This is a genomic window from Pontimicrobium aquaticum (assembly GCF_005047595.1).
Lineage (GTDB): Bacteria > Bacteroidota > Bacteroidia > Flavobacteriales > Flavobacteriaceae > Pontimicrobium > Pontimicrobium aquaticum.
In genome coordinates, this window is the sequence record NZ_SUPL01000006.1 from 230,686 (window position 1) to 288,356 (window position 57,671).

The 57,671-nt window shown below is 32.9% G+C and carries 56 protein-coding genes and 1 riboswitch (2 of these 57 only partly in view); of the genes, 25 read left to right on the forward strand and 31 right to left on the reverse strand.

The window, feature by feature from the left end:
- A protein-coding gene (locus tag E5167_RS12215; protein WP_136844429.1) for a serine hydrolase domain-containing protein crosses the window boundary here: on the forward strand, window positions 1-447 show its 3' end. The gene continues 1,134 nt to the left of window position 1, outside the view; 447 of the gene's 1,581 nt are visible here — the last part of the coding sequence; the start codon falls outside the window, past its left edge; the stop codon is at window positions 445-447.
- Between the two features lie 153 nt (window positions 448-600).
- Entirely contained in the window at window positions 601-1,890 is a 1,290-nt protein-coding gene (locus E5167_RS12220) for a DUF4236 domain-containing protein (RefSeq protein ID WP_136844430.1), read from the forward strand.
- A gap of 88 nt (window positions 1,891-1,978) precedes the next feature.
- On the opposite strand, the gene trhA is transcribed toward E5167_RS12220, so the two are convergent.
- Together trhA and E5167_RS12230 are read right to left on the reverse strand one after the other, a co-directional pair.
- Window positions 1,979-2,602 carry a PAQR family membrane homeostasis protein TrhA gene (gene trhA / locus E5167_RS12225; protein ID WP_136844431.1) on the reverse strand — a complete coding sequence of 208 codons (624 nt, stop codon included), beginning with the start codon at window positions 2,600-2,602 and terminating at the stop codon, window positions 1,979-1,981.
- The gene (locus E5167_RS12230) at window positions 2,586-3,296 is read right to left on the reverse strand and encodes a DUF4294 domain-containing protein (RefSeq protein ID WP_136844432.1); all 711 of its coding nucleotides are present in this window, start codon (window positions 3,294-3,296) and stop codon (window positions 2,586-2,588) included. Before E5167_RS12230 ends, trhA begins: the two co-directional genes overlap by 17 nt.
- Before the next feature lie 122 nt (window positions 3,297-3,418).
- Here E5167_RS12230 and E5167_RS12235 point away from each other — a divergent pair, with 122 nt between their 5' ends.
- Window positions 3,419-4,507 (forward strand): M42 family metallopeptidase, encoded by a 1,089-nt coding sequence (locus tag E5167_RS12235; RefSeq protein WP_136844433.1) that lies wholly within the window; start codon window positions 3,419-3,421, stop codon window positions 4,505-4,507.
- A gap of 327 nt (window positions 4,508-4,834) precedes the next feature.
- On the opposite strand, the gene E5167_RS12240 is transcribed toward E5167_RS12235, so the two are convergent.
- On the reverse strand, window positions 4,835-7,219 hold the full coding sequence (locus tag E5167_RS12240) for a penicillin acylase family protein (RefSeq protein ID WP_136844434.1): 2,385 nt from the start codon (window positions 7,217-7,219) through the stop codon (window positions 4,835-4,837).
- A 103-nt stretch (window positions 7,220-7,322) separates the two neighbouring features.
- Between E5167_RS12240 and E5167_RS12245 the strand changes: the two genes are divergently transcribed.
- The 5 genes from E5167_RS12245 to E5167_RS12265 all read left to right on the forward strand — a co-directional run bounded on the left by E5167_RS12245 (window position 7,323) and on the right by E5167_RS12265 (window position 12,244).
- A complete protein-coding gene (locus E5167_RS12245) occupies window positions 7,323-7,871 on the forward strand; it encodes an NUDIX hydrolase (protein ID WP_169301423.1) in 549 nt (182 codons plus the stop codon).
- Window positions 7,872-7,889: 18 nt separating this feature from the next.
- Window positions 7,890-8,573, forward strand: coding sequence for a PrsW family intramembrane metalloprotease (locus E5167_RS12250; protein WP_136844436.1), 684 nt, complete (start codon window positions 7,890-7,892; stop codon window positions 8,571-8,573).
- A gap of 84 nt (window positions 8,574-8,657) precedes the next feature.
- Window positions 8,658-9,143: an acetyl-CoA carboxylase biotin carboxyl carrier protein subunit gene (locus E5167_RS12255; RefSeq protein WP_136844437.1), complete on the forward strand. Its 486-nt coding sequence runs from the start codon at window positions 8,658-8,660 to the stop codon at window positions 9,141-9,143.
- Window positions 9,144-9,145: 2 nt separating this feature from the next.
- Entirely contained in the window at window positions 9,146-10,585 is a 1,440-nt protein-coding gene (locus E5167_RS12260) for an acetyl-CoA carboxylase biotin carboxylase subunit (RefSeq protein WP_136844438.1), read from the forward strand.
- A 117-nt stretch (window positions 10,586-10,702) separates the two neighbouring features.
- A complete protein-coding gene (locus tag E5167_RS12265; RefSeq protein WP_136844439.1) occupies window positions 10,703-12,244 on the forward strand; it encodes an acyl-CoA carboxylase subunit beta in 1,542 nt (513 codons plus the stop codon).
- A 33-nt stretch (window positions 12,245-12,277) separates the two neighbouring features.
- Here the strand turns inward: E5167_RS12265 and E5167_RS12270 are convergent, their stop codons facing one another.
- The 9 genes from E5167_RS12270 to E5167_RS12310 all read right to left on the reverse strand — a co-directional run bounded on the left by E5167_RS12270 (window position 12,278) and on the right by E5167_RS12310 (window position 19,593).
- A complete protein-coding gene (locus E5167_RS12270; RefSeq protein WP_136844440.1) occupies window positions 12,278-13,363 on the reverse strand; it encodes an amidohydrolase family protein in 1,086 nt (361 codons plus the stop codon).
- 78 nt (window positions 13,364-13,441) lie between these two features.
- Window positions 13,442-14,077 (reverse strand): MarC family protein, encoded by a 636-nt coding sequence (locus E5167_RS12275; RefSeq protein ID WP_136844441.1) that lies wholly within the window; start codon window positions 14,075-14,077, stop codon window positions 13,442-13,444.
- Window positions 14,078-14,163: 86 nt separating this feature from the next.
- Window positions 14,164-14,634, reverse strand: coding sequence for a hypothetical protein (locus E5167_RS12280; protein WP_136844442.1), 471 nt, complete (start codon window positions 14,632-14,634; stop codon window positions 14,164-14,166).
- Between the two features lies 1 nt (window position 14,635).
- Window positions 14,636-15,049 carry a hypothetical protein gene (locus E5167_RS12285; protein ID WP_136844443.1) on the reverse strand — a complete coding sequence of 138 codons (414 nt, stop codon included), beginning with the start codon at window positions 15,047-15,049 and terminating at the stop codon, window positions 14,636-14,638.
- A gap of 8 nt (window positions 15,050-15,057) precedes the next feature.
- Window positions 15,058-15,507: a DinB family protein gene (locus tag E5167_RS12290; protein ID WP_136844444.1), complete on the reverse strand. Its 450-nt coding sequence runs from the start codon at window positions 15,505-15,507 to the stop codon at window positions 15,058-15,060.
- A 152-nt stretch (window positions 15,508-15,659) separates the two neighbouring features.
- Entirely contained in the window at window positions 15,660-17,042 is a 1,383-nt protein-coding gene (locus E5167_RS12295) for a chymotrypsin family serine protease (RefSeq protein ID WP_136844445.1), read from the reverse strand.
- 100 nt (window positions 17,043-17,142) lie between these two features.
- Window positions 17,143-17,928 (reverse strand): hypothetical protein, encoded by a 786-nt coding sequence (locus E5167_RS12300; RefSeq protein ID WP_211242151.1) that lies wholly within the window; start codon window positions 17,926-17,928, stop codon window positions 17,143-17,145.
- 60 nt (window positions 17,929-17,988) lie between these two features.
- On the reverse strand, window positions 17,989-18,777 hold the full coding sequence (locus E5167_RS12305; RefSeq protein WP_136844446.1) for a hypothetical protein: 789 nt from the start codon (window positions 18,775-18,777) through the stop codon (window positions 17,989-17,991).
- Window positions 18,778-18,822: 45 nt separating this feature from the next.
- A complete protein-coding gene (locus E5167_RS12310) occupies window positions 18,823-19,593 on the reverse strand; it encodes a hypothetical protein (RefSeq protein WP_136844447.1) in 771 nt (256 codons plus the stop codon).
- Window positions 19,594-19,811: 218 nt separating this feature from the next.
- Between E5167_RS12310 and E5167_RS12315 the strand changes: the two genes are divergently transcribed.
- From E5167_RS12315 to E5167_RS12325, 3 genes are all read left to right on the forward strand, one after another.
- Complete coding sequence (locus E5167_RS12315) at window positions 19,812-20,369, forward strand: hypothetical protein (protein WP_136844448.1); 558 nt, start codon at window positions 19,812-19,814, stop codon at window positions 20,367-20,369.
- 7 nt (window positions 20,370-20,376) lie between these two features.
- Window positions 20,377-22,155, forward strand: a complete 1,779-nt coding sequence (locus E5167_RS12320) for a histidine kinase dimerization/phosphoacceptor domain -containing protein (RefSeq protein WP_136844449.1) — start codon at window positions 20,377-20,379, stop codon at window positions 22,153-22,155.
- 228 nt (window positions 22,156-22,383) lie between these two features.
- Entirely contained in the window at window positions 22,384-23,154 is a 771-nt protein-coding gene (locus E5167_RS12325) for a response regulator (RefSeq protein ID WP_136844450.1), read from the forward strand.
- Here the strand turns inward: E5167_RS12325 and E5167_RS12330 are convergent.
- The gene (locus E5167_RS12330; protein ID WP_136844451.1) at window positions 23,151-23,765 is read right to left on the reverse strand and encodes a DEAD/DEAH box helicase; all 615 of its coding nucleotides are present in this window, start codon (window positions 23,763-23,765) and stop codon (window positions 23,151-23,153) included. The genes E5167_RS12325 and E5167_RS12330 overlap by 4 nt on opposite strands.
- 99 nt (window positions 23,766-23,864) lie before the next feature.
- Between E5167_RS12330 and E5167_RS12335 the strand changes: the two genes are divergently transcribed.
- Complete coding sequence (locus E5167_RS12335; protein WP_136844452.1) at window positions 23,865-25,058, forward strand: multidrug effflux MFS transporter; 1,194 nt, start codon at window positions 23,865-23,867, stop codon at window positions 25,056-25,058.
- A 51-nt stretch (window positions 25,059-25,109) separates the two neighbouring features.
- On the opposite strand, the gene E5167_RS12340 is transcribed toward E5167_RS12335, so the two are convergent.
- Window positions 25,110-27,326: a transferrin receptor-like dimerization domain-containing protein gene (locus E5167_RS12340; protein WP_136844453.1), complete on the reverse strand. Its 2,217-nt coding sequence runs from the start codon at window positions 27,324-27,326 to the stop codon at window positions 25,110-25,112.
- Between the two features lie 406 nt (window positions 27,327-27,732).
- Between E5167_RS12340 and E5167_RS12345 the strand changes: the two genes are divergently transcribed.
- Window positions 27,733-28,026, forward strand: coding sequence for a GIY-YIG nuclease family protein (locus E5167_RS12345; RefSeq protein WP_136844454.1), 294 nt, complete (start codon window positions 27,733-27,735; stop codon window positions 28,024-28,026).
- A gap of 367 nt (window positions 28,027-28,393) precedes the next feature.
- Here E5167_RS12345 and E5167_RS12350 read toward each other — a convergent pair whose 3' ends face one another.
- The 3 genes from E5167_RS12350 to E5167_RS12360 form a co-directional block, all read right to left on the reverse strand.
- Window positions 28,394-29,161, reverse strand: a complete 768-nt coding sequence (locus tag E5167_RS12350; RefSeq protein WP_136844455.1) for an NYN domain-containing protein — start codon at window positions 29,159-29,161, stop codon at window positions 28,394-28,396.
- Between the two features lie 58 nt (window positions 29,162-29,219).
- Window positions 29,220-29,534: a hypothetical protein gene (locus E5167_RS12355; protein WP_136844456.1), complete on the reverse strand. Its 315-nt coding sequence runs from the start codon at window positions 29,532-29,534 to the stop codon at window positions 29,220-29,222.
- Window positions 29,535-29,806: 272 nt separating this feature from the next.
- Window positions 29,807-31,579, reverse strand: coding sequence for an ABC transporter ATP-binding protein (locus E5167_RS12360; protein ID WP_136844457.1), 1,773 nt, complete (start codon window positions 31,577-31,579; stop codon window positions 29,807-29,809).
- Between the two features lie 204 nt (window positions 31,580-31,783).
- On the opposite strand from E5167_RS12360, the gene E5167_RS12365 reads away from it, so the two are divergent.
- Window positions 31,784-33,172, forward strand: a complete 1,389-nt coding sequence (locus E5167_RS12365) for a thioredoxin family protein (RefSeq protein ID WP_136844458.1) — start codon at window positions 31,784-31,786, stop codon at window positions 33,170-33,172.
- Between the two features lie 107 nt (window positions 33,173-33,279).
- On the opposite strand, the gene E5167_RS12370 is transcribed toward E5167_RS12365, so the two are convergent.
- The 7 genes from E5167_RS12370 to E5167_RS12400 all read right to left on the reverse strand — a co-directional run bounded on the left by E5167_RS12370 (window position 33,280) and on the right by E5167_RS12400 (window position 40,536).
- Entirely contained in the window at window positions 33,280-33,564 is a 285-nt protein-coding gene (locus tag E5167_RS12370) for a DUF2188 domain-containing protein (RefSeq protein WP_136844459.1), read from the reverse strand.
- Between the two features lie 218 nt (window positions 33,565-33,782).
- On the reverse strand, window positions 33,783-35,711 hold the full coding sequence (gene acs / locus E5167_RS12375; protein ID WP_136844460.1) for an acetate--CoA ligase: 1,929 nt from the start codon (window positions 35,709-35,711) through the stop codon (window positions 33,783-33,785).
- A 55-nt stretch (window positions 35,712-35,766) separates the two neighbouring features.
- Window positions 35,767-36,696 carry a TolB family protein gene (locus E5167_RS12380; protein WP_136844461.1) on the reverse strand — a complete coding sequence of 310 codons (930 nt, stop codon included), beginning with the start codon at window positions 36,694-36,696 and terminating at the stop codon, window positions 35,767-35,769.
- Between the two features lie 10 nt (window positions 36,697-36,706).
- Entirely contained in the window at window positions 36,707-38,434 is a 1,728-nt protein-coding gene (locus E5167_RS12385; protein WP_394347694.1) for a sodium:solute symporter family protein, read from the reverse strand.
- The gene (locus E5167_RS12390) at window positions 38,427-38,681 is read right to left on the reverse strand and encodes a DUF4212 domain-containing protein (RefSeq protein ID WP_136844462.1); all 255 of its coding nucleotides are present in this window, start codon (window positions 38,679-38,681) and stop codon (window positions 38,427-38,429) included. Before E5167_RS12390 ends, E5167_RS12385 begins: the two co-directional genes overlap by 8 nt.
- Entirely contained in the window at window positions 38,678-40,060 is a 1,383-nt protein-coding gene (locus tag E5167_RS12395; protein ID WP_136844463.1) for an alanine/glycine:cation symporter family protein, read from the reverse strand. Before E5167_RS12395 ends, E5167_RS12390 begins: the two co-directional genes overlap by 4 nt.
- Before the next feature lie 92 nt (window positions 40,061-40,152).
- Window positions 40,153-40,536 carry a cupin domain-containing protein gene (locus tag E5167_RS12400; RefSeq protein WP_136844464.1) on the reverse strand — a complete coding sequence of 128 codons (384 nt, stop codon included), beginning with the start codon at window positions 40,534-40,536 and terminating at the stop codon, window positions 40,153-40,155.
- A gap of 242 nt (window positions 40,537-40,778) precedes the next feature.
- Here E5167_RS12400 and E5167_RS12405 point away from each other — a divergent pair, with 242 nt between their 5' ends.
- Window positions 40,779-41,831: a T9SS type A sorting domain-containing protein gene (locus E5167_RS12405; protein WP_136844465.1), complete on the forward strand. Its 1,053-nt coding sequence runs from the start codon at window positions 40,779-40,781 to the stop codon at window positions 41,829-41,831.
- 8 nt (window positions 41,832-41,839) lie between these two features.
- On the opposite strand, the gene E5167_RS12410 is transcribed toward E5167_RS12405, so the two are convergent.
- A complete protein-coding gene (locus E5167_RS12410; RefSeq protein WP_136844466.1) occupies window positions 41,840-43,069 on the reverse strand; it encodes a glycosyltransferase in 1,230 nt (409 codons plus the stop codon).
- Window positions 43,070-43,075: 6 nt separating this feature from the next.
- A complete protein-coding gene (locus E5167_RS12415; protein ID WP_136844467.1) occupies window positions 43,076-43,549 on the reverse strand; it encodes a heme-binding domain-containing protein in 474 nt (157 codons plus the stop codon).
- Between the two features lie 43 nt (window positions 43,550-43,592).
- Here E5167_RS12415 and E5167_RS12420 point away from each other — a divergent pair, with 43 nt between their 5' ends.
- The 3 genes from E5167_RS12420 (at window position 43,593) to E5167_RS15435 (ending at window position 45,759) form a co-directional block, all read left to right on the forward strand.
- Window positions 43,593-44,156 carry an adenylosuccinate lyase gene (locus E5167_RS12420; RefSeq protein WP_136844468.1) on the forward strand — a complete coding sequence of 188 codons (564 nt, stop codon included), beginning with the start codon at window positions 43,593-43,595 and terminating at the stop codon, window positions 44,154-44,156.
- An 88-nt stretch (window positions 44,157-44,244) separates the two neighbouring features.
- Window positions 44,245-45,588: an adenylosuccinate lyase gene (purB, locus tag E5167_RS12425; RefSeq protein WP_136844469.1), complete on the forward strand. Its 1,344-nt coding sequence runs from the start codon at window positions 44,245-44,247 to the stop codon at window positions 45,586-45,588.
- A complete protein-coding gene (locus E5167_RS15435; RefSeq protein ID WP_169301424.1) occupies window positions 45,589-45,759 on the forward strand; it encodes a hypothetical protein in 171 nt (56 codons plus the stop codon).
- 61 nt (window positions 45,760-45,820) lie between these two features.
- On the opposite strand, the gene E5167_RS12430 is transcribed toward E5167_RS15435, so the two are convergent.
- Genes E5167_RS12430 through E5167_RS12445 form a run of 4 tightly spaced genes read right to left on the reverse strand, consistent with a single transcriptional unit; the run spans window position 45,821 to window position 48,048 of the window.
- Window positions 45,821-46,420, reverse strand: coding sequence for a DUF4252 domain-containing protein (locus E5167_RS12430; protein WP_136844470.1), 600 nt, complete (start codon window positions 46,418-46,420; stop codon window positions 45,821-45,823).
- Between the two features lie 27 nt (window positions 46,421-46,447).
- Entirely contained in the window at window positions 46,448-47,023 is a 576-nt protein-coding gene (locus E5167_RS12435; RefSeq protein ID WP_136844471.1) for a DUF4252 domain-containing protein, read from the reverse strand.
- 25 nt (window positions 47,024-47,048) lie between these two features.
- On the reverse strand, window positions 47,049-47,552 hold the full coding sequence (locus tag E5167_RS12440) for a hypothetical protein (RefSeq protein ID WP_136844472.1): 504 nt from the start codon (window positions 47,550-47,552) through the stop codon (window positions 47,049-47,051).
- Complete coding sequence (locus tag E5167_RS12445) at window positions 47,539-48,048, reverse strand: RNA polymerase sigma factor (protein ID WP_136844473.1); 510 nt, start codon at window positions 48,046-48,048, stop codon at window positions 47,539-47,541. The genes E5167_RS12440 and E5167_RS12445 overlap by 14 nt, the downstream gene beginning before the upstream one ends.
- A gap of 254 nt (window positions 48,049-48,302) precedes the next feature.
- On the opposite strand from E5167_RS12445, the gene E5167_RS12450 reads away from it, so the two are divergent.
- Complete coding sequence (locus E5167_RS12450) at window positions 48,303-49,748, forward strand: S41 family peptidase (RefSeq protein ID WP_136844474.1); 1,446 nt, start codon at window positions 48,303-48,305, stop codon at window positions 49,746-49,748.
- Window positions 49,749-49,787: 39 nt separating this feature from the next.
- Here E5167_RS12450 and E5167_RS12455 read toward each other — a convergent pair whose 3' ends face one another.
- Window positions 49,788-51,716, reverse strand: a complete 1,929-nt coding sequence (locus tag E5167_RS12455) for a TonB-dependent receptor plug domain-containing protein (RefSeq protein ID WP_136844475.1) — start codon at window positions 51,714-51,716, stop codon at window positions 49,788-49,790.
- A gap of 65 nt (window positions 51,717-51,781) precedes the next feature.
- Window positions 51,782-51,986, reverse strand: a riboswitch (cobalamin riboswitch).
- 200 nt (window positions 51,987-52,186) lie between these two features.
- On the opposite strand from E5167_RS12455, the gene E5167_RS12460 reads away from it, so the two are divergent.
- The 6 genes from E5167_RS12460 to E5167_RS12485 all read left to right on the forward strand — a co-directional run.
- A complete protein-coding gene (locus E5167_RS12460; RefSeq protein WP_136844476.1) occupies window positions 52,187-53,338 on the forward strand; it encodes an ABC transporter substrate-binding protein in 1,152 nt (383 codons plus the stop codon).
- Window positions 53,339-54,355: a FecCD family ABC transporter permease gene (locus tag E5167_RS12465; protein WP_136844477.1), complete on the forward strand. Its 1,017-nt coding sequence runs from the start codon at window positions 53,339-53,341 to the stop codon at window positions 54,353-54,355.
- A 111-nt stretch (window positions 54,356-54,466) separates the two neighbouring features.
- Complete coding sequence (locus E5167_RS12470; protein WP_136844478.1) at window positions 54,467-55,261, forward strand: ABC transporter ATP-binding protein; 795 nt, start codon at window positions 54,467-54,469, stop codon at window positions 55,259-55,261.
- On the forward strand, window positions 55,258-56,112 hold the full coding sequence (locus tag E5167_RS12475) for a ChaN family lipoprotein (RefSeq protein WP_136844479.1): 855 nt from the start codon (window positions 55,258-55,260) through the stop codon (window positions 56,110-56,112). The genes E5167_RS12470 and E5167_RS12475 overlap by 4 nt, the downstream gene beginning before the upstream one ends.
- Window positions 56,113-56,118: 6 nt before the next feature.
- Window positions 56,119-57,438, forward strand: a complete 1,320-nt coding sequence (gene rmuC, locus E5167_RS12480; protein WP_136844480.1) for a DNA recombination protein RmuC — start codon at window positions 56,119-56,121, stop codon at window positions 57,436-57,438.
- A 50-nt stretch (window positions 57,439-57,488) separates the two neighbouring features.
- Window positions 57,489-57,671, forward strand: partial view of a transcriptional regulator gene (locus E5167_RS12485; RefSeq protein WP_136844481.1) — the 5' end (the start) only. 426 nt of this gene lie beyond the right edge of the window; only the first 183 of its 609 coding nucleotides appear in the window; its start codon is at window positions 57,489-57,491; its stop codon lies off the right edge, out of view.

The window sequence follows — 57,671 nt, forward strand, 5'->3', positions numbered from 1 at the left end:
TATTATTTCTATCCAGAATATGGTATTGGCATCATGGCATTTGGCAATTTAACATACACAGGTCCTTTACCAGCAGATAAAATAGAACAATTACTATTTGATAAAGCCAAATTACAACCTCGCAAACTTCCAGTATCGAATATCCTTGCAAAACGCACGGAACAAGTATTAGAATTTATTAAAACTTGGGATGAGCAGCTAGAGAAAGAGATTATTGCCGAAAATGTGTATTTAGACACCTCAAAAGAAAGACGAATGAAAGAAGCCAAAGACATTTTTGAAAAAGCTGGTGCCATTAAAGAAGTTGGTGAAATTACGCCATTAAACCAATTACGAGGGTATCTGAGAATGAATGCTGAAAACGGAACCATTCAAGTATATTTTTCTTTAACACCTGAAAAAAGTGCAAAAGTACAAACGTTAGGTATGTTTTTTAGAGCTAATTGATGTTTAATTTTGTAAGAAAAAACAACTATATTCGTTTGCTAGTTACTGAACCAGCTTCAATAGTGGCTGATATAAAACACTTATACAGAATTCATTTCTGTATTGAAACTTTGCATATCATCGTATTAGCGCAGATTACGAAACAACTAAAATATGAGATACAGAAATAGGATAAAAGTTGCTCCAGGCTTAAACATTAATCTTTCAAAATCTGGAATTAGTACAACTATTGGACCGAGAGGAGCAAATGTAAATATTGGAAAAAGTGGAGCTTATTTAAACACTGGAATTCCCGGAACAGGCTTGTATAATAGAACAAAAATCTCTAGTTCAGAAAGAAATTCAATTAAGAATAATACTGTATCAAATAATAAAACACAAGTTGGAGTTAGTTTAGACTTAAATGAAAGATATGAGCCTGATATAGAAATATATGATAACAATGGAAAAAATATCACATCACAGACTTTAATTAATAAACTTAAAAGAACTACTGAATACAAAGAAAATCTTAAGAAAATTTATGAAAGATATTATAATTTAATCATTGAAGAAACATTAGAATTTACAGACCTATACAAGCATATTCTTAAACCAATTACCAAACAAGAAGTTCAAGAAAAAATTAACAAACTAAAACCTAAAAAATATTCAAAGAAAAAATTTGAAGTCTTAAAACCTACTAAGTCATCCATAGAAAGAGAGCTTTTAAAAGAAGCGAAAATCAAATTTAATTCAATCTTGTTTTGGAAAAACAAGAAAAATAGAAGTCAATATGTTCAAGAGAATATAGAGCAAAAGTTAAATAGCTCAATTGAAAATTGGGAGAAACAAAAAGCTGACTTTGAAAAATCAGAAAAAACTAAAGAAAAAGATATAAACAAAAATTATCTAAAAACTTTTGAACAAGAAAAAGAAAACTTAATTGATAATTTAAATGCTACAGAAAGTTTTGTTCTTAAAAATTTTGAAACAATTCTAAACGAAATTGATTTAAAACCAGAGTTTTTTATCGATTTTGAATACGACCAAAAAAACAAAACTTTTTTGATTGATTTAGATTTACCAGAAATAGAACATTTACCAAAAGAAACCGCTTCAATTTTAAAATCAGGAAAATTATCAGTTAAAAATAAAAGCGATAAACAATTAAGAGAAGAATATTCAAAATGTGTAACTGGTCTTGGTTTTTTAGTTGCTGGAATATCATTTATGACTTCAGCAGGAATAGAAAACATAGAAATATCAGCTTACACTCAAAGGGTTGACAAAAAAGATGGACAAACAAAAGATGACTACATCTATTCTATTCAATTTGACAGAGAAAAATTTTCAGATTTAAATTACAGCAAAATTGATCCAGTTGTCGCTTTTGAAAATTTCAATCACAGAATGGAATTATCAAAGTCGTTCATTTTTAAAACAATAGAAGTAAAAAAATAGCGTAAGTAAATTAACAATAGCTATAAGTAATTGCTTGTTCTCGCCTACTTCTGAAAATCCTCGCGGTTTTCTATTCAGTTTATAATTCCTAAACCACAAACCAAAACACCATACAATAGTGGCTAATAGCACCAGCTAGTACAAACACATGCCAAATTACGTGGTTATAAGGTATTTTGTTAATAGCATAAAACACAATACCTACCGTGTAAAACAAACCACCAGCAAATAAGAGTAGTAATCCGTTGGTATGCATTCTGTCAGCAAGTGTGGTAAAATCAAATACAATTAACCAACCCATTACTAGATATAGTAATGTTGAAAACACTTCAAAACGTCCTGTAAAAAAGAATTTTAGAAATACGCCAAAGGTTGCTATTCCCCAAACGGTATAAAACAGAGGCCAACCTTTACTATCTGATAACGTTAACAATAACACAGGTGTGTAGGTTCCTGCAATTAATAGGTAAATGCTTATATGGTCTATAATTCTAAAATAATGCTTACGCTTTTCTGTTTTGGTTGCATGGTATAAGGCAGAGGCACTAAACAAGATAATTATAGAAATACCATACACCAATACACTAAATAAGCTCCAAGGTGTACTTTCTTGTTTTAGAATTAGCAATACCAAACCAGCTATTCCCAATATTGCGCCAACAGCATGCGACCATGTATTAAGCTGTTCTTCTAGCCTAGTTTGTGCTTTCAAGTGTGTTTGGTGTTTTGGTAGTTTTAGGCTTATCGTTTAACCATTTGTCGCTAAGCTCGAAAAAATCAAGTTCTAGAGCATCTTTTTGGCGTTTTAAGCGTCCAGATTGAAAGTTACGCTGTAAGATATCTTCAATTAAATAATCTTCCTTAACATGCATTGGGTCGAACTCTTTTTTTAAAGATAAGTCGAATAAACTTGCTGTATTATTAAACCAAAAGGCTCGCCAACCACTTCGCAACTCTTTAATGAGTTCAAAGGTGGTTTGCCCAGTTTGTCTATGTATAAGCTTAATAAGTATTTGTCCTTCGGTACGTGTTAGTTTTTTTAACTCATCCGAAAACTCGCCTTCAATATAACGTTGAATCACTTTAGCATACTGCTTTCTGTCGCGTTTCTTTTTAAGTCTGTTTAATCTTGCGTTAAGCGTATCTAATCTTACAGCTGCTAAATGTGCATAAGGATATACTTTTACCGTTTTTCGTTTTAAAATTAAGTAACGTCGTTTATCTTCTCTACTATTAAACTCCAAAGTGTGCAACAACATCACCTCATCTAAATCTATAGAGGTTCTCGGTATAGAATCGCCTTTAATAATTAAATATTTTGTTTGGGTGGTGTCCGTTTCAGTTTCTTGAACCTGACCAAAACAAAGTAGTGGCAACCAAAGTAATATGCTGAAAATCTTTTTCATAATTGGGTTAAATTCAAAATAAAACATTCGAACAAAACTTAACACTGTAAAGTTAATATTTTACATACTTTTAAACCTTAAATTCTTATTAATATTATTATTTTAGAGCAAAATATTTTAGAATGGCAAAAAAGAAGATACTCAACAAAAAGTCGATGGACTTTCTAGAGAAATATTTAAATAATGCAGCACCTACTGGTTACGAATGGGATGGTCAAAACATATGGATGGACTATCTAAAACCCTATGTAGATGAGTTTATTACAGACACTTACGGAACAGCTGTTGGAGTTATTAATCCTAAAGCAGAATACAAAGTAGTTATTGAAGGTCATGCCGATGAAATTTCATGGTATGTGAATTACATTGCAGACAACGGATTAATTTACGTGATTAGAAATGGCGGAAGCGACCATCAAATTGCACCAAGTAAAATTGTGAATATACACACAAAAAAAGGCATTGTAAAAGGCGTTTTTGGTTGGCCTGCAATTCATACACGTAGTAAAGCTAAAGAAGAACCTCCAAAACCAGATAATATTACCATTGATATTGGTGCAAAAGACAAAGATGAAGTTGAAAAAATGGGTGTGCACGTTGGATGCGTTATTACCTATCCAGATGAATTCCATATACTCAACAAAGACAAGTTTGTATGTCGTGCTTTAGACAACAGAATGGGTGGTTTTATGATTGCAGAAGTTGCACGATTATTGCATGAAAACAAAAAGAAACTACCTTTTGGCTTATACATCACCAATTCGGTTCAGGAAGAAATTGGCTTACGTGGTGCCGAAATGATTACGCATACCATTAAACCTAATGTAGCTATCGTAACTGACGTTACTCACGATACTACTACGCCAATGATAGAAAGAAAAAAAGAAGGACACTTAGAAATTGGAAAAGGCCCTGTTGTTGCCTATGCTCCAGCTGTACAGCAAAAGCTGCGTGATTTAATTATTGATACTGCTGAGGAAAAGAATATTCCTTTTCAACGTTCGGCATTGTCTAGAGCTACAGGAACTGATACTGATGCCTTTGCGTATAGTAATGGTGGTGTTGCTTCGGCGCTAATTTCGTTACCATTACGTTACATGCATACAACTGTAGAAATGGTACATAAAGATGATGTTGAAAACGTCATTAGAATGATTTACGAAACGGTTCTTAAAATTAAAGCTGGAGATACCTTTAGTTATTTTGAATAAATATATTGCGTCATTGCGAGTTACGAAGCAATCTGTAAAATTAAATTTACCAAATTAACAGATTACTTCACTACGTTCGTAATGACGTATTTCTTTTATAAGATTTACTTAGCTTTAAGTGAATTAAAAAAAATTGCAATAGATTCTTCATTTCATTCAGAATGACACGTTTTTTATACGCTTTTGTTTAACCATATTTGTCATTCCGACAGAGCAAAACGACGAGGAATCTCTTTTTTTAGATTATAAAATTTCTCACTTGCTACCCAAGATACTTTCAATCAAAACCGCATTTTGATTTCAGTAGTGTTCAAAATGACATTCTTTTTAATTCTTAGGAGTTACTTTTAATAACCTAGACGCTTCAATAATCTCCTCTTTATTCATCTTCATTTTTCTAAACTCACCTTTGCTATACATGTCTGCTTGGTCATCATAATGTTTGCTAAACGGATTTCCTGATTGCCCTGTAGGCAAAATGCTAATACTGTTCTCTACATCTGAAAAATCTATAATACGTCTGGTAGAAGGTCCTACTTTTACATCGTATAAGCCACTATCATTATAATCGAATGCTTTATTATCAATCACTTCTTCAGTCCCTCCAACTTTAAAAGGACCAACATTAAAATAGGGTCTTAAAGTTTCAACAGCAGCTAAGGCATGACCATGTTCTAGAGTATGCACATTTTCCCATTTCCATTTAGAAATATCGACACCTAATTGTTTTTCTAAATTATTAACAGCATCTTTAAACGATTGTGTAAGAATATCTGCTTTTGATTCCTTAGTATCAGTCGTAATGTCTTCCCACCATACCGAATCATCATTACTTATTTGCTTAACAATAGTGCGTTTTAATAAATGTGTTTTTAGTAATTGCTCAAACAACACGTCTCCTAGCTCATCTCTAAAGGTGTTTTCAAAATATTTATAGATAAAACGTTGATAGATGGTAGAACCAATACTTGCTTTGGTATAATCACCTTCCCATGATTTTAAAACTTCAAACGCTTCTTTTTGATTATCAGAAAATGAGCTTATATTCATTACATCTATGCTTTCTTTAACAATAGTAGGTGCAATAGGTGACGTAACATCTAAAATCATTTGAGAAATACTTTCTATATTCCAGTCGTTTTTAGGCTCCAATAATTCTACAATGCGTTTTGCTCTATCTTCTGGTAAATAATACCCTGGATACAACATTCCAGCAATAGAATCTGGTTGATTGTTTGCCGAATACACATAATTCCATTCCGGATTTTCAGCCATTGGATTATTTGAAAAATCTAAATACTCCACAATATCATCTTCACCACTAGCACCATCCAACACAAATTTTGGATTCACATGATCTTTATGTGTATATAATTGTCCTGCTGCCCACCAAGCCACATTGCCTTTGGCATCACCATACATAACATTTAAACCTGGAGCATGAATTAAGGATACCGCTTCCCTAACATCATCCATAGATTTTGCGTGAGACATACCATAAACGGCATCAAGTATTTTTATGTCATGTTGTGTATATATCCAAGACATAGCAACTGGATTATCGTGTAAAATTTCATCTTGTACATGCGTCATGATTGGGCCATGTCTAGATGTTAACACATCTAACACCACATCTTCTTCATCTTTTACTTTTATCGTTTTTGTTTGCTTTCTATAAGATTTATAGCCATTAGGTGTTTTGTATTGATTTTTATCTGTTGGATGATTTGTTTCCAAGTAAAAATCAATATCATCATTTTCAAACATTGTTAAACCATAAGCATAATTCCTATTGTGACCTAAAATAGGGAATGCCACCCCTGCTAAATGGTAACCATACATCTCATAATTTGGTGTAACTATATGTGCTTCGTACCATACTGAAGGTTGAGAATAGGCGATATGAGGGTCGTTAGCAAAAATTACATTTCCCGTGCTTGTTTTTTTAGGAGATACTACCCAACTATTACTGCCAACAAACTGAGATATTGGCAAGTTTTGAGTGACTTGAGCTATTTGAGATGATAGCTCCTGAAACACCTCTATATTTGGTTTGCTATTTTTAATAAACGTACTATTCGGATTCGACAAAACATCTAAATCCTTTAAATAATCTGCTCCAAGTTTTTCTTGTATCGCAGTAAGCATTGGGTCGGTTTTTTGAGCCATAGCAAAACTAAAAGCCATATAACCAAAGGTGTTATACATATCTTTTAATTGGTAAGGCTGTTTTTCTACACCAACTAAAGTGAATTCAATTGGAGTAGCACCTTCTTCAATAAATTGATTCACACCATGTATATAAGCCATAGCCAGCTTATAAGCATTGCTGTTTTTATCTATTTTGGCAATAGCTTTTTTTGTAGCCTCTTCAATACCAAGCGTTGCAAAAAATGTATCTGTTGGCACTAATTCTTTTCCAAGAATTTCTGATAATCTACCAGGAGCTATGCGCTTAATAAGTTCCATTTGCCACAATCTATCTTGTGCATGCATATAACCCAAAGTGGTAAAAGCATCTTCTTCGTTTTGCGCATAAATATGAGGAATGCCATAATCATCAAAATAAGTGGATACTTCTGCTTTTAAGCCTTGAAGCTCAAGACTCCCAGAGTATTGAGGCTTTAATGAATTAACATAAATATATCCTGATATAGCTACAAGTATTAACAGTATTAAAATACCTAATAAGATTTTTTTTAAAATACGCATGAAATGAAGTTTGTTTCTCAAAAATAGTATTTACTAAAGTAAATTTAATTATTCAAACCACATATTTTTTATTTAAACTTATCTTTGATAAAATTTTAAAATATTGGATGAGTATATTGATATATGGACAGAAAACGGTAATCCTACAGGCAAAAACTGTTTAAAAAACGAAGCACATGCTAAAGGCTTGTTTCATCCAACGATTCATATTTGGTTTTACACAAGTAATGGTGATATCTTATTACAGCAGCGTGGAGCTCACAAAGAAACATTTCCAGGTTTCTGGGATGTTTCAGTTGCAGGTCATGTATTATCTGGAGAATCTATTTTAAACGCAGCCATTCGTGAAGTACAAGAAGAAATAGGTTTGTCTATTTCAGAAACTGAACTACTACAAATAGACATTAGAAAAAATATTAATGTTCATCCTAATGGCATAAATGATTGCGAATTTCAGCATGTGTTTTTAAGTGAATTAAAAACTAACATCGAAAATTTAACAATTCAAAAGGAAGAGGTCGATGACATTACATTACTCTCTTTAAATAAATTAAACTTTTACGCTCAAAACCATAACGAAACTTTTAAATTAGTACCAGCCGATTATACTTATTATCACTTTATTATAAATCAAGTTAGCAAAATGCTTTAATTTTTTTAATTTCCCTGCATGAATCTTTTAATTGCCACTGCTACTCCTGTTCTTATTGTTATTATATACATCTATATAAAGGATAAATATGAAAAAGAGTCAAAACGCGTTCTATTAGTTAGCTTCTTATTAGGAGCTATTTTAAGTATTGTAATTACCACACTGCTATATTTATTTTTCGATTTATTTTTACCCTTACCAGACAATTATAGTATTTGGCAGCAATTTGTTAAAGCGTTCTTTGTAGTAGCGTTAATTGAAGAATTTAGTAAATACATCATGGTGCGTTATTATGCACAACCTAGAAAAGATTTTAACGAGCCTTTTGATGGAATTATTTATGCTGTAATGGTATCTATGGGTTTTGCAGCTGTTGAAAATCTTTTTTACGTCCTTGAAGGCGGATTAGAGGTTGCTGCAATAAGAGCCATTACCGCAATTCCTGCACATGCCACTTTTGCCATTATAATGGGTTATTACATGGGGAAAGCAAAATTTTCTAATAATCGTATGAAATGGAATTTAATTGGCTTAGCCTTGGCAGTACTATTTCATGGTGCATACGATTTCTTTTTGTTTATTGGCTTTATTCCTGGTATATCTATTGGTGCGTTTATATCACTTATTATTGGAATTATTTTGTCCAAACGTGCCATAAAAGCACACCAAGAAATTTCTTATTTCAAAAAAATTAAGAAATAAAACGGAATATGATACGACTCATATTCTTAAAAAAAAGTTACTATTAATTTTGTAGTTTTAAAAGCAATTAAACTCAATCAAAATATGAGTAAAACATACACACTAGAAGTTAATTCTAATATAGAATTAAAACTAAACTCCTTAGATATTGCAAACACCGATATCATTAAAATCTCTAACACTAAATATCATGTTATAGATAAAAACAAATCAATAATAGCAGACATTACTAAAGCTGACTTTAATTCAAAATCTTATGAAGTAAAAGTTAACAATAATACCTATAATATCAATATAAACAATGAGTTACATCAGTTAATAAAAGACATGGGGTTTACTATTGGTAAGTCTAAACTAATAAATGAAATTAAAGCACCAATGCCAGGGTTAATCTTGGATATAAATATTAAAGTTGGTCAAGACATAAAAGAAAATGACACATTATTAGTGCTTGAAGCTATGAAAATGGAAAATATTATTACCTCTCCAAGAGATGGAATAATAAAAACCATTTCTGCAGTTAAAGGAAATGCCGTTGAGAAAAATGAATTGCTAATTGAATTCGAATAATTATGAAGAAGATACTAGTTGCAAATAGAGGAGAAATTGCTATTCGTGTGATGCGAACAGCAAAAATAATGGGCATACAAACGGTTGCTGTATTCTCTGAAGCAGATAGAAATGCACCACATGTACGTTATGCAGATGAAGCTGTCTATATAGGAAAAGCACCTTCAAATCAATCGTATTTATTAGGTAAAAAAATAATAGAGGTTGCAAAAAAATTAGATGTAGATGGCATTCATCCTGGTTATGGATTTTTGAGTGAAAATGCACATTTCGCTGAATTATGCGAAAACAATAACATCACGTTTATTGGCCCAAAATCCAAAGCCATTAAAATTATGGGAAGTAAACTTGCTGCCAAAGAAGCAGTAAAGGCTTATAACATTCCCATGGTTCCAGGTATAGACGAAGCCATTACTGATATTAAAAAGGCTAAAGATATTGCCAAAGAAATTGGGTTTCCTATTTTAATTAAAGCTTCTGCAGGTGGTGGTGGAAAAGGCATGCGTGTTGTTGAAAAAGAAAGTGATTTAGAATCACAAATGAATCGCGCTATTAGTGAAGCCACTTCTGCTTTTGGTGATGGCTCAGTATTTATTGAGAAATACGTCACTTCTCCTCGTCATATTGAAATTCAAGTCATGGCAGACAGTCATGGCAATGTACTACACTTTTTTGAACGCGAATGTAGCATTCAACGAAGACACCAAAAAGTGGTAGAAGAGGCACCTTCGTCCGTTTTAACACCAGATTTACGAGCAAAAATGGGAGACGCTGCCATTAATGTAGCACGCTCCTGTGATTATTTAGGAGCAGGTACCGTAGAGTTCTTGCTAGATGCCGACCACAATTTCTATTTCCTCGAAATGAACACACGTTTACAGGTAGAACATCCTGTTTCTGAATTAATTTCTGGTGTAGATCTAGTGGAATTACAAATTAAAGTCGCTCGTGGTGAAGCGCTAAATATTAAACAGGAAGATTTAAAAATAAACGGTCACGCATTAGAGCTTCGTGTATATGCCGAAGACCCTTTAAACGACTTTTTACCTAGTGTAGGGAATCTTAGCACCTATAAATTACCTGTTGGAAAAGATATTCGTGTTGACAACGGATTTGAAGAAGGTATGGATGTACCAATCTATTACGATCCGATGCTTTCAAAGTTAATCACGTATGGAAAAACGCGTAATGAAGCCATTCAGCTAATGCTGAAAGCTATAGAGAATTACCATATTGAAGGTGTACAAACCACTTTGCCTTTTGGGACTTTTGTTTGTAAACACGACGCCTTTATTTCTGGAAATTTTGATACGCACTTTGTAAAAAAATATTACTCACCAGAACTACTAAAAGAACAACATAAAGAAGAAGCAAAAATAGCAGCGATTATCGCTTTAAAACAATACTTGGAAGATCAACAGTTATTACGTCTTCCTAATTAACTTTAGCGCAACTATCATTCCGTACTGTCCCACTGAACATAGTCGAAGTGTGGTACGGAATCCAAATGAAAAATAAATAGATTCTGCATTGTAGTACAGAATAACAAAAAAAAAATCATGGACTCAAAAATAAAAACACTTAACGATAAACTTCAACAAGCCTATTTAGGTGGTGGCGAAGCACGTATTAAAAAGCAACATGCTAAAAAGAAACTAACAGCACGCGAACGTGTAGAATATCTACTAGACGAAGGGTCTTTTGAAGAAATTGGTGCCTTAGTAACGCATCGCACCAAAGATTTTGGCATGGAAAACCAGCAGTTTTATGGTGATGGTGTTATTACAGGTTACGGAACAGTTAACGGACGATTAGTGTATGTTTTTGCTCAAGACTTTACTGTTTTTGGTGGTTCTTTATCTGAAACACACGCCGAAAAGATTTGTAAAATCATGGACATAGCAGTGAACGTTGGCGCACCATTAATTGGTTTAAATGACTCAGGTGGCGCAAGAATTCAGGAAGGGGTTCGCTCGTTAGGAGGTTATGCCGATATTTTTTACAGAAATGTTCAAGCGTCAGGTGTTATTCCGCAGATTTCAGCTATTATGGGACCATGTGCTGGAGGTGCTGTTTATTCACCAGCTATGACCGATTTCACCATCATGGTACAAGACACAAGTTACATGTTTGTTACTGGACCAAATGTGGTAAAAACGGTTACTAACGAAGAAGTAACCTCAGAAGAGCTTGGTGGTGCTTCAACGCATTCAGTAAAATCTGGAGTGGCACATAAAACCTCAGCAAATGATGTAGAGTGCTTAGAAGATATTAAACAACTGCTTAGTTATTTGCCACAAAGTAATAAAGAAAAGCCTACTCATCTACCTTTTGATTTAAAAGACGAAATTAGAAAAAGCCTCTCAACTATTGTTCCTGATAGTCCAAATAAACCTTACGATATGCATGAGGTTATTAAAGGTATTATTGATGATGATTCTTTTTATGAAATACATAAAGACCATGCAGAAAATATTATTGTTGGATTTGCACGCTTAGGCGGAAAGAGCATTGGCATTATCGCCAATCAACCAATGTTTTTAGCTGGTGTCTTAGATGTTGACAGTTCAAAAAAAGCAGCACGTTTTGTTCGCTTTTGCGATTGCTTTAATATTCCTATGTTAGTTCTCGAAGACGTTCCTGGTTTTTTACCGGGAACAGACCAAGAATGGAATGGTATTATTGTACATGGTGCTAAGTTATTATATGCTTTTAGTGAAGCCACAGTACCAAGAGTAACTGTTATTACTAGGAAAGCATATGGAGGTGCTTATGACGTTATGAACTCAAAACATATAGGCGCAGATATGAATTTTGCTTGGCCGAATGCCGAAATTGCAGTCATGGGAGCAAAAGGCGCTGCGGAAATCATCTTTAAAAAAGACATTAATACTGCAAAAGATAAAGAAGCTAAATGGAAAGAAAAAGAAGCTGAATATGCCGAACTATTTGCTAATCCTTATAGTGCTGCTGAACGTGGTTTTATTGATGAAGTTATTTTACCAAAAGATACACGTCGAAAATTACTGAAAGCTTTCTCCATGTTAGAAAACAAACAGGTTGATAGACCAAAAAGAAAGCACGGTAATATTCCTCTATAAAAAATTAAAAGCCACTTAAAAGTGGCTTTTTTTCTATTTAGGAAATAAACTCTTATCTAATCCAGGAACAATGCGCAAGGCATTTTTATAATACACTTTTTTAAGCACCTCATCATCTAGATCCAAACCATACATTGCCCAAAAAGCATGATATTTTTTGTGGTATGGAAAGTATTCATCTGCACTTTCTAAGACTCTAAAATAGGTTGGAAATTCTTCTGGCTTCCAACTATCCTTTCCAAATAATACTCTGTCTTGATATTTAGTTATAAAGGCTTTGGCAAAACGAGGCTGTCTTCCTAATTCGGCAATAATAGCACCAATACCAACATTCATATTTGGCATTTCATCTAGTAGTTTTCCTAATCTACCTAAATCGTTAGCTAACCAACTCATATGTGCACTAATAAAGGTAGTGTTTGGATGCTTTTTAAACACGTTATACTGCTCATTCATAATTTGTTGAAAAGGTGCAGGATCTGTATCTGTACGTTTACGTCTTGGATGTGTTTTTAATTCTAACCAACGTTCGTTATCGCCATCAAATTCATCCCAAAAAGATGCAGGATCTGCCGAGTGTATTAACACAGGTATTCCTAGCTCACCACATTTAGCCCAAATTGGGTCTAACCGCTTATCATTAATCGCTAATCTATTTCCTTGCGCATCTTTATTACGTAATCCTAAACTTTTATACACTTTTAAGCCTCTAGCACCATTTTTCACATCTTGTTCTAACTGAACTACCATTTTTTCAGTCCAGCCTTCACTTCCAGCACCTTCAAAATTGATGTTAGCAAACACTACAAATCGATTTGGAAAATTATCGGCTATATTTTTAACAGATTTTACTAAATCATCGCCAGTTCTGCCGCTTAAATTTACCATAATTCCCATATTCAACTTATCCATATCAGCTACGACAGGTGTTAAATCTTGAGTTGGCATCCTGTATTGATGTCCATGCACATCAATAAAAGGGAATTTAGCTTTAAAAATACTATCTCCAGGAACTACTAGTGTGGATTTTGGATTGTATTCTTCAAAAGACATTTCCTGAGCTATAACAAGTATTGGCAGCAAGAACATTAAAGTTGAGATAATTGAACGAAACTTCATATCTATAATTTTGTTTTAGGCACTAAAGTTAATAATATACCACAATAGAATAGTAAATTTAGCAAGCATTTAACAAGGTTATTTAAATGATATGAACGATAATATATTGACTATAGAAGAAATCATATACTCAATTCCAATAGCTATTACTATAAACCCAATAATTCTGGAGAGTGCATTAATACCTGATGCGCCTAATACTCCGACTATAAAATGTCCGCTTTTAAGTATTATATAAATACTAAATGCTGCCAAAATCATGGCACAGACTATAATTATAACATCAAAAGTTAGGTTATATTCCTGATTATAACCAATAAGCATTGATATGGTTCCAGGACCTGCCAACATTGGTATAGCTAATGGTGTTAGTGAAATGGAGTCTCGCGTTTGAATATCTTGTTGCACGCGTTTACGTTTCATGCCTTTGTGCTCTCTAAATTTACCTGTAAGCAGGGCAAATCCAGAAGATGTAATAATAAGTCCTCCTGCAATCTTTAATGCATTTAAACTAATCCCAAAAAAAGACAAAATATACTTACCTGCAAAAAAGGAAAGTAACAAGATTATCAACACATCTACAGCTGTCCAAAACGCTGTTATTGAGCGTTCTTTTTTAGAGTTATCTTGTGTTAATCCCACAAAAACAGGCACGGTTCCTAAGGGATTCATTATGGAGAACAGTGCTCCAAAAGTAATTAAAAGTAATTCCATTGTTTTTTCTACAAAAACACTGCTTTTAATTAGCTTTTACATTACAAGAAAATTAAACTAAAATTATTAAAATGTAAAGTACTTTTTTATAGTTCCTCTATCATTACATTGTAGTCGTATTGCAAATCTTCATGCACTTTAGCAATGGCTTTTTGGGCTAATTCTAATTGCTTGTTATACATGTTTGTCAATACGGTATTTTGCTTATATGAAGGCTGCATCTTTCCTAACCTCTTACAGAAATATATAAGTAATTCGGCTTCGGTTTCTTTCTTTTTAGAATAACGAATAAAACGCTTTACTTGCCTTAGTATTTTTCTAACCGCTTTTTTAATATAATAGTAATTGGTAGCACTTATTTCTGAAAAAGTCGCATCTATATATGCCTTTACACTTTCGATATAGGCCGTTTCATTTTCCGACTCAAATACCAAATAGGTTAAGAGTTCTTTGGTTTCTAGTTTAAAACGAGCCATTGCTAAGCAATAGTCAATTAACTGCTCTTGCGACCTATATTTTAGCTCTTTTTTAAGCTCGGTAATTGTGGCTGGTTTCATATTAAGCAAAAGGCTTTAAATTAGGTTCTAAAAATGAGGATTTAGCAATATTTGAATTAAAGATATCAATACTATAATGTTGAGCTAATAGTTCTTTAAAATTTGTTTTTAACCTTGGAAATTCTGTTATAAAATCCTTGAAATTATTAGATTTAGATTTCGAAATAAAATGACTTACGGCTTTAACTGCAGCTATAGTTACCGTTTTGTTATACTTATCTTTTACACCCAGTGAAGCTACATAACTTAATAACTGACTATCTATAGTAATTAAAGCTTTATTTAGACCATATTTTGTTACATGAATCCATGCTAAACGTATGTGAGCCTCATGGTTAAATAACGATGCATCTAGAGTACAATTTGAGAATTGTGCTTCAAATTCGTTATCTACTAACTCTAAGTGATTTTGCATAATTAAAACTATTTAGAATCTAATAAACGCCTGTGATAATTAATTTGTCCTAAATGATATGCTAAATGCGATGTTAAATGCACCAAGAAATAACCTGTTGTCATGTGATCTTCAAAAACTCTTCGTCTGTATTCTTTTTGTAAATCTTGAGGTGTTAATTTCTTTAAAGTGTTTTCTACAATATCCATAGTCTCATCAACCTGACGTAATAACTCTTCTCTGGGTACATCTTTTAAAGAAAATTCTAAATCTCTTTGCCTAATATAACCTGTACCTCCCAATTCTGCACCAATAAAATGATTTAAGTTTCCTACTAAATGTAAACACAAGTTTCCGGGACAATTGGATACAGCTTTATCGATAATCCATAAGTTTGATTCATCTTTATAAGCTGCTATTTCTTCTTTTAATTTATTTAGATCCCTTTCAAATATTTTGATTACAATATCTATTAGCATAACTACTATTTTCTTTAAAACAAATTTAGCAATATATAGAATAACAGACTATACTTTAAAGAATAAACCCAGAATTTAAAAAATTCTGGGTTTAGAGGCTATTTTAATAATACATTTAGCTAATGATTCCTTAATTATACTTGTTAATATATTTAGACAAATCTAATCCCATTCGCCTCAAAGGTTCTTAAAATATCACCTATTGGATTTGCAATGGTATATTTAGTGTCATTAGCTGTTTCTCCACCACTCATAATCATACCAACGACCTCCTTATCTTCGTTAACAACTATTGAACCAGAATCTCCTGGCAATCCAAAATTATCATATGGGTTAACCGTTTGAATTCTAAGTTGATTATAATACGTATAAGTTCCAAAATTTGGATAGTTTACATTACAAGTAAATGTATCGCTTACCACCTTTCCTGTAGTAAACTGAGTTCTTCTACCAAACTTTGCGACATCATCGCCGGGAAATGTTACATCATGACCAGTTGTTTGTCCTATTTGTAAAATAGTTTTTGGCAGTATATTTCTATGGCTAACAGTTGCTAAAGCAGCATCAATATTATTAGGCTGTCCTAAGAAGCCCATTAAAAACTCTCCTGCATCTGTTTCTGGCCAATGTCCTCCCATTGGTAATGCTGGTTGACTTAAATGTGTTCCTGGTATCGTATGTGGTCCAGACATAAATACATGTGCACTACTCAACATTACCTTTGCTCCAAAATTGGTTTCAAGTACAATACCTAGAGTACCATATAAATCTAGATCGAAAGGCCCTACAGATATACCTCCAAGTATTGGATTCACTATGGAATCATTTATAACACTTTTTGTTTCGCTTGGCTCTGTTTTCGTTGCAGTTGAAAAAGGCACTAATGTTGTTTCCCACACATCAGTTTTAATACCCTGAACGGTTTTAGGGATACGTTGTTTTGGTAGTACGTTTTGTTTCTTTTCAACAAATACAATAATGGCCAACTCATCTGTTTTTATACCGTTCTTAATCTTATAATCTATATCTACAGCAACAACACCTTCTCTTTGTAACAACGCATCTTCAACTTTACTTTTTATTCGTTGAATATGTTTCCTGCGTTCAAATTCTCTTGAGTCCTTGCTTTCTCTAATATTGAATATCTTCTTTTGTTCTTGAACTTTTTCCCAAAATTGAGCTCCTATAGTTAATATATCTCCTTTGTGAGCTTCATAATATTTAATAAATTCTTTTACTTCAAATTCTAATAAATTATCTGTACTATAGCCTGTACACTTACCATTTACAAAAAAGATTTTAGCGTTGCGAACACCAGTTTTAGAGAAATTGAATGAGATATGGAATTTTTTAAATTCTCCATTTCCTTTATCAGTAGGAGCTACTGTAAAATGTGTGTTGAATTTATCTGTTTCCTTTGGAGACCTGTAATAAGAATATGAATTGCTATAAATACTATTACTAGTTTTATAAATACCATTAAACTCATCAACATCAATAATTTTTATTTGTTCATTTAAATCTTTACATTTCATAATTATTTGATTTTATAAACTTTATTAACTTTTGTAATTAAAAAGAAGTGCTTATCTCATCTAATGGATTCAATAAGCACTTCTTTTTACTTATTCAATACTAAACAAGTGATGTTGCTAAGGGATCAAAACATAGTTTGGCTCCTTTACGCTCTGGTGACGTAGCGTCTCCCATCCAATCATCCACAGATTTCTTATCTAAATTTGCTAACTTATCAGCATAAGCTCTAATTAAATCTGGAAGAATAACATATTCCGTTCTATTCACTTCATATTCTTGAAGGTTTATTTCAGACTTTCCTTTCTCATATTTCATGTGTAAGGTCGTATAGTAAATAAATATACGAGGTTGAAGTGGGTTTGTCATATCAATAGTAGACTGTGAAAATATATTCTTCCAATCCTCTTTTGATTCTTTCCCAAATACAGATTTAGCCATATTAGCAATACTTTCCTTCATGGCATTTTCGTCTGATTTACTAATCCCATCATAAAGGCTTACAATTTGGTCAATAAGTACATTATAGTTTTTAGACTCATATTTACTTTTAGTCTTCTCATTTTTGTAGAGTGCAAAAAATGGTGTATTATCAACTTCCTTGATATAGTCTTGAAAATAAACAGCTAATTGCTCGGAAGATAAACTTGTTGGATGAAAATTTGCACGATTCTGTACGTGACCTAATAGACTTGCTACAGCAGTTGGCAAATTTTGTGGTTCGCTATACACTTTTGATCCTTCTGAATCTGGATCACTTGTGTCATTTCCTAACATATTGCCACGTGCAACAGCTTGTTTTTTTCCCTCAGGTGCGTCATGAAATCGAAAATCTGGAGATACGTGAATCCATGATTCAATTAATTGAGTAATGTTTGTTGTTTTCATAATACTTGTGTTTAATAGTTAATAAAAATTGATTTATAATTAAAGTTTCTGTGATACTAATTAATTCCTTTGTGCCTTACTCACTTGAAAACACAATTTCGCATTTACTCTTTCAGGTGAAGATGATTCTAAAATCCATTGATCTACGGGTGTCCTTGGCAAAACTGATAACTTATTAGCATAAGCCCTTATAAAATCAGGAAGTACAGCATATTCTTGTTTATTAACTTGGTATTCCTGAAGTCTTATTTCAGATTTTCCTTTAACATACTTCATATGTAATGTTGTATAGTATATTAAGATTCGGGGAAGCAAAGGGTTTGCCATATCTATTGTCGTCAATAAGAAAGCCGTTTTTTGATCATGAAGAGGATCTCTACCAAATACAGATTTTGCCATATCTGCAATACTTTTTCTCATCGCATTTTCATCTGATTTGCTTAACACACCATCATATAGACTAATTATCTGATCTATTAATACATTATAGTTTTTAGATTCGAATTTATTTACTCTTGATTCTTCCTTTTCCAAAGCAAAGAATGGAGTTAAATTGATTTGTTTTAAATAATTTATAAAATCGCTCACCAATCGCTCACCCGATTGACTTTGGGGGTGAAAATTTGCTCGATTTTCTACATGATTTAGTATACTCGCTATGGCAGTAGGTAAATTTTGTGGTTCAGAATACACCTTAGCCCCTCTAGAATCTGGATTACTTGTATCAGTCCCTAACATATTAGCACGTGCTATAACCTGAAAAATGTTATTTGGTAATTCGCTAACTCGAAAACTAGGAGAGATATGAATCCAAGCTTCTACTAGTTGAGTAATATTTAGATTTCGCATATCTATATTTGATTAATTAAATGGTTTACTTAAATAATGTTTGGATTATTCAATTGCCTCTACTTGAAAACATAATTGGTAACTTTTCTTTTCGGGTGATGTCGATTCTTTAATCCATTCATCTACATTTTTTTTATCTATCGCAGCAAGTTCCTTAGCATTTGCTTTTATGACATCTGGAAGTATTGGAAACACATTTTTAACTATGACATAACTTTGCTTATTAATTTCATCCTTTCCATCTTTATGTTTCATATAAAAACTAGCATCATAAATCAATAAATATGGAGCTGATGAGTTGTTCATGTTTAAAGTGAACATTGAAAAAACATAAGTACTTGTAGCTATACCACCTGAACTAAATACAGATTTACCCATATTTGCGAGCGATGTTTTAAGTAGATTTAAATCTGAAGTAGATAGTTCATCAAAAATGCTTACAACCTGATCGAGTAAAACATTATAATTTTTTGATGAAAAGGACTTATTATATTTTTTTGTTTGTATTGGTGCAAAAACAGGAAATTGAGCTATTTGTTGTAATAATAAACTATAGGATGCTGCTAATTGAGTAGGGTTCTGCGTTGTTGGATGATAATTTGCGCTATTTTGAACATGATTAAGAATACTAGCCAATGCTGTAGGTAAATTTTGCGATTCTGAATATATCTGCTCTCCATCAGATTTTGGGTCGCTAGTATCAGTCCCTAACATATTGGCACGAACAATAGCCGGTACTGCATCATCAGCATCAATAACGCCATTGACTTGAGGTGTCATATGAATGGCTCTTTGAATTAATTGTTTGATGGTCATAATATTTGGATTGTTTATGACCCAAATATGTTTCTTAATCAAGAAAAAAAGAAAAGAGATGAGTGAACAATCTAATTTATTGAGTAAATGATGCTTATTGATTAGTGATGTAGAATTTATATTTAAAAATTAAATAGTTTAATATCTATTTTTTTTCTATTTTTAAACAATAGCAACGTAAAATCCCTAAGAACATGTACTAACTAAAAACCAACAACATGTTCATTAAAATTAATTTAACAACTAAAAAAAACTATCCGAGAAAATTCCCCATTAATTTAAAAGACTTAGAAGCAGCAGTTAAATCCTGCTATTTAGGATTAGGAACACCTTACCAACCTATTCCTATAGACAATTTTGTAAGCTTAGGAGATAATCAATTCCCTGCTATTCCTGCAAAAGCAAAGATTTCTATTAAACTGTGCCCTGAAAATGAAGACGATTTTCTATACAAATTAAGTGACCCCAAATTGGTATGCTGTAAAGTAAAAAACGTCGATAGAAAATTTAACGATAAAGATCGTATCGCAAAAGGGTATTGGAAAAAGATTTTTAATTGTGATTCTAAATACATTTTTAGTGCTCCAGAAGGAACATTATTTATTTCCCCAAATAAAGAAGGGAAATGTAGTATCTCTACAAGAAAAAAATTCCCCAACACAATTGTAGCTTATAGTATTATGTTTTCATTAATTATTGAACATAAAGACGGATATAAACGTAGATATTATTTTATATTGGATCCTGTAGTTGAAATTAGGTCAAATCCTCGGTAATAGTCATATGACAAATAACACTAAACTCTTTATCAAGGTAAGTTTGTTTATATACTTTTTTGGCTGTTCTTTAATTATTTATACTCAAAATATAAATAAAATTGATAGTCTATCAAACATTCTAAAACAAAAAGGATTAGCAAAAAAGGAAAAAATAGACATCTTACTATCGTTATCGAATTATCATTCTAATATTGATTCCGCTCTAAATTATGCTAATTTCTCCTTGAAAATAGCAAAAGAAATTGATGACCCATTATTAGAAGCTGAATCATTAGAAGAAATAAGTCTTAAAGAGTATAAACTAGGAAATAGTACTAAATCTTTAAATGCCTCATTTAAAGCATTACAAATATATGAGTCTTTAAACATGACTGAAAGACAAGCTGCTTCTTACGCACAATTGGCAAATAACTATATGAGTGATGAAAATTATGACTTGTCAATCAAATATTTAAAAAGGGCAAAGGATATTTACTCTGATTCTGATAATACAATAAACCATACTTTAACTATTCTAAATCTAGGAGAAGCCTATCGTTTAGCTCAACATTTGGATAGTGCAGCAACTGCTTTTCAACAAACTTTACAATTAAACAAAACTTTAAATAATGATATCGTACAAGGCTATTCCCAAGGAAACCTTGGAATGGTCTATAACACTCAAAACAAGTTAGAATTAGCAGAGGAAAACCTAAACGATGCAATTACTATTCTAGCTCTTATGGGAGATGATTATTCTACTTCTGTATATCTTGCTGAGTTAGGGGCGGTCTATAATAAAGAAGGAAAGCACAAACTTGCTGAAGCAAAATTCTTAGAAGCATATTCTATGGCTAAACAAGCTGGACTAAAAGAACAAATTAGAGATTTTAGCGCTTTTCTTACTAGTTTTTATGAAGAGCAAAAACAGTATCGCAAAGCTTTAGAGTATCAAAAACAGTTTCAGGTGTATCAAGACAGCTTGGTAAACAAAGAGAATGTCCAGAAAATAGAACAAGTTAAGGCCGGTTACGAAATAGACAAACGAGAATCTGAGATAGATTTATTAAATATCACTAATACCAACCAAAAATATTGGGTTACATCTTTAGCAATAGGTATTTCTTTATTGTTGCTTTTTGCTTACCTACTCTATCGCGGTAATAAAAAAATCAAGGTGGCTAATGCTAGTTTATTTAAGCGCGAGCAAGAAAAGGCATTACTGCTTAGAGAGCTTAATCATCGTATAAAGAATAATTTACAAATGATTTCTAGTTTACTAAACCTCCAAAGTCATGAGCTTACAGGTCACCCAGCTAAAGAAGCCATTGTAGCAGGTAAATATCGTGTAGAAACACTCTCTCTAGTGCATAGAAAACTCTATCAAGAAGATTTAGATACACGAATATTATTAAAAGACTATGTAGAAGAATTAGTTCTAGGGCTTTTTCATGGTTATGATGCTTCTTTTAAACCAAACTTTAAAATTGATGATATTAGTGTAAATCTAGATATAGCTGTTCCTCTGGCTTTAGTTATTAATGAAATTATAATCAATGCATTAAAATATGCATATAATAACATTGATAAACCAAAACTCAAAATAGTCATGACACAGGATAAAGAGTATCTAAATATTGAAATCATAGATAATGGGATTGGTTTTAATACTAATGAGGCAGAAAAAAACAACTCTTTTGGTATTAAGCTTATCTACTCATTAATTGAACAATTAGAAGGGACTATTAAAAAATTGGATAGCAAACATGGAGCACATTGGAAAATGACTATAAAAATTGCATAACGCACCTGCTGAACATGCTTATTAAAATTTGTCAATTCGAGTGAATTTTACGATTTAAAAAGAGTAAAATTAGTATCGAGAATCAAATTTTGTGGTATAAAACCTGTTCTCGATACAATTTTCTACTTATTTCGACTGCGCTCAATATCATAGAAAATCACTCGAACTGACATTTAGTTTAGCCAAATTAACCAAAACACACAATAAAAGTATAATTCAATATAAAACATGAATAGCCAAAACACAAAAGTAAAAATTCTTATCGTAGAAGATGAAACATTAATTGCTAAAGACATTAAAAATAGGCTTGAAGCAATCAACTATCATGTTGTTGGAATTGCAGCTTCTGCCGAACGTGCTTTACAATTAATTAAAGAACATACTGATGTCGATATCCTATTAATCGACATTATTTTAAAAGGAGAACTTGATGGTATTGAGCTTGCTCGTATCATTAATAATCATCATCATATTCCATTTATATTTTTAACATCACATGCCGACACACATCTAGTAGAACGTGCTAAAAGTGTTCGTCCTTATGCTTATATTTTAAAACCTTTTAATGACCGTCAAGTGAGTATAGCTATAGAATTAGCTTTAATGAATTACGCTAACAAAACTCATGAAAAATCACTTTTAAAAAAACAATCTTTTAGTAAAACTGATAATCAAGTATTGCAAATTAAAGACAGTTTGTTTCTTAAAAAGAATCATCATTTTGAACGCGTTCCTTTAAAAGACATTTTGTTTTTACAAGCAGATAGCAATTATTGTACAGTAAGCACAAAATCTGAGCGGTTTATTTACTCTATGGTACTTAAAAAAATAGAAAAGCACTTACCTATAACTCAATTTTTAAGAGTACATAGAAGCTATGTCGTGAACATTAATTTAGTTAATGGATTTGAAGGAAATATGCTTTTTATTGGAAACAAAAAAATACCTGTAAGCAAAACTTATAGAAATAAAGTTTTTAAATTATTTCATACCATTTAGTTAATCTCAACTTTTTGAGAATTATACATAAACGTCTCTTGAAAGCGTCTAATTTTAGCATCAAATGTTTTAGCAAAAACTACATACTGACATTTATTTATACTCTCTGAAATACGATTTATATCCTGAAAAAAATTACTTATAGTTGAAAATTCAGCATCTTCAATAATAAACATTTTCAGTTGACTCAAATTAATACTATTTAATAAAAAGAGCTTATTTAAACGCTTAGGGGTTGCAATAAGCACATCTATTCCATCATAAATTTCTTCTCTTTGCGTATCAATATTATGTTCTTCATAAGCACAATAGACACGCAAATCTGTTTGATTCGTATATATATTAAACTTATCTCTTAGCGCTAATGCTTCTTGCTTATCTTTTACTACAATTATAGCTCGCGGAGCATCCTCAAAAGCTTTTCCTTTTAACTTTTGAACGACACTTAGTATTAAAGTTGTTGTTTTTCCTGAACCTTCTGGACCAATACCAAATACATTAACACCACTTTTTATTTTTGGTAAACCTACTTTTTGAAAACCTAAAGGGGTTTCAAATTGTAAATGCTCTAAAGTATTTTTTAAAGGCTCAATTAATTTTTTAAATGCCAAATCACTGTTTTATATATGTATTACAAATGTAACAATATAAATAGAGCATATTAACCATAAGTTTTAATGAACTCTGCAGAATTAAATTACATTTGCACCATGCAAAATAAGCAAACTTTTGAATTTGAATTTGTAGCATTAATGGCTTCATTAATGTCTATTGTTGCATTGTCTATTGATGCGCTTTTACCAGCACTTCCAGAAATTGGAACTGCATTAAGTGTTCAAAACCCAAATGACAACCAATTATTGGTAACCATGATTTTCTTAGGCTTAGGTTTTGGTCAGCTTATTTTTGGTCCTTTGTCTGATAGTTTTGGAAGAAAACCCATTGTATATATTGGTTTTTCACTATTTATTATTGCCACTTTTATTTGTGTGTCAACTAAAAGTTTTGAAATGATGATTTTTGGTCGTGTGTTGCAAGGAGTTGGTCTCGCATCACCAAGAACATTAAGCATTGCCATGATTAGAGATTCGTATAGTGGCAATTATATGGCTAAAGTACTCTCCATTGTTGTGATGTTCTTCATTTTGGTTCCTGTTATTGCTCCTACTCTAGGACAGTTTTTATTAAATTACTACAACTGGGAATCTATTTTTTATGTAAATCTAGCATTTGGACTTATTATCATGCTATGGTTTTGGAAGCGGCAAGATGAAACGCTAAACAAAGACAAACGCATAAAATTTGCACCTTTGCTATTTGTAAATGGTACTATAGAGTTTATGAAGCATAAAAATGCTGTTGGTTTTACATTGGTATCTGGATTTATTACAGGCTCCTTTATGGTGTATTTGAGTACAGCACAACAAATCTTTGAGCAGCAATATAATCTAGGAGATATGTTTCCATATATCTTTGCAAGTTTGGCTATTTCTGTTGGTTTAGCGACTTTTTTAAATAGCCGTTATGTCGTGAAATTTGGTATGTGGCGCATAGCATATTTTGCTACTATTGCTTATTGTTTAATTTCAATTCTTTATGTTATTTTATTTTGGTCTGGAGTAAATCCGAGCTTTAAAATACTCATTAGTTTTTTTGCTTTACAATTTTTTGCAATAGGATTTTTATTTGGAAACTTACGCTCGTTGGCAATGCAACCTTTAGGTCATATTGCTGGCATTGGTGCAGCAATTAATGGTTTTGTATCTACTGTAATGGCTGTTCCTATAGCTAATTATATTGGTAGCTTTGTAAACGATTCGGTATTACCGCTTTTTATTGGATTTTCAGTATTCGGAATTCTTTCGCTTTTGGTGTTCCTGCGCTTAAAAGTATTACACAAATAAAAAAAGCGCCTTTTAAAAGACGCTTTTACAGTAATTAATATTCTAATATGCTTATTTCATTAATTTAATAGCTGCATCAATATTAGCGGTAAAATCCTTTAAAACTTCACTTAAAATAGTTATTTGCTCGGTTACCTCATCAAAATTCTTTTGTTCGATAGCTTCCCTAACGCCTGGCAAAGTCTTTACACCATATCCTGTGTAAAATCCTGGTGCATAAATATGATGTTTGTACCAAGAGCGACGCGGCAAACCATGGTCACGTATCAACTTGCTTTCCATGCTTTTTAGAACTTTATTAAGCTTATTGGTATTTGCTGAATTACTGATTCCTTTCTTGGATGCCATTGCAAACTCAGAAGCCTTATTCTTCAAGTTTTTTAAGGCGTTTTCAATTGGTGCAAAATTGAAATAAGGCACAGGCGTTTTTGGTCCAGGTGTTTTAAAATTATCCTTTGGGTTGGCAACTAAATCATAGACACCACTTTCAATAAGCTTATTATGACTATCTGCTTCCTTACGTAACTTGTCAGCCAACTTAGTAACCTCATCAACATATCCAGATACAATTTTTGTAAAATGTTTGAACTCAAATGGCAATACTTCAGCATTTGCCAAACGTAAACTTGTACGTCCAGCGACTTTAGCCAAAGTCACTCCATATTGAAAGGTTGGGTCTTTAAAACGCTTATACAATTTATACGAATCGTACATGGTGTGATATTCTCCACCTGAGCTTTCGCCACCAAATCCCATATTAAAAGAAGAAATTCCTAAGTGTTGAAAGAATGGTGAGTAATCTGATCCTGAACCTAAAGCAGATAACTTATAATGCGACCAACTTGGTTGTCCGTTAGCAATATTTCTAGCATTACGTCTATCGAACACAGACACACCTTTTTGAGGATCGTTTACCACATGCGTTATTTGGTCAAAGAATTTCTCTAAAGTGTGCGAGCCTCCAGCTCCTAAAAATCCAGCACCAGTTCCGTCGGTATTAATATACGCAACCACTTTTTCTCTTAATTCGTCTGCATGCGTCTCCACCCATTCGGTTGAGCCTATCAATCCAGGTTCTTCTGCTCCCCAAGCACAATACATTAGCGTTCGTTTTGGTGTGTGACCTTGCTTCGCTAAAATACTCACTGCTCTAGCCTCTTCCATCATGGTTACTAAACCGCTAATTGGGTCGTTAGCACCATGAACCCAAGCATCGTGGTGATTTCCTCTAATCACCCATTCGTCTGGTAATTCACTTCCTTTTAAGGTTGCAATCACATTATAAGCTGGTTGTAAATCCCAATTAAATTCTAGTTTCAAACGTACTTTTGCTGGCCCAGGACCTATATGATAGGTTATTGGTAAAGCACCTCTCCAATTGGCAGGAACCACAGGACCACCAATCGCTTTTAATAATGGTAAGGCATCATTATACGATATTGGTAACACAGGAATTTTTGTTAAAGAGGTTGCTTCGCTTATTTTTAAACGTTTAGCACCATCTGTTGAACCATATCCAGGTGTTAATGGGTCTCCAGGCGCATAAGGTAAATCCATTACGGCTCCACGTTGAACGCCATATTCATTTTTAAATGGACCTTTAGGATACACATCACCTTGATAATAACCATCATCTCTTGGGTCGGAATAAATAATACATCCAATAGCACCTTTTTCAGCTGCAAGTTTTGGTTTAATTCCTCGCCATGAGCCTGCATATTTGGCTATGACAATTTTTCCTTCTACCGAAATGCCTCTTTTTTCTAATTCTTCATAATCGGCAGGAATACCATAGTTTACAAATACTAATTCTGAAGTCACATCACCATCAATAGAAAATGCATTATAACCTGGAAGCGCTTCTTTTATTTGCTTAGACGATTCGTCGCCTTTTATAGCTGGCTCGATGAGTTTTGCTTTATACTTAGTTGGAGCAGTCATCTCCAACAATCTTAATTTTGGTGTTGGAAACAGCACATCAAATTTTTCTATACGAACCTCGTAACCCCATTCTTTAAATTTTGCAGCCACATAATCGACGACTTTTTTATCATAAGGAGATCCTACATGATGTGGTCGAGCCGTCATATACTTCATCCATTCATCAAGATTCGTTGCCTTAAGTAACTTATCGTAATCTTGTTCTAATTGTAATTGTGATTTTGAAGCTTCATCACTAAAGCCCATAATTGGCGATTGAGCCATCATTGCAGGCATTGACAAACAAAGAGCGATTGCCAATAAAGCAAGAGATTGTAAACGTTTCATAAAATAAAAATTGGTTGATTATTCTCAAATATAGCGAATAATAACGCTAGAGAATACCGAAACTTATTAACAGCTTATGTACATCGCGAGTGAAACCGAGCTTGTGAGGTTTTATATCAAGATATGTTTAATAAAGTTCTCGATACAATTCACTCATACTTCGTGAATCACTCGAACTGACTAACATATCCCTTTGTCACATCGAGTGAATTTGAGCAAAGCGAAAATTTGTATCGAGATGCAGTCATACATTGTTCTCGATACTTCGGCTAAGGCTTCAACTCGAACTGACACTCTTTTTGTATTTAATAGAAATGATATTAATGCAAATACAACCATAACTTAATGTCACATCGAGTAAAACCGAACTTGTGAGGTTTTGTATCGAGATGTTTATATTTAAAATATGAAAGTTTACTATGTATACATTTTAGAATGCGCAGATAGCACTTATTATACAGGAATCACATCGAACCTCACAAAGCGATTTGAGGAACATACAACAGGGAAACATAGAGATAGTTACACGTATAGTCGGCGTCCTTTAAATTTAGTCTTTTATACAGAATTCACTAATGTTGAAATCGCTATTACTACAGAAAAACAAATTAAGAAATGGTCAAAAGCCAAAAAGAAAGCACTCATAGATGGTGAGTATGATAAACTAATAAATTTAGCAAAGAAGAGGTTTAATAAATAGTTCTCGATACTATTTTATGTCGTTAACACTTCATAAAATCACTCGAACTGACAGGCACTTCCCATTGTCACATCGAGTGAAACCGAACTTGTGAGGTTTTGTATCGAGATGCTGTTATACATTGTTCTCGATACTTCGGCTAAAGTCTCAACTCGAACTGACTGTCTTTTTATATTTAATAGAAATGGTATTAATACAAATATAACTTAATGTCACATCGAGTGAATTTGAGCAAAGCGAAAATTTGTATCGAGATGCTTGTTAACTTTATTCTCGATACTAAATTGCTACGCAATTTCACTCGAACTGACAGGCATATTTCTTATTGCGTCAATTGGTTTTGGGAAACACAGTAAAAAAGTGAGAGCTATTTTTTTGCGCGTGAACGTCTTGCTGGCTTTGGTTTGTTTTTTACATACACCAGTTTTGAGCGTCCTTTATAATCTTCACGTCTTTCTATTTCGAACTTACCAATAGATTTAATAAGTGGTGTCAGTTTTTCAAAACCAAAGTTTCTGGAATCAAAATTAGGTTGCTTTTTTTGCAACAAACTCCCAACATCACCTAAAAATGCCCAACCATCGTCGTCTGCCAAATCAGAAATGGTGGACGATATGATGTGAATGTCTTTAGCTGTTATTTTATCATAATCATCTTTAGAATCCTCAGAAGCGTCACCAGATGATGACTCACCTTCAGATTTTTGATGTTTTAATATTTCTATATAGATAAACTTATCACAAGCAACAATAAAAGGATTAGGTGTTTTCTTTTCGCCTATACCATATACCTTCATTCCTGCTTCACGCAATCGCGTGGCCAGTCTCGTAAAATCACTGTCACTAGAGACTAAACAAAATCCGTTGACTTTCTCAGAATACAAAATATCCATCGCATCAATAATCATTGCAGAGTCTGTGGCGTTTTTTCCTGTGGTATAACCGTATTGTTGTATAGGTGTAATGGCATTTTCCAAGAGCATATTTTTCCATTTGGATAAATGTGGCTTAGTAAAATCGCCATAAATACGTTTAATAGTTGGATTACCGTATTTAGCAATTTCTTCCATCATTTCTTTCACATAAGCCGATGGAATGTTATCGCCATCAATAAGTACTGCTAATTTAATATCCATAGGTAGTCCCCTTCCTTATTATAATCTCAAGCACATGATAGCACATGTATCGAGGGTTTTATAAAATAATGATTAAAAGTAAAATAATTATAATGGCTCCTGAAGATATATAAACACCATTCCCACTAGCGCGTAGATCTTTTTTTATGGCACGTACTTCCTTACGTAAAGCTCTGCGTTCTGAACGCTCTAAACCACGCTTATCCATAGCCTTAATCTCGTCTATACGATCTAATAAAACCTTCACCCCAGCAGGAATTTCTTCAGTTACTGCTGTAATTGGTGCTGGATTATTCTCAGTGGTCATAGCTGTTGTAGGCATTACAACCATTGATAACATACATACAAATACTAATAATACTGTTTTTTTCATAATGAACTTATTTTACAGGTTTATGGTTTCAAGTAAATATCGTAATAAATAGCTAAACCAAGTAATTTTTATAGATATAATTCTATTCTACAATTATTCTTTTTTAGCTTTCTTAGCGCGTTTTGCTGCCTTTTTTTCTTTAGCAGTTAAAAGTGGTTCTTTTTTAACATTTCGCTTTGCATCTTGTGTTTTTGCCATCGTTTTAAATTTTATTTAAAGGTACGGAAACTGTTAGTAGTAATTCGTTGAAAATGAAAAATTTAAACTTTGCCTTAAATTTTAGACTGATAGGTATATAAATCATAATACCTACCTTCTAAGGCAATTAATTCATCATGCGTTCCGCGTTCGGCAATCTCTCCAGATTCAATCACTAAAATTTGGTCTGCACGTTTAATGGTACTTAACCTGTGAGCGATAACTATCGTGGTTCTATTCTTAGTCAGTTCCGATAAACTTTTTTGTATCAACCCTTCACTTTCGGTATCCAGATTAGAAGTTGCCTCATCTAAAATAATCACTTTTGGGTCTGCCAAAATAGCTCTAGCAATCGCTATACGTTGACGCTGACCACCAGATAACTTCACTCCTCTTTCGCCAATTAAAGTTTCTAAGCCATCATCAAAACGGTCTGTGAATTCGTTTACATAAGCAGCATTTACGGCATTTTGTAATTCGGCTTCAGTTGCATTAGGTCTTGGGAACATAATGTTTTCTCTAATAGTCCCTTCAAATAAAAACTCGTCTTGAAGTACCACACCCAAATGTTGTCTGTAACTTTGTAACTTCACCTTAGATAAATCTTGATTATCGATAGTAATGGTTCCTGAATCTGGATTTAAAAATGTTGCCGATAATCCAGCAATAGTCGATTTACCAGACCCTGAACTCCCAACCAATGCTGTGACTGAGCCTGATGGTGCTTTAAAATTAATGTTATGCAATACTTCTTTGCCTTCTTCATATGAAAACGATACGTCATTAAATACAATCTCACCATGTAAAGACTCCAACTCAATATTTCGTTCTGTATCATCTTCTTCCGAAGCCAAATTCATTAACTCTTCGGTTCTATCTAATCCAGCAAGTGCTTCTGTTAATTGGCTACCAATATTGCTCATCTGTACGATTGGTGCAATCATAAACCCTAACAGTAATGTAAAAAATAGAAAATCACCAGTTGTCATGGTGCCTTCAATCATGTAATAACCACCCATTCCCATAATGCCTGTAGTAGCAACACCAATTAAAAAGGTAGAAGAACTCGTCATTAATGCCGTTGCTGTTAAGCTCTTTTTTACATTTTGATACAATCTATCCACACCTTTTTCGAACACTATATTTTCTTGTTCTTCAGCATTAAAAGCTTTTATGACACGTACGCCAGCTAATGTTTCTGTTAAACGTCCTTTAACTTCTGAATTAATTTGTCCTCTTTTTCTAAAAATAGGACGAATGTATTTAAACGCCTTTAAGGCGATGATACCGAATATGGATATCGGCACAAATACAAATAAGGTCATCCATGGGTTTAAATTAATTAATAGTATTAACGAAAAAATAGCTGTAATACTTCCTCCAACCAATTGCACCAATCCTGTGCCTATTAAATTACGAACGCCTTCTACATCGCTCATAATACGAGATACTAAAGCGCCCGATTTTGTGTTATCGAAAAAACTAATAGGCAGCGACAATACTTTTTTTTGAACCTGTGCTCGTAATTCTGAAATTAAAAACTGTGCTTGCACACTTAAAATACGTGTTAGCAAAAATGAGGTGACTGCTTGCAATAATATGGCTGTTAATACAATAGCAATTAAGGTATATAACTGGCTCGTATCTTTACTTGGCACTACCTCGTCTAACAACACCTTACTCTGCCAAGGTAACACCAATCCTGAAACACTCTTTATAACAATAAGTACCAACCCAATGAACACCAAATTACGTCGAGGCCAAATAATGGTCTTAAACGCTTGTTTCATGGTGACTTTTGGTTTCTTCTTGGCAATGCTTTTTGGAGACTCTTTATAATGCTGCATAATGATTGTAGAATTGATGCTACTATATAGTCAATGAATGTGCCATAACTTAGAAGTATGACATATTAGCAATTGTATAAAATATACGTAGTTTTACGTATTGATTTTCTTACTAAAAAGAACTACCTTCGTTTAACTATTGATATAGTTCATTAAAACGCAACCATATCTCAACATTATAGGGCATTTCAAAAACTGATATGAATGAAAAAAATACTAATATTTTTACTTTTTATTATTGCCTGGAGTAGTTGTAAAAACAAGGGAAAATCAAATCACGATAAAGAACAAGGCAAAAGAATAGAAAGTAGTTTTGATAAAAATATAAATGTAGGAGAGTTAAATAAAAAAGGAATTGAGTTCTCTTCAGAATCTTTTGATAAAGCAATTAAAATCTCTAGAGAACTTAATAAACCTATATTCATAGATTTTTATACACATTGGTGTGGACCATGTAAACGAATGGATAACTTTGTTTTTACAGATTCAATAATTGGAGACTTTTATAACAAGAACTTTATATGTCTCAAAATTGATGCTGAAAAAGGAGAGGGTATTGCACTGGCAAATAAATTTGGAGTTCAAGGCTATCCAACATTATTATTTTTAACACCTAATTTAGAAATCAAGCTAAAACACTTTGGATATAGAGGGACAAAGAATTTTTTAGAATTAGGTTATACAGTTATAGATGGAAAATCATCAAATGATTCGGTTTTGAATTCTCTATCTAACTATGACTCAAAGGTTGAAAGTCTTTTTGAATTTAGCTCATCTCTTAATTATTACAGTAGGCAATCTGAAAAGGATTCTGCTCTATTTGATTATTTTAAAGATATACCTAAAAACAAATGGTATACACCACAATACTTTCACTTTATTGAGAACCAATCCTATTCAATTTTCTCGCCTTTAAGCGAATTTGTTATCGCAAACAGGAATAAATATTCAAAATTATATGGCAAAACGAGAATTGATAAGTTTATAAGTAGACTTATGTCATTTGCAATTAAGACCCCAAAAGATTTATATGGCAAATCTTACAACAACTTTTCTAATGATGAAATATACAGTTTGCTATATAGTGAATTAGAAAAAATTGACTTTGTTTTTACAAACAAAAATAAACTTAATCATGAAATAATTTTATTATGTAAGAGTGTCAGAGATAATAATAAAGACTGGAATTCTTTATTTACTAAAGTCGATTATTATAATAAACATTATTCACAGTTTGATAAAGAATGGTACAACTTCCCAAATAATTGGTATACTAGAGCGCTAATGATATCACCAATTAATTTAGAGATAAAGAATTATAATGAAACATGTCTGAAACTTGCAAAATCAAAGCTGACTGATAGAGATTTTAATGAGTTTGCAAAAGGCTTATCTATTGGAACAGTAGAGAGATTTGTATCAAATGAGAAACAAAGCGAAAACACTAAGAACGAATTAACTATTGCTTTAAGTACTCTAACAAAACTAAATCCTGTTTCCAAAGTCTGGGCAAATGAGTTTTTATCTAAAATTAATATGTCGGACGAAGATATTATAAACTATAAAGAAAAGATAATAAAAAACGCCCTATAACAATAGCTATAAGTAATTGCTTGTTCTCGCCTACTTCTGAAAATCCTCGCACACAAACACGCAACAAAATCATATACTAGACAGTTAAACAAACTCACAAAAAAACCTTAATCAAAACTAATTCTATCACGTATCGTTCCATCAGCACGATGTATAATGACATCGGCGTTGTGTTTTTTGGCGAGTGTTTTAGCTTTACGTATGGCAGTGCTTTGTTTTCGGTGTTTTGAGGTAATGCGTTTATTGCCTTCGCGTCGTACAGCCCAATCGTCTTCATAAGGCACGACGTGTTGGTGCCACGTTCTAGGCTTCTTGTTCGCGCTTTTAAAAAACGCCTCAAGGAGTTCTATGAGAATGTTTATCCAAGATTTTGAGTTGTTGGTTTTTGGCATAGGCTTGTTCTTGTTTATTTAAAATAATGTTTTTGGCATTATTTGCTTCTCGATACTATTTTATGTCGTTAGCACTCTATAAAATCACTCGAAGTGACTTACTAACTAACTGTCACATCGAGTGGAACCGAACTTGAGAGGTTTTGTATCGAGATGCATGTAAACAAGGTTCTCGATACTTCGGCTAAAGCCTCAACTCGAACTGACAACTAGGTTAGTTACCAATTAGTATTTTTATAATCTTTAGCACCTTCAATAATACTTTCTACTACTTCAGGATTTAACAAGGTACTTGTATCGCCTAAATTACTGGTATCGTTATGTGCTATTTTACGTAAAATACGACGCATAATCTTCCCTGAACGTGTTTTTGGCAAGCCTTCGGTAAACTGGATTTTATCCAGCTTTGCAATTGGACCTACATGCTCAGTAATAACTTGGTTTATCTCTTTACGTAGATTATCATGGTTTCTAGATTCGCCAGTATCTTTTAAAATTACATAACCATAAAGTGCATTACCTTTAACATCATGTGGAAAACCAACAATAGCACTTTCTACTACTGCAGGATGTTCATTAACAGCATCTTCAATTGGCGCAGTCCCTAAATTATGACCAGACACAATAATAACATCGTCCACACGACCTGTAATACGATAATAACCTACTTCGTCACGCAAGGCACCGTCACCAGTAAAATACATCTCGTCAAACGCGGAAAAATAGGTCTCTTTATATCGCTGATGATTTCCCCAAATAGTACGTGCCATACTAGGCCAAGGAAATTTAATACATAAACGACCACTTACTTGATTACCTTTAAGCTCTTTACCTTCTTCATCTCTTAAACATGGTTGAATTCCAGGAAATGGCAGTGTTGCATAGGTTGGCTTAGTTGGTGTAACATACGGAATAGGACTTATCATAATCCCTCCTGTTTCCGTTTGCCACCAAGAATCAATAATTGGAGCATTTCTTTTACCAATATTATCATTATACCAATGCCAAGCCTCTTCGTTTATTGGCTCACCTACCGAACCTAATACTTTTAATGAAGAAAGATCGTGCTTTTCAACAAGTTCGACACCTTGTTTTGCCAACGCGCGAATAGCTGTAGGCGCAGTGTAAAACTGATTCACTTTATGCTTTTCTACTATTTGCCAAAAACGTCCGAAATCTGGGTAACTAGGTACCCCTTCAAACATAACAGTAGTCGCACCATTGGCTAATGGACCATAAACAATATAACTGTGACCTGTAATCCAGCCAATATCTGCTGTACACCAATACACATCTTTTTCTCTATATTGAAATGCGTTTTTAAATGAAAATGCGGTATATACCATATAACCAGCAGTGGTATGCACCATACCTTTTGGCATTCCTGTAGAACCAGAGGTATACAAAATAAATAAAGGATCTTCGGCATTCATTACTTCTGCTTTGCCTTTTGGTGAAGCTTTGTCTAACAAAGGCTGCAACCATTTGTCACGTCCTTCTTTCATGGTAATATCTGAATTGATACGCTTTGCCACCAAAACAGTTTCTACACACGAGCAGTTTTCTAAGGCATCATCAACAATGCCTTTTAAGTCAATAGTTTTTGCACCACGATAAGAACCATCACTAGTGATTACCATTTTACATTCGGCATCATTTATTCTAGTAGATAAGGCTTTAGCAGAAAACCCTGCAAACACTACAGAGTGAATAGCTCCTATTCGTGCACATGCCAACATAGAAACTGCCAATTCAGGTATCATAGGTACGTAAATACACACACGATCGCCTTTTTTAATGCCTTGTGCTTTTAATACATTAGCAAATTTATTAACACGTTCATACAACTGCTTATAAGTAATGTGTTCTGCTGGTTCATCAGGATTATTTGGCTCAAATAAAATCGCTGTTTTATCACCACGTGTGGCTAGATGTCTATCTATACAATTCTCTGTGATATTTAATTGTGCGCCTTCAAACCATTTTACTTCTGGTTTGGTGAAATCCCATGATAAGACCTTATCCCATTTTTTCCGCCAGATGAAATGCTCTTCGGCGATTTCTTCCCAAAAGTTTTCGGGTTCACGAACCGATTTACGATATACTTGAAAATATTCTTCGAGATGTTTTATATGGTAATTACTCATTTTGAGATTATTGGCTAATTGAAATAACTATTGAGTTAACTAATTTACTAAATTCTTAGTTTTTAAAGGCATTCAAGTCAAAACTTGTCATGTATATTCTACTAAAACCATTTTCATACCCATTAAATGTATTCAATAGATTTTTTGCAGACTTAATGCTTTTGTTTGCATCAATATTACTACGCCTGCTCGTGAAGTATAGCTGTGTACCTGAATTGGTTACAAAAGGACAAAAGTCCATAAACTTAGAATTGATTTGGTCTCCCATGTTTTTTGCTTGCGTCCAAGTGTTATCGTCGTTTTTAAAACTGACATATAAATCGCCACTTCCTAAACCATCTTTTCTTGCATAGCCACCAAATATCAAGTAATCTTCATTGGGAGAAATAAAAGAATTATATTCATAACTTTTGGTATTGACACCACCTTTTAGTGGTACAGGTTTTGAATACTTTCCGTTTTTAAACTCGCTCACGAAAATATCGTCCTCTCCCATAGCATCATGACCAACAGAAGTGAAATATAGATTGCCATTTTTTGCAACGCTAGGATAAAACTCATCAGCTTCTGTATTAATTGGTGCGCCTATATTTTTTGGTTCAGACCAATCACTAGATGTTGTAGCTCTTTCTACATACCAAATATCGACATCCTTTAATTCGCCTTCGCTAGTTAAAGGTCGATTAGACACAAAAAAGAGCTTTAAATTATCTGGACTTAAAAAGGGTTCTAAATCTCTATACTTACCAGAAAAAGAAGCGATGTCCACTTTGTTCCATATTCCATTCTCTTTAGTAATTCTTACAATAACCGATTTCTCTTCAAGATTACTTTGAGCAGATACATAAGCCTCAGTTTCATTATTACTCATCGTGAAGTCCCTAACCTTATCGTAATCTTTTAGAATTTCTAAAGCAGGTTCAGCTTGAAAAGCGTTTATATGAATAAAACAACATAAAAACAGTATACTTAAAATGAGTCTCATAATTAATTTATTAATGATTAGAAGCTTCTCCTGCTCCACTTGGAATACGAATATTCTCCACTATCTCTTGAACCTCTGTTGGAGGTGCTTTAGTGAATTTCATAACAGTGATGGAAACTATAAAATTAATGATCATTGCTATTGCACCAAAGCCTTCAGGGGAAATACCAAACCACCATTCACTCTTATTTGGAACTGCATCGTCTAGCCATCCAAATTTATATTTAACGATATAGTATAACATTACAGCAATACCAACTACCATTCCAGCCACAGCGCCTTCTTTATTCATGCGCTTGTAGAAAATTCCCAACACGATTGCAGGAAAAAATGAAGCTGCTGCCAAACCAAATGCCAAGGCGACGACTGCTGCCACAAAATCTGGTGGATTAATCCCGAAATAGCCTGCAACACACACTGCGCCAACCGCTGAAATACGAGCAGCAATGAGTTCTCCTTTTTCTGAAATGTTTGGATTATATACTTTTTTGATTAAATCGTGTGATACTGAAGAGGAAATCACTAATAACAATCCAGCTGCTGTTGATAATGCTGCTGCTAAACCACCAGCAGCCACCAATGCAATGACCCAATTTGGTAGATTAGCAATTTCAGGATTCGCCAACACCATAATGTCTCTATCGACTACCAATTCATTTTTAGATGCATCAGCAACATATTGAATCAGTCCATCGTTATTCTTATCAGTAAAGGTAATTAGTCCAGTAGTTTCCCATTTTTTAAACCATTGTGGCACTTCACTATAAGGTTGGTTAGAAACCGTTTCAATCATATTGGTTCTAGCGAATACTGCTACAGCTGGAGCTGTTGTATATAAAATTGCAATGAGCAACAAAGCAATGCCTGCAGATTTACGAGCATCTCTAACGCGCTTTACGGTAAAAAAACGAACAATTACATGTGGTAATCCTGCGGTTCCAGCCATTAAAGCTAAGGTAATTGCAAATACATCGATTAACGATTTTGAGCCTTCGGTGTATTCTGAAAAGCCAAGTTCTGTACTTAAACCGTCTAATTTATCTAATAAATAGGTTCCTGAACCATCAGCTAATTCACTTCCAAAACCCAATTGTGGCACAGGGTTTCCTGTCATTTGAATAGAAATAAAAATAGCAGGTACCATAAATGCAAAAATGAGCACACAATATTGGGCTACTTGTGTGTATGTAATACCTTTCATGCCTCCTAAAACCGCATAAAAAAGAACGATTAACATTCCTATGATAACGCCTGTATCGATATCAACCTCCAAAAATCTCGAGAACACAATACCTACACCTCGCATTTGTCCAGCTACATATGTAAAAGATACTAGTAAAGCACAAATAACTGCGACTATTCTTGCAATATCAGAATAATATCTGTCTCCAATAAAATCAGGTACTGTAAACTTTCCAAACTTACGTAAATAAGGTGCTAATAATAATGCTAATAGTACATAGCCTCCTGTCCAACCCATTAAATATACAGCGCCATCATAACCAGCAAAAGAGATAATTCCTGCCATTCCAATAAAGGATGCAGCACTCATCCAATCGGCTGCTGTTGCCATACCATTTGCCCAAGGAGACACACCTCCTCCAGCAACATAAAATTCTTTAGTTGAGCTAGCTCTTGACCAAATAGCAATACTTATATAAATAGCAAACGTGACACCAACTAAAATGTAGGTCCAATTTTGAACTCCTATGGCTTCGATTAGCAACATTTTATTCATCATAGCCATATTTCTTATCAAGCTTGTTCATTAATCGCACATACACAAAAATGAGAATTACAAACACATAAATAGAGCCTTGTTGTGCAAACCAAAAACCTAACTTAAAGCCTCCAATTTTAATATTGTTAAGCACATCCTTAAAAAGGATTCCTGCACCATAAGACACCAAAAACCAGATAAGCAATAAGATTATGACATATCTTATATTTTCTTTCCAATAGGCTTTTGCATTTTGTTTTGTCATGCTTTGTTTTCTTTTAAACGTTGTTTATAAGCAGACAATTCTTTTACCACTTTTGGAGCGAGAATAATTGTAGATAACATCGTTGGAATTGCCATTAAAGCAAACACACCATCAATAAGGTTAATCATAGCGCTTAACGATGTTGTAGCTCCTAAAATAATACTAACAATATATATGTAATTATAATAGTGTTTTTTATCAGCTCCTATTAAAAAAGACATACATTTCGTGCCATAATAGGAATAAGAAAACAATGATGATATACTAAACACAGCTATACATATTAAAAGTAAGTACTTACCATATCCAGGCATTGCAGCTCCAAAGGCAGAAGCTGTTAAACTTACACCATTATCCGATGTTGTTTCCCAAACACCTGTCACTAAAATAGCTAACGCAGTAAGCGTACAAACTACTAAAGTATCTATTGCTGGTCCCAGCATTGCTACTAAGCCTTCTCTTATTGGTTCATCTGTTTTAGCTGCTCCATGTGCTAAAGGTGCTGTACCTAGACCTGCTTCATTTGAAAAAGCACCACGTTTAATTCCGTGTAAAATTAAGGCTCCTATAACACCTCCTAAAAACGTTTCATCTTTCGGAAAATAATCTGCTGCAAAAGCATCGGTAAAAATCATACTTAGATACTTTGGTACTACATCAATATTTATAGCCAAAATAATCAAGACAGATACAAAGTATAATAATACCATTGAAGGCACCATTTTAGAAGCTGTTTTACTAATTCGTCCTAAACCACCAAGAATCACTATTGAGGTAATTCCAACCAATACTAATCCAATAATAAAATTTGATGTAAAGCCAACTTCAACACCATTTGGCACTAATAAAATATCATTAATTGCTTGTGTTAATTGGTTCACATTAAACACAGGCAATGCACCAATCATACAGCAAAAGCTAAACATAACCGCTAAGGGCTTCCAAGATTTCCCAAGACCTTCTATGATAAAATACATTGGACCACCTTGCAACTCTCCTGCACTATCTCTTCCTCTAAACATTATAGCAAGTGTTGATGTAAAAAATTTGGTTGACATACCAACTACTGCGCTAATCCACATCCAAAATACTGCTCCAGGACCACCAATTGATATTGCTACTGCTACTCCTGCTACATTTCCCATACCAATGGTTGAAGACAATGCTGTTGTTAACGCTTGAAAGTGACTGATTTGTCCAGGATCATTTGGGTCGTCGTACTTACCACGTAACACTTGAATTGCATGACCAAGTAATTGAAAAGATGCAAACTTTGAACGTATCAATAAATATAATCCACCTCCAATAAGTATGATGAGTAAAGGTAATCCCCACATTGCACTTGAAAATGCTGAGGTTAAGTCGTTAAGTAATTCCATAAAATTTAGTTAGTTTAAGTTATAAATGTAAGAAAGATGAATGAAACTAATATGGTTAATGTCGATTTCTTGTTTTTTAAGCCATTAAGTGACTATTTATATTCAATAATTAAAAAAACCGAAGTGGTTTCTCCTGTATTTAATACTTGGTGTACAGATACTTCTTCCTTACTCCATGAATACCCTGTTGGAAAACTTACTTCGCGAGCACTTGTAGCTTCTTCAAGTTTAAAAGTACCACCAACAAGTGCATACCCAAAATGTGGATTATGATAATGCTTTTCGTGACCAACTCCAGGAGGAAAAGAGCATTTTAAAACTCTTAGTTTATCATTATCCTCAAGTATTTCACAAACTTTCTCGCCTTTCCAACCAGCTTGATAAGGGTCTGGTAAATCGTTTTTTTTACTTGCCTTTGGCTTACAAGAAATACACAAAAAGATTAACCAACAAATTATTATATTAAATGATTTCACGGTCATTATTTATTGATAATAAAGTAACAAATATTTAGTTTTTTGAAAGTATTAAATAAAAAATTATAATTGTATAAGAACTGCTAAAGCTATTTTTTTTACGTTAACTTAATATTTACAGAAAAAAACTATATAAATAGCACTTATGAAGCTTTCGTAAAAAAAATACTTAACTTTATCAAAGTCAACAAAATATACTTTAGTAATATTCTATAACTCTTATCGAAAAAAATCTACTTAACATGAAACAGTTTTACACTTTTATTTTAACTTTTGCTTTTTGTTACACAACATTAAATTCGCAAACTACAGATTTAGTAACTGGATTAACTTCTCCTAGCAATATCATACTTTTTGGTAACGATTTGTATATTGCAGAATTTAATGGAAATAAAATTTCTAAGGTTGATATTACTATAGAAACGCCATTTGCTACTGATGTGATAACTGGGTTGCAAAAACCTTTCGATATGGTGTTTGTTGGAACCGATTTATATTTCTCAGAATATGATGGAGGTAAAATCTCTAAAATTGACATTACAGCTCCAACACCTACTGCAACTGATGTTGTTACAGGACTTAGTTTCCCCACTACGCTTTTGCTAAATGGTAACGATTTATATATAGGCCAACATGGTTCTTCAAAGATTTCAAAAATTGATATTACTGCACCTTCTCCAACGGTAATTGATGTCGCAACTGGAATAAGCAGCCCTTATAGCTTTCTTTTAAACTCCGATGATTTATATGTTGCAGAGAATACAGGAAAAATTTCTAAAATAGACATTACAGCCCCAGTACCAACAGTAGCAGTTGCTGTTGTGACTGGTTTAAACACACCTTCTGGTTTAATGTTAAACAACAATGATTTATATTTTTCGCAATTAAGTTCAAATAAGATTTCCAAAATAGATATTACTGTTGGCACACCAACGGTAACCGATGTCATTACTACAGGATTAAGCGGTCCATTTGGCTTAAAACTTTATGGTAGTGATATTTATATTGCAGAATTTAGCGGAAATAAAGTCTCAAAAACCAACTTAAGTTTGCTCTCTCTTATTGATAATATTCCAAATAAAAGCATTTACTTGTACCCAAATCCTACAACTAATTTTATAAAATTTATCGGATTAAAACAATCTAAAACCTATAAGATCTACAACATTTTGGGTTCGAAAATTCTAGAAGGCAATATTGGCAAAAATGAACAGATTAAAGTTCAAAACTTAAGTAAAGGCATTTATTTTTTAAGTCTCAATGAGACATTTATATTAAAGTTTATTAAAAACTAAGTAAAAAATTATTTATTTTTTTCTTCTATCCAACGAGACATGTACTTTGTGCTTTGCATAGTATGAAAGTTAAGCATTGCGCCTGTAAAATTTTGCAATCTATTTACTTCTTTTTTAGCAAGTGCATCTTCAAGTTTGTTTAAAAATTTACGTTCGTGAAGTTTCTTGTTAAACTTATTAGAAAGCAAATTAAAACTTAGTTCTTGTTGTTTATTCCATAAAGACTCATCTTCATACAAATTTATTGCACTACTTACCATATCATCCACTAAATCTGCTACAAAATCATCATTATCATTAGTATTAATAATGCCTTCAGCTCCAATATTGGTCGTAATAAAAGGGGTTCCGTTGTACATAGCATCAAAAAACTTTCCTTTTAAACCTGCTCCAAATCGCAATGGCGACAAACAGATTCTAGAATTTTGCATGACTTCATTAACATCATCTGCAAAACCTTTGATGAATAATCCGTTTTTTTGGTCTTGATATTGCATTACTTTTTCGCTAGCATAAGCACCATAAACATGAAGTTCGGCTGTTTTTAACTGCGCTCTAACCTTTGGCCATATGCTCTCTTTTAAAAACTTAACTGAATCTAAATTTGGCGGATGCAAAAAGTTGCCTATGGTTACAAAATGGTTTCGCTCATTAAATGTTGGCAGGAGTTCATGTTTGGATTGAGAAACTTCATCCATTAAAAAAGGTAAGTAATGCAATAGAGTATCAGAAATTTTAAACTGCTTTTTTAATAATGACATTTCAGCTTCAGAAATAATTAAACTAAAATCGCATCTATAAATACTTGCAATTTCGCGTTTAGCAATGTCTCTAAACAAATAACTGTTATCAAACGGCTTATTATCTTTAAATGCTTGTTCCCTGCCTTTTCGAAGACAATGTAAATCTTCAGTATCTAGTATGCGTAATGCATCCGGACATTGTTCAGCAACTCGCCATCCAAACTGTTCTTCCATCATAAAACGATCAAACAAAACAACATCTGGTTTTAATGTTGAGATGAAAGCATCAAAACTGGGATTGTTTAATTCAATGGGAATTTGATCAACACCTAGTTCTTCGAGGTTAAAGGCATTATCAGATTTTGCGCATGGACTAGAGAAGGAGATTGAATACCCTTCATTTAAAAATAATTGTATTAGCTGCATCATTCGGCTTCCAGCTGCTGAACTTTTTGGTTCAGGCCACACAAAACCAATGATTAAAAGTTTTGGCATTTTAGTTTATTCAGCAGTCTTTTGTTCGGCATACATGGTTCTTACTTTTTTGGCCCAAGCAACGACACTCGCAATTTGATCGTCAGTTAGCTTAGCTTCAGCGTGTGTCCATGTATAAGATGGTAATGGCATTTCTTTTTTCTCAACCATTTCAATGAGTTCTTCAAACTTATGATCTCGCTTTTTCAATGAGGCTCCTTCCCAATCGGAAACGTTAAAATCACCTTTCCCATGCTTTACATGGTCTGCCAACCAGTAATTTACAGGAGTAATACTGTTATACCAAGGATACCTTGTATGATCACTATGGCAATCGAAACATGCAGATTTTAAAATTAATCTTACATCTTCTGGCGGATTGGTTTCGTTTAAAAATGGTTCAACCGTAGCAATGTCTCCATCATTCTTTTCAGGCCCAAAAAATTGCGCTATTACAAAGGCAATTATAAGCAGTATCAATATTTTTTTTAGAATCTTCATTATTTAATTAGTTTTATTGTCTTAAAAGTAAGAAAAAATATCATTGACTAAAGAAGAATTATACAAGGAACTATCATATGTGAATCATTCTAGAGATAACAGGAAAAAATATGCATTACTTGTTATTTCTAATCCAGATTTAATTCCAAAAGTTTTAGATATTTTATTTCAGGTTAATGATAAAACGTCTTGTAGAGCCGCTTGGTTACTAGAATTTGTTGCTAGAGAAAACTTAGATGCCATATTACCTTATTTAGATAGCTTTATTAAAAACATGCACACAGTGCATTTGGATCCTGCTGTACGTCCTGTAGCAAAAATTTGCGAATATCTTATTGAAGCATGCTACAGTAAAACACCAAATCACACTAAAGATTATTTAAAACCAGAGCACAAAGAAAAAATAATTGAACTTAGTTTTGATTATATGATTACCGACCAAAAAGTAGCAGCTAAAGCTTACTCTATGAACTCTTTGTATTTACTTGGAAAGGAATTCGACTGGATTCACCCTGAATTAATCATGATTTTAGAACGTGATTTCAATTTAGGAAGCGCTGCTTTTAAAGCAAGAGCGAGACATTTGATAAAAAAGTTAAGAAAGTAACCGTTTTGGTTAAAAACTTCAACGTATAAGCTTCTTGCTTCTTTTTAAAAGAATTATCTTTGCAACTTCAAAAATCAACACAAAACATATGTCTTTATCAATGCTCAATGCCATTTCGCCAATAGATGGTCGTTATAGAAGTAAAACGGAGTCCTTAGCTCCTTATTTTTCTGAAGAAGCACTTATTAAATATAGAGTTAAAGTAGAAATAGAATACTTTATTGCACTATGTGAAATTCCATTACCTCAACTAAAAGATTTCGATACTAATTTATTTAGTGACCTTAGAAACATATATCTTGAGTTTTCTTCGGAAGACGCTTTAGCTATAAAGGACATTGAAAAAGTCACCAACCACGATGTAAAAGCGGTTGAGTACTTTATTAAAGAAAAATTTGATGCTTTAAACATTCCACAATACAAAGAATTCATCCATTTTGGATTAACCTCTCAAGACATCAACAATACCGCAGTTCCTTTAAGCATAAAGGATGCCATGAACGATGTATATGTACCAGAGTATTTTACTGTTTTAAATAAACTAGAAGTCCTTGCTAAAGAATGGAAAGACGTACCAATGCTTGCAAGAACTCATGGGCAGCCAGCATCACCAACGCGTTTAGGTAAAGAAATTGAAGTCTTTATAGTGCGCTTAAAAGAACAATTTAACTTGCTAAATGATATACCAAGTGCAGCTAAATTTGGTGGTGCCACAGGAAACTTTAATGCGCATCACGTAGCTTATCCTAACATTGATTGGAAAGATTTTGGCTGCAAATTTGTGCAAGAAAAACTAGGCTTATACCATTCTTTCCCTACAACTCAAATTGAACATTATGACCATATAGCTGCGTTGTTTGATTGCTTAAAACGTATCAACACTATTTTAATAGATTTAGATAGAGACGTTTGGACGTATGTATCAATGGATTATTTTAAGCAAAAAATTAAAAAAGGTGAAGTTGGTAGTAGTGCTATGCCTCACAAAGTAAATCCTATCGATTTTGAAAACAGCGAAGGAAACCTTGGAATTGCCAATGCTGTTTTTGAGCATCTGTCGGCTAAATTACCAATATCGAGATTACAACGCGACCTAACTGATAGTACAGTGTTACGTAATGTTGGCGTACCATTTGGGCATACTATTATAGGTTTTAAATCTACTTTAAAAGGACTTAACAAGTTGCTCTTAAACGCGTCTAAATTTGCTGAAGATTTAGAGAATAATTGGGCTGTTGTAGCTGAAGCCATTCAAACTATTTTAAGACGCGAAGGTTATCCAAATCCTTATGAAGCGCTTAAAGGCTTAACTAGAACCAATGAGGTTATTAACCAGCAATCTATTGCTAATTTTATTGATACCTTAGAGGTAAATAATGACATTAAAAATGAGCTTAAAGCCATTACACCAAGTAATTATACTGGTATTTAAATGAATAATAACGCAACATTACTTGCAACAGGACTTTTGGTAGTCTTCTTTTTTTCAGCAGGCTTATTAGACTTGCTAAATAACTTTTTAGTAATGATGTTACTTTTTTTAGGTTTTATTGGCATTGTAATTAACATAGTCATCATTAAATCTAAAGATGAAGATGAATAAAAAAAACCTGCCAAAATTGGCAGGTTTTATATTAACATTTTATCACTTTTTGATTGATTGATTAATCGAATACTTCAGAGAAGTCTTCAATGCTTTTATTACCATTACTTGAAGGCCTAAAGAATTGCATAAAATCTTCAACAGAGTTTTCATCAGAAGATATTTGGTCAACCACCTCACCTAATTTCATGATTTTTGCAGGTTCCATATTATCACCTAGAATTCTTATAATTCCAAAACCTGAATCGTTCATTGCTCCAAAAATAATGAGTTCATCTATTGTAGTATCTGTACCAATATATTTTACGATAATTTTTCCGTCGCTTGAATTACCTCCTCTAAACAATTCTTGATATTTTTCATCTTTTAAAATTGTTTGCACTTTAGCTAATTCTGCTTTATAGTCTTCAACATTATCATCACTTTTACGGTATCCTAGCATATTAAGTTTATCTATAGACTCGTATGCTTCACGTTGCACATCTGTAAGCTGAGCGTTTTCAAGATTCACAAAACTTACTGGAATATCTACCGAAATAAAATTTGGCGCTTCCTGATTTACAACATAATACCCTTGTAAGGTCTCTCCTCCATAGCCACAGCTTGTTAAAGCTGCAGCTATAAGAAGTGACGCTACAATGTTTTTGATTGATGATTTCATGATGATAATTCTTCTTTTTATAATATCTTAGTTTTTCTTTTTACCTGCTTTTTCTAGGTGCTCTCCTCCTGGAATATTCATAGATTTAGTAATCTTTGAAATTTCTCTAAGATCTATATCTCCTAAAACCGATACGATTACAGTTTCTACTTCACGCTTTTCTCCATTAATAGTAATATCTTGTCCTTTAGTAAGTTCTTTTAATCCATTTACAAACATTAATAGTTCTTTTACGTGGTTAGAGCTAGATCCTTCTCTAACATAAAACTTAACTGTTTGAGCGCCATCTTTAAAACGCATTAACTCTTCTAATTTTGAACTTGAAATGTATTTATTTACATCAGCTGCCATTTGAGAAGAGATTGATTTATCTCCAGTGGTTAAAAATTTTAAACTCTTAATTTTTTTAATCATCTCTAACATAGCTGAGGCATCTGGATCGTCCATATCTATGTCAATACTTGCTATCATTTCAAACATTTTACTGTTTACAACGCCTGAACCTACACCTTCCATGTCTTCATACTTATCGAATAACCCTCCTTGTGCAAAAGACATTAAAGGCGTTACTATAATTGCGATTATTAATACTAATTTTTTCATGTTTACTTGTTTTTAAATTATTCTCTTAATTTGTTTTTAAAATTTTGTTTGTTGTGCTTGAAACCTCGCTAAGATATGCCATGTTATCTGTGCCTTTATCAAAATTATCAGACACCATATTTAAAGCCATTAACTTATCGGTTCCATTGTTGAAATTTGAAGAAAAAAGTGCTAAAACCTCTTTAGCTTCTTCATACTCTGCTCGTTCTTGTGGCGTTAAATCTGCCAACGTTTGAGGTTGTGTTTGAAATATTTCAAACTGAGTAAATATACCCAACATTATAACTGCTACTGCCGCGACTGAAATCCATTGATACAAACTATATGTTTTCTTAGATTTTAATGGAACGTCTTTAGTAAACTGTTCTTCGTGGGTGTACAAAAAATACTGGAACATTGATTTGTAAACTTCTAAGTGTGGCGGGACAGTCTCTTGCGAAAAATAGTCTTTTAACTGTTGCTCTTCTTGTAAAGTAGTTTCTCCGTTGTCGTACTTTTCTATTAATTTTTCTATGTTATTTAACACCATAACTATGTGTTTTAGTTAATTTTTCTCTTAATGATTTTCTTGCTCTCGATAAGGAAACTCTAATAGCGGTTTGGTTCATGTCTAGCATTTTTCCAATCTCCTCAAAATCGTATTGCTCTATATCTCTAAGCTGTAATATTATTTTTTGTTGCTCTGGCAACTCTTCCATTATTTTAGAAACCCAACCTACACTATCGTTCAACTCCACTTGTTTCTGTAATGACACATTTTTATCTTGGTAATTACTATGTACAATTTTTAAATTTTGTGCATGTTTGGATTTTAATTTATCTAAACAAAAATTCTTTGTCATTGTCATAGAAAATGCTTCTACATTTTTGTATTCGCTAATCTTTTGTTTGTTGTTCCACAACTTCAACAAGATTTCTTGGGTGGCGTCTTCGGCTTCTTCTTTTGAAACTAGCAAACGTTTTGCCAAACGAAATACTTTATCCTTAAAAGGCATTACTATGTTTAAAAACTCAGACTGTGTCATTTTTTGGTTAGCTTATAGCTTATTGTTGCTATTTGTTATTACGACGATGTACTTTCTATTTTGTTACAATGAAATGAAATTTTTTATAAAATTTACTTTTTCAACCAACCTATGTTAAGTTAATAAAAGATTCCCAATGTCTCTGGAATGACAATTTTAATGTTGCTTTATTAATGTATTTGAAAGCGATTTTATTTTTTTAGTTTACAATAATGTGATTAAATTTAGTGTTTAAAAGAAAAATACTTATTGCTATGAAATTTTATAAGAAACTACTATACGTTTTTACACTATTAATTTTAACCTATAGTTGTTTTGATGATATAGATGACAATGCTATATCAGCTAGTGAGATTAACGATTTTGTCTGGAAAGGCATGAATGCTGTTTACCTATATAAGGACAATATTACTAACCTTGCAAACGATAGATTTACTTCTACCCAAGAATATGCTGATTACTTAAACAGTTTTAACGCACCCGAAGAACTTTTTGAAAGTTTAATTTATCAAAGACAAACTGTAGATAGGTTTAGTTGGATTGTTGATGATTATATTGCCCTTGAAGAACTCTTTAATGGCACATCTGTTAGAAGTGGTTACGAATTCGATTTATATCCAATTCCTGGAAGCTCAAATATGTTTGGAATAATTAGGTTGGTTTTACCAAATAGTAATGCTAGTGATAATAATTTAATGAGAGGGCAAGTATTTACAAGTATCGACGGAATAGCTTTGACTGAAACTAATTATAGATCGCTCTTTAGCCCAAATTCCTATACGCTAGAATTTGCTGATTATGACGACAATGGTACTCCAGAAAATTTAAACGATGATATTATAACACCTAATGGAGAAAGCACTACGCTTGTTAAAACAACGCTCACCGAAAATCCTATTTTTAGGTCAACTATAATTGATGTAGATGGTGAAAACTTAGGCTATTTAATGTACAACGGTTTTACATCAAACTACAACAACGAATTAAATAACGTTTTTAATAATTTTAAATCTAATAATGTACAGCATTTAGTATTAGATTTAAGGTATAACCCTGGAGGTTCAGTACTAACAGCATCATATTTAGGCAGTATGATTACTGGACAGTTTACAGGAGAGGTTTTTGCTAAACTAATTTACAACAGCGACTTACAAGCTAACAATTACAATTTTAACTTTGAAATACAGTTAGACAATAATGCTCAAATTAATAGCTTGAATTTAGACAAAATATATGTGCTCACGACTGAAGATTCAGCTTCTGCAAGCGAAATGATTATTAATAGTTTAAATCCATACATTGAAGTAATACAAATTGGAGATAATACTACAGGGAAATCTCAAGCTTCTATTACAGTATATGATTCGCCAAATTTAGAACGTGAAGGTGCAAATCCTAATCACACCTATGCTATGCAGCCTTTAGTAGCCAACACCTTAAACAAACTCAATAACTCTGTACCTTCAAATGGATTAACACCAACTATTAATATGTTAGAAAATCCTTCAAATTATGGAGTTCTAGGTAATGAAAGTGAACCTTTTTTAGCAGCAGCCATTGCAGATATTAGAGGCACAGGAAGGTTTACTTTTTCAATAGAAAATCTTGTGAAACCGAAAGCAAGTAGTAATGAGTTAGTTCCTCATGTTTATGAGATGTTTATTGATCAAGGTATTTTAGATTTAAAAAAATGGAAATGATTAAAAAAGCCGCTAATTAGCGGCTTTTTTAATCTATAACTAGAAACTTAAGTTAAATCCGAAAGTAACATTTCTTCCTTTAGTTGTATAACCGTAAAGTTCTTCATAATCAGCATTAAAAATATTAGTCACATTTGCAAACAGTGTTACTTTATTATTTATGAGTTTATGACTCATGTAAACGTCTAATAAATGATAACTATTTAAAGAAACTTCTTCATTAGTGAAGGTTACATTATTATAAAAAGCATCATTTCTTTTATCATTAAATTGATAAGATGCACTTACAAAAAAATGCTTGTTTACTTGATAATTAAACTTCGTGTTTACCTTAATTTTAGGAATACGCAAGTTTAAATCGTCTTCTACTTTAGTATAAGTAGCATTTGCAGCAATGTTTACTTTTTTAGAGAACTTATAATCTGCGGTAAGTTCAATACCACTAGCGATAAACGTATTTTCTACGTTATTGTATTGAAATGTCCAGTTTCCTAAATCTACAAAATCAATAAAATTGGTTTCCTTTCTATTAAAATACACTACACTCATAGTTGCTTCATTAGCAATTCCTAATTCTGCACCTAGTTCTATGGTTCTGTTTTCTTCTGGTTTTAAATCTTTATTGCCATAAGTAGGCTCAAATAACTGGTATAACGAAGGTGTAATATAAGCGGTGCTATAACTTACTAATCCTTTTATATAACCAAAAGTAACATCCTTCTTAAATGAAGGGTTGATACTGTATACAAAATGTGATCCATACTCATTATGGTTATTAAATCGTAATCCAGAATTAATATTCAGTCCAAAATTTGATGTATAGACAACATTCACATAAGGGTCTAGAACAGTAAATGTTGCATCATTTGGACTTATAGATTGCTCTAAACTTGTGCTTCCAAAAGGAACTTCAAAACTTTCCATTCTATTATCTTGATAATTCACACCAAGCACAGTATAAAATACATCATTGAAATTATACTTATTATATACATCCATCAGGTAGCTTTTTGCTTTGTAAATATTTGGATAATTGGATGTAACATCGCGTTCAATATTATTTGTAACTGCATTAACTATTATGCTTCCGTTTTTATATTTATAGTTAGATGATATACCAATTCTATGTTGATTAGTTTTAATCATATTATCTGCATCTTGAAACATAAAACCATCATCGAAATCGGCTTTGTATTTATCGAAACTTCCATAAACATTTACGTTATAAGCGTTTGATATTTTATATCCAAGTTTTAAATATCCATTGATAGCATTAAAGGCATCCTTTTCGGGACCATTTTTAACAGCAGATAAACCATTAGTAAATTGGTTTCCAAAACTTGCTAAATAATTAAACTTACTTACTGTACCATTTATAGAAACACTATTTTGAAAATTTTCTATATGATAATTATTATCACTTTGCGATTGGTTACTTCCTAAAACACTTTTAAAATTAGCTGTGATAACTTTTTCTGAAGCATCTTTTAACTTAATATTAATAACTGCTGTTGCAGCTCCAGAACCATACAAAGTACTTGAAGCACCTTTTAGAATCTCTATACTTTCAACTTGATCTGCGTTAAGTAATCTTAAATCATAATTATTGGCTATTTGTGATGCATCAGACACTGCTATTCCATCAATAAGCACTAAAACTTGTCTATTTCTACCACCACGGACAAAATAGCTTAAATTTTGTCCAGCATTACTTTTTGTGCCATTGATTTCAATACCAACTGTGCTGTTAATAATTTCTGCAATACTTTTTCCTTGTAGCTTTTTTAATGCTTCTTGGGTGATTTTTGTAATAACTTTTCCTGAATCTTCTTTTTTAATTTCGAATCTAGAACTGGTTACAACCACTTCGTCTAATTGTTGTGTGTTGGTTTCATTGTCTTGTTGTGTAAAACCAAATACTGAAATAAGCGTACAACAAACACTTAAAACACATGTGTTTTTGTTCATTTTAATGACTAATTGCTCGAGAGTAGTATGTATATCATACCAAAACTTTTATCCCGAAAGTTTGACTTAATTGTTTGAATTTGGCAGGTCTCCTGACTTGCGTCTTCATGTTGGTCTTCCCAAAGAAAAAATCTTCAGTGACTAGAAGTTTAACATGAAGCTTAATAGCTTACAGTTGCGGGAACAGTTCTGGAATTGATATGCATCGCACCAGATTCCCTTTTAATCCTCTCCTAAAAAAAGAAAAGAACCAAAATTCGTTGCGAAAGTATAGATTATGTTTTAATTACAGATGAAAATTTACTTTTTCTTATTCATTTTATAAATTAAATAAATAAAACCAATTAAAAAATGTAGTATAATTATTCCTGCAACTATATATATTGTTAAATTTGAATCGCCTCTCATGAGAATTAATTTTATTCAAAATTACAGTACAATAACGAGAGATTTAGTTACTAAAGTTACTTATGAAGTATCACTATAAATTACAATTCTTACTATTATTTTTAACGCTTGTAATAAGCTGCAAAAATAACACTTCGCCACAAGAAAAAATCGTTATTGAGCAAAAGGAAGATTTAAAATATGCTACTGGGTTTTCTATAACAAACTTTAACAACTATAAGGTTCTTGAAATTAGTAGTCCTTGGCCAAAGTCTGACAAAAAGTACAACTATTTATTGCTTACAAAAGAACAAGCTATCGCTAACACTTTTAATAAAGACGAATATGATGGCACTATAACAGCACCTATTGAAAAGATTGTAGTGACTTCAACCACACACATTCCTGCTTTAGAGCTTTTAGGTGTTGAGCAAACCTTAGTCGGTTTTCCTGGAACAGATTATATTTCTTCGGAAAACATTAGAGTACGAATAGACAGCAATCAAGTGCGTGAACTTGGTAAAAACGAAGGTATTAATACTGAAGTGCTTTTAGAGTTACAACCTAATTTAGTAGTTGGTTTTGGTGTAGATGGTATTAACAAGACTTTTGAAACCATACAAAAATCAGGTATTCCAGTAATTTATAATGGCGATTGGGTTGAAACTTCTGCTTTAGCAAAAGCCGAATGGATTAAATTCTTTGGTGCCTTATATAATAAAGAAAAAGAAGCAGACTCTATTTTTAATACCATTGAAAAAAATTATTTAGTGGCAAAAAGTTTAGCTGCACAAGTAACAAAACAACCTACAGTTTTAAGTGGTGCTTTACATAAAGATATTTGGTATTTACCAAGTGGCACAAGTCCTGAAGCGCAGTTTTTAAAAGATGCCAACGCTAATTATTTATGGCGAGAAACTAAAGCAAATGGTAGCTTAGCTTTAAGTTTTGAGACTGTTTTTGACAAAGCAAAAAATGCTGACATCTGGATAAGTCCATCGTATTATCCTTCATTAGAAGCTTTAGAAAATGCCAGCAATCATTATACACAATTTGATGCTTTTAAAAATAAAAGTGTGTATTCATTTGTAAACACAGCTGGAGACACTGGTGGTGTTTTATATTACGAATTGGGTACAGCACGTCCAGATTTAGTTTTAAAAGATTTAATAAAAATTTGTCATCCAGAATTACTTAAAGAATATGATTTTACTTTTTTTAATCTCTTAAAATAGTTGACAGTCCACAAAACATATAGACTTTCATTCATATTGCTAAGCATTATATTGCTGTTTTGCTTTTTTGCAAATATCAGTCTAGGTTCTGTTTCTATTTCTTTTAAAGATATTTTTAATGCCTTGTTAGGTATATCAGACAATTATATCATTCAAAATTATAGGCTTCCAAAAGCATTCACTGCCATTATAGTGGGTTCAGGACTAGGGATTTCTGGATTATTAATGCAAACCCTATTTCGTAATCCCTTAGCTGGTCCTTTTGTACTTGGTATAAGTTCTGGTGCTAGTTTAGGTGTCGCGATTGTCGTTATGGGAAGTTCGTTATTTGGTGGCTCTGTAGCACTGTTACTAGCATCTAAATGGAGCTTAGTCATTGCTTCAAGCTTAGGGAGTTTTTTAGTCTTATTAGCAGTGATGTTAGTATCAGCAAAAGTGAGAGATACGATGGCTATTTTAATTATAGGATTAATGTTTGCTAGCATTACTGCGGCTATAGTGAGTGTTTTGTCTTACTTTGCTTCAGCTGAACAATTACAGCAATACATTTTTTGGGGATTTGGTAGTTTAGGTAACCTTAGTTGGAATGAGCTTTTAGTGCTTTCAAGTATTTGTTTCATAGGCATTGTATTGAGTGTTGCCTCTATAAAAGCCTTAAACACCCTACTACTTGGTGAAAACTATGCTAAAAGCCTAGGTTTAAATATTAAAAAAAGCCGCATGCTCATTATTATAGCTACTAGTTTGTTGGCAGGAACCATCACAGCTTTTGCAGGACCTATAGCCTTTATTGGGTTGGCTATTCCACATATCACAAGACAGGTTTTTAATACCTCAAATCATAAAGTGTTAATTCCTGCTGTAGTATTATTTGGAGCTATCATATTACTAATTTGTGATAGTATTGCGCAATTACCTGCCAGTGATTACTTTTTGCCTATTAATGCTATAACTTCTATAATTGGTGCTCCAGTGGTTATTTGGTTATTGGTTAGAAAACGAAAAATGGTGTTTTAATTAAGAGAAAAGATGCAGAAGAACAAAAAATACACTTGTCATTCCACACTTGATGCGGAATCCATTTGAATGCTGAATCAAGTTTAGCATGACCAAATTTAATTTAACATTTTGAAAGAAGAAAACCAACATACCATCCTCAAAACTCACAACCTTTCTATTGGTTACCAAACCAAGAAAGAAAAAACTGCTGTGGCTTCAAATATTAATATTGAATTGCATTCAGGTGAATTAATTGGTCTAGTTGGTGCCAATGGTATTGGTAAATCTACTTTACTTCGTACACTTACCAATGTACAATCTCCTTTAGATGGCTCAATACACATTAACGAAAAACCCTTAGAAACATATAGTAATATTGAGCTTGCTAAAGCCTTAAGCTTAGTGTTAACAGAATCTGTAATGTCTAAAAACTTATCAGTTTTTGAACTTATAGCTCTTGGTCGTCAGCCATACACTAATTGGGTCGGAAATCTCACAGAAGCAGATATTAACATCATCAATACAGCTTTAAATGAAACGAATTTAAGCGATATTAAGCATAAAAAGTGTTATGAATTAAGTGATGGTCAGCTACAAAAAGTTATGATAGCTCGTGCCTTGGCACAAGATACCAAATTGATAATTCTAGATGAGCCAACTACACATCTAGATATGTACCACAAAGCCTATATTTTGAGATTGTTACAAAAGTTAGCTAAAGACACTAATAAAACCATTTTGTTTTCATCACACGAAATAGATTTAGCCATACAGTTATGTGACAAACTTATAGTTATGTCTGAAGATATAGTTGTTTCAGACACTCCAAAAAAACTAATAGAAAGAGGAACATTCGACTCCTTATTTCCTAAGGATTTTATTACTTTTGATAAAACCACCAACTCCTTTAAAATTATACAATGAAAAAAGTCATTCTGTTAATCACTCTCCTATTTGTTTGCCAGTTATCTATTAGTCAAAACAAAGATGCTTATGTTATATACAATACCAAAGGCAAAAAAGTGTCTTATAAAAAAATGCTGAAGAAACTTAAAAACAAGGAAGTTGTTTTATTTGGTGAATCTCATAACAATGCCATTGCCCATTGGTTACAATTTGAAATAACATCAGATTTGTTTAAAACCAATAAACTCATTCTTGGTGCCGAAATGTTTGAAACCGACAATCAAACACCCTTAAACGATTATTTAAGTGGGAAAATAAACAGTAAAGGACTTGATACACTAGCAAGATTATGGCCAAATTATAAAACCGATTATGCACCTTTAGTCGATTTTGCTAAAACTAATAACCTATCGTTTGTAGCCACAAATATTCCTAGACGTTATGCAAACCTAGTTTACAAAAAAGGGTTTAAAGCTCTTGATACACTATCAAACCAAGAAAAAGAATGGATGGCTCCTTTACCAATGGCTTTCGATAGCGAATTGCCTACTTATAAAAACATACTAAAAATGATGGGAGACCATGGCACTCCTGAGTTGGTAGAGTCTCAGGCAACAAAAGATGCTACCATGGCGCATTTTATTTTTAAAAACATGAAGCCTAACCATACGTTTATACATTATAATGGGTCTTATCATTCCGATCATTATGAAGGCATTTTATGGTACTTAAAAAATACTAATAGCGCCATAAATTATGCTACTATTACAACCGTTTCTCAAGATAATATTTACAAACTTGAGGAAGAACATAAAGGAAAAGCCGATTTTATTATTTGCGTAGATAGCAACATGACAAATACCTATTAATTTAAAATGAACGAAAGCCTTCTCTTAATAATATCTATCCTACTCTCCTTAGCCATTGGAGCATATGTTGGTATGCTAATTACTAAACTAAAAAGCAAGAGTGAACAAAGTGCCTCTAATGAGCGTCAAAACCAGATGCGTTTAACCATAGATGAGCTAAAACAAAACTTAAGTAAAATTGATGCAGATAGAGAAGACATTAGGCGAGAAAAGGAGTTTTTAAATTCTGAATTGGCTAGAAGAAATTCTGAATATGAGAATCTACAACAACAAAATCAAAAACGTGATGAAGAACTTGCAAAACAACAAGAACAACTTCGCAAAGATTTTGAATTACTAGCAACAAAAATTCTAGATGAAAAATCTGAAAAATTCACCCTTCAGAATAAAGAAAACATCAAGCAAATTTTAAATCCGCTGCAAGAGAAAATTCAGGTGTTCGAAAAGAAAGTTGAGGACACCCAAAAGGAAAGCATTTCTATGCACTCAGCTTTAAAAGAGCAGCTTTTAGGCTTAAAAGACTTAAATCAACAAATGACCAAAGAAGCCACCAACCTTACCAGAGCATTAAAAGGCGACAGTAAAATGCAAGGTAATTGGGGCGAATTGGTTTTAGAACGTGTGCTTGAAAAATCAGGATTAGAAAAAGACCGAGAATATTTTGTACAACAAAGCTTTACAACTGCCGAAGGTTCTAGGGTGCTTCCCGATGTGGTATTACACCTCCCAAACAATAAACGCATGATTATTGACAGCAAAGTGTCTTTAACCGATTACGAACGCTATGTCAATGCAGATGAAGATAACAGACCTCAATTTTTAAAAGCACATGTCAATTCCATCAGAAAGCACGTTGACCAACTATCTGATAAAAAATATGAGGATTTATATGATATTCAATCACCAGATTTTGTATTGATGTTCATTCCAATAGAGCCTGCTTTTGCCATTGCCCTAAACGATGACAACACCTTATACAACAAGGCATTCGAAAAAAACATAGTTATCGTAACACCTTCTACCCTTTTGGCAACACTTAGAACCATTGACACGATGTGGAATAACGAAAAGCAACAGCAAAATGCTCTAGAAATTGCAAAACAAGCAGGTGCCCTTTACGATAAGTTTGAAGGCTTAGTTACAGATTTAACTGGAGTTGGCAAAAAAATTGATGCAGCAAAAGCAGATTATTCCTCTGCTATGAACAAACTTGTGGAAGGCAAAGGCAATCTTATAGGACGTGTTGAAAAACTAAAGAAAATGGGAGCTAAAGCCAAAAAATCCCTTCCAGAAGCTATTATTAAACGTGCACAAGAAGACGATTAACATTCCATAAAAAAGGAATATATTTGTTTATTCCGTAAAAAAGGAATATTATGACCAGCGTAATTACAGGCGATATTATTAAATCCAAAACAAAGGGAGCCCCTGAAATTTGGATAAACACATTGAAAGAGGCTTTATCCTATTTATGTTCTGATGCATATTGGGAAATATATCGTGGAGACAGCTTTCAAATTGAAATAAAAGATATCCATCAAAGTTTTATTTCAGCAGTC

Bases quoted from the DNA above. Each gene is read 5' to 3' on its own strand.
- E5167_RS12220 (WP_136844430.1), top strand. From the start codon at position 601: ATGAGATACAGAAATAGGATAAAAGTTGCTCCAGGCTTAAACATTAAT.
- E5167_RS12230 (WP_136844432.1), bottom strand. From the start codon at position 3,296: ATGAAAAAGATTTTCAGCATATTACTTTGGTTGCCACTACTTTGTTTT.
- E5167_RS12235 (WP_136844433.1), top strand. From the start codon at position 3,419: ATGGCAAAAAAGAAGATACTCAACAAAAAGTCGATGGACTTTCTAGAG.
- E5167_RS12240 (WP_136844434.1), bottom strand. From the start codon at position 7,219: ATGCGTATTTTAAAAAAAATCTTATTAGGTATTTTAATACTGTTAATA.
- E5167_RS12250 (WP_136844436.1), top strand. From the start codon at position 7,890: ATGAATCTTTTAATTGCCACTGCTACTCCTGTTCTTATTGTTATTATA.
- E5167_RS12255 (WP_136844437.1), top strand. From the start codon at position 8,658: ATGAGTAAAACATACACACTAGAAGTTAATTCTAATATAGAATTAAAA.
- E5167_RS12260 (WP_136844438.1), top strand. From the start codon at position 9,146: ATGAAGAAGATACTAGTTGCAAATAGAGGAGAAATTGCTATTCGTGTG.
- E5167_RS12265 (WP_136844439.1), top strand. From the start codon at position 10,703: ATGGACTCAAAAATAAAAACACTTAACGATAAACTTCAACAAGCCTAT.
- E5167_RS12270 (WP_136844440.1), bottom strand. From the start codon at position 13,363: ATGAAGTTTCGTTCAATTATCTCAACTTTAATGTTCTTGCTGCCAATA.
- E5167_RS12275 (WP_136844441.1), bottom strand. From the start codon at position 14,077: ATGGAATTACTTTTAATTACTTTTGGAGCACTGTTCTCCATAATGAAT.
- E5167_RS12280 (WP_136844442.1), bottom strand. From the start codon at position 14,634: ATGAAACCAGCCACAATTACCGAGCTTAAAAAAGAGCTAAAATATAGG.
- E5167_RS12285 (WP_136844443.1), bottom strand. From the start codon at position 15,049: ATGCAAAATCACTTAGAGTTAGTAGATAACGAATTTGAAGCACAATTC.
- E5167_RS12290 (WP_136844444.1), bottom strand. From the start codon at position 15,507: ATGCTAATAGATATTGTAATCAAAATATTTGAAAGGGATCTAAATAAA.
- E5167_RS12295 (WP_136844445.1), bottom strand. From the start codon at position 17,042: ATGAAATGTAAAGATTTAAATGAACAAATAAAAATTATTGATGTTGAT.
- E5167_RS12300 (WP_211242151.1), bottom strand. From the start codon at position 17,928: ATGAAAACAACAAACATTACTCAATTAATTGAATCATGGATTCACGTA.
- E5167_RS12305 (WP_136844446.1), bottom strand. From the start codon at position 18,777: ATGCGAAATCTAAATATTACTCAACTAGTAGAAGCTTGGATTCATATC.
- E5167_RS12310 (WP_136844447.1), bottom strand. From the start codon at position 19,593: ATGACCATCAAACAATTAATTCAAAGAGCCATTCATATGACACCTCAA.
- E5167_RS12315 (WP_136844448.1), top strand. From the start codon at position 19,812: ATGTTCATTAAAATTAATTTAACAACTAAAAAAAACTATCCGAGAAAA.
- E5167_RS12320 (WP_136844449.1), top strand. From the start codon at position 20,377: ATGACAAATAACACTAAACTCTTTATCAAGGTAAGTTTGTTTATATAC.
- E5167_RS12325 (WP_136844450.1), top strand. From the start codon at position 22,384: ATGAATAGCCAAAACACAAAAGTAAAAATTCTTATCGTAGAAGATGAA.
- E5167_RS12335 (WP_136844452.1), top strand. From the start codon at position 23,865: ATGCAAAATAAGCAAACTTTTGAATTTGAATTTGTAGCATTAATGGCT.
- E5167_RS12340 (WP_136844453.1), bottom strand. From the start codon at position 27,326: ATGAAACGTTTACAATCTCTTGCTTTATTGGCAATCGCTCTTTGTTTG.
- E5167_RS12345 (WP_136844454.1), top strand. From the start codon at position 27,733: ATGAAAGTTTACTATGTATACATTTTAGAATGCGCAGATAGCACTTAT.
- E5167_RS12350 (WP_136844455.1), bottom strand. From the start codon at position 29,161: ATGGATATTAAATTAGCAGTACTTATTGATGGCGATAACATTCCATCG.
- E5167_RS12355 (WP_136844456.1), bottom strand. From the start codon at position 29,534: ATGAAAAAAACAGTATTATTAGTATTTGTATGTATGTTATCAATGGTT.
- E5167_RS12360 (WP_136844457.1), bottom strand. From the start codon at position 31,579: ATGCAGCATTATAAAGAGTCTCCAAAAAGCATTGCCAAGAAGAAACCA.
- E5167_RS12365 (WP_136844458.1), top strand. From the start codon at position 31,784: ATGAAAAAAATACTAATATTTTTACTTTTTATTATTGCCTGGAGTAGT.
- E5167_RS12370 (WP_136844459.1), bottom strand. From the start codon at position 33,564: ATGCCAAAAACCAACAACTCAAAATCTTGGATAAACATTCTCATAGAA.
- acs (WP_136844460.1), bottom strand. From the start codon at position 35,711: ATGAGTAATTACCATATAAAACATCTCGAAGAATATTTTCAAGTATAT.
- E5167_RS12380 (WP_136844461.1), bottom strand. From the start codon at position 36,696: ATGAGACTCATTTTAAGTATACTGTTTTTATGTTGTTTTATTCATATA.
- E5167_RS12385 (WP_394347694.1), bottom strand. From the start codon at position 38,434: ATGAATAAAATGTTGCTAATCGAAGCCATAGGAGTTCAAAATTGGACC.
- E5167_RS12390 (WP_136844462.1), bottom strand. From the start codon at position 38,681: ATGACAAAACAAAATGCAAAAGCCTATTGGAAAGAAAATATAAGATAT.
- E5167_RS12395 (WP_136844463.1), bottom strand. From the start codon at position 40,060: ATGGAATTACTTAACGACTTAACCTCAGCATTTTCAAGTGCAATGTGG.
- E5167_RS12405 (WP_136844465.1), top strand. From the start codon at position 40,779: ATGAAACAGTTTTACACTTTTATTTTAACTTTTGCTTTTTGTTACACA.
- E5167_RS12410 (WP_136844466.1), bottom strand. From the start codon at position 43,069: ATGCCAAAACTTTTAATCATTGGTTTTGTGTGGCCTGAACCAAAAAGT.
- E5167_RS12415 (WP_136844467.1), bottom strand. From the start codon at position 43,549: ATGAAGATTCTAAAAAAAATATTGATACTGCTTATAATTGCCTTTGTA.
- purB (WP_136844469.1), top strand. From the start codon at position 44,245: ATGTCTTTATCAATGCTCAATGCCATTTCGCCAATAGATGGTCGTTAT.
- E5167_RS15435 (WP_169301424.1), top strand. From the start codon at position 45,589: ATGAATAATAACGCAACATTACTTGCAACAGGACTTTTGGTAGTCTTC.
- E5167_RS12430 (WP_136844470.1), bottom strand. From the start codon at position 46,420: ATGAAATCATCAATCAAAAACATTGTAGCGTCACTTCTTATAGCTGCA.
- E5167_RS12435 (WP_136844471.1), bottom strand. From the start codon at position 47,023: ATGAAAAAATTAGTATTAATAATCGCAATTATAGTAACGCCTTTAATG.
- E5167_RS12440 (WP_136844472.1), bottom strand. From the start codon at position 47,552: ATGGTGTTAAATAACATAGAAAAATTAATAGAAAAGTACGACAACGGA.
- E5167_RS12445 (WP_136844473.1), bottom strand. From the start codon at position 48,048: ATGACACAGTCTGAGTTTTTAAACATAGTAATGCCTTTTAAGGATAAA.
- E5167_RS12450 (WP_136844474.1), top strand. From the start codon at position 48,303: ATGAAATTTTATAAGAAACTACTATACGTTTTTACACTATTAATTTTA.
- E5167_RS12455 (WP_136844475.1), bottom strand. From the start codon at position 51,716: ATGAACAAAAACACATGTGTTTTAAGTGTTTGTTGTACGCTTATTTCA.
- E5167_RS12460 (WP_136844476.1), top strand. From the start codon at position 52,187: ATGAAGTATCACTATAAATTACAATTCTTACTATTATTTTTAACGCTT.
- E5167_RS12475 (WP_136844479.1), top strand. From the start codon at position 55,258: ATGAAAAAAGTCATTCTGTTAATCACTCTCCTATTTGTTTGCCAGTTA.
- rmuC (WP_136844480.1), top strand. From the start codon at position 56,119: ATGAACGAAAGCCTTCTCTTAATAATATCTATCCTACTCTCCTTAGCC.